Annotated in this window: 55 protein-coding genes, 1 tRNA gene and 1 pseudogene (1 of these 57 running past the window's edge); 31 read left to right on the top strand and 26 right to left on the bottom strand. The window is 70.4% G+C overall.

Annotated elements, in window-relative coordinates:
* Nucleotides 1-174: the end of a phosphotransferase family protein gene (locus ACWD01_RS23530; protein ID WP_451164756.1), read on the top strand. The gene continues 906 nt to the left of window position 1, outside the view; the window shows 174 of its 1,080 coding nt (coding positions 907-1,080); the start codon falls outside the window, past its left edge; it ends in the stop codon at nucleotides 172-174.
* A 16-nt stretch (nucleotides 175-190) separates the two neighbouring features.
* Here ACWD01_RS23530 and ACWD01_RS23525 read toward each other — a convergent pair whose 3' ends face one another.
* A complete protein-coding gene (locus ACWD01_RS23525) occupies nucleotides 191-964 on the bottom strand; it encodes an ABC transporter permease (protein WP_451164755.1) in 774 nt (257 codons plus the stop codon).
* The gene (locus ACWD01_RS23520) at nucleotides 957-1,994 is read right to left on the bottom strand and encodes an ATP-binding cassette domain-containing protein (RefSeq protein ID WP_451164754.1); all 1,038 of its coding nucleotides are present in this window, start codon (nucleotides 1,992-1,994) and stop codon (nucleotides 957-959) included. Before ACWD01_RS23520 ends, ACWD01_RS23525 begins: the two co-directional genes overlap by 8 nt.
* A 126-nt stretch (nucleotides 1,995-2,120) precedes the next feature.
* Between ACWD01_RS23520 and ACWD01_RS23515 the strand changes: the two genes are divergently transcribed.
* From ACWD01_RS23515 to ACWD01_RS23505, 3 genes are all read left to right on the top strand, one after another.
* A complete protein-coding gene (locus ACWD01_RS23515; RefSeq protein WP_451164753.1) occupies nucleotides 2,121-2,966 on the top strand; it encodes a TetR/AcrR family transcriptional regulator in 846 nt (281 codons plus the stop codon).
* 8 nt (nucleotides 2,967-2,974) lie between these two features.
* Nucleotides 2,975-3,583 (top strand): TetR family transcriptional regulator, encoded by a 609-nt coding sequence (locus ACWD01_RS23510; protein WP_451164816.1) that lies wholly within the window; start codon nucleotides 2,975-2,977, stop codon nucleotides 3,581-3,583.
* Nucleotides 3,584-3,681: 98 nt separating this feature from the next.
* A complete protein-coding gene (locus ACWD01_RS23505) occupies nucleotides 3,682-4,584 on the top strand; it encodes an aldo/keto reductase (protein ID WP_451164752.1) in 903 nt (300 codons plus the stop codon).
* 288 nt (nucleotides 4,585-4,872) lie between these two features.
* On the opposite strand, the gene ACWD01_RS23500 is transcribed toward ACWD01_RS23505, so the two are convergent.
* Entirely contained in the window at nucleotides 4,873-5,781 is a 909-nt protein-coding gene (locus tag ACWD01_RS23500; RefSeq protein WP_451164751.1) for an aminoglycoside phosphotransferase family protein, read from the bottom strand.
* A gap of 75 nt (nucleotides 5,782-5,856) precedes the next feature.
* Nucleotides 5,857-6,129, bottom strand: a complete 273-nt coding sequence (locus ACWD01_RS23495; RefSeq protein WP_451164750.1) for a DUF6228 family protein — start codon at nucleotides 6,127-6,129, stop codon at nucleotides 5,857-5,859.
* Between the two features lie 264 nt (nucleotides 6,130-6,393).
* On the opposite strand from ACWD01_RS23495, the gene ACWD01_RS23490 reads away from it, so the two are divergent.
* From ACWD01_RS23490 to ACWD01_RS23465, 6 genes and pseudogenes are all read left to right on the top strand, one after another.
* On the top strand, nucleotides 6,394-7,212 hold the full coding sequence (locus ACWD01_RS23490; protein ID WP_451164749.1) for a TnsA-like heteromeric transposase endonuclease subunit: 819 nt from the start codon (nucleotides 6,394-6,396) through the stop codon (nucleotides 7,210-7,212).
* Nucleotides 7,209-9,509: a transposase gene (locus tag ACWD01_RS23485; RefSeq protein WP_451164748.1), complete on the top strand. Its 2,301-nt coding sequence runs from the start codon at nucleotides 7,209-7,211 to the stop codon at nucleotides 9,507-9,509. Before ACWD01_RS23490 ends, ACWD01_RS23485 begins: the two co-directional genes overlap by 4 nt.
* 181 nt (nucleotides 9,510-9,690) lie before the next feature.
* Nucleotides 9,691-10,812: a TniB family NTP-binding protein gene (locus ACWD01_RS23480; protein ID WP_451164747.1), complete on the top strand. Its 1,122-nt coding sequence runs from the start codon at nucleotides 9,691-9,693 to the stop codon at nucleotides 10,810-10,812.
* Nucleotides 10,809-11,231, top strand: a pseudogene (locus ACWD01_RS23475) (TniQ family protein); the annotation flags it as partial. The gene ACWD01_RS23480 and the pseudogene ACWD01_RS23475, both read left to right, overlap by 4 nt.
* Before the next feature lie 129 nt (nucleotides 11,232-11,360).
* Complete coding sequence (locus ACWD01_RS23470) at nucleotides 11,361-12,038, top strand: hypothetical protein (RefSeq protein ID WP_451164817.1); 678 nt, start codon at nucleotides 11,361-11,363, stop codon at nucleotides 12,036-12,038.
* 2 nt (nucleotides 12,039-12,040) lie between these two features.
* Nucleotides 12,041-13,219: a TniQ family protein gene (locus ACWD01_RS23465; protein ID WP_451164746.1), complete on the top strand. Its 1,179-nt coding sequence runs from the start codon at nucleotides 12,041-12,043 to the stop codon at nucleotides 13,217-13,219.
* A gap of 134 nt (nucleotides 13,220-13,353) precedes the next feature.
* Here the strand turns inward: ACWD01_RS23465 and ACWD01_RS23460 are convergent, their stop codons facing one another.
* The 3 genes from ACWD01_RS23460 to ACWD01_RS23450 all read right to left on the bottom strand — a co-directional run bounded on the left by ACWD01_RS23460 (nucleotide 13,354) and on the right by ACWD01_RS23450 (nucleotide 15,875).
* Nucleotides 13,354-13,653, bottom strand: coding sequence for a hypothetical protein (locus ACWD01_RS23460; protein WP_451164745.1), 300 nt, complete (start codon nucleotides 13,651-13,653; stop codon nucleotides 13,354-13,356).
* 103 nt (nucleotides 13,654-13,756) lie between these two features.
* Nucleotides 13,757-14,926, bottom strand: coding sequence for a cyclic GMP-AMP synthase DncV-like nucleotidyltransferase (locus ACWD01_RS23455; protein WP_451164744.1), 1,170 nt, complete (start codon nucleotides 14,924-14,926; stop codon nucleotides 13,757-13,759).
* A gap of 1 nt (nucleotide 14,927) precedes the next feature.
* Nucleotides 14,928-15,875, bottom strand: a complete 948-nt coding sequence (locus tag ACWD01_RS23450) for a CBASS cGAMP-activated phospholipase (RefSeq protein ID WP_451164743.1) — start codon at nucleotides 15,873-15,875, stop codon at nucleotides 14,928-14,930.
* A gap of 151 nt (nucleotides 15,876-16,026) precedes the next feature.
* On the opposite strand from ACWD01_RS23450, the gene ACWD01_RS23445 reads away from it, so the two are divergent.
* Nucleotides 16,027-17,118 (top strand): ImmA/IrrE family metallo-endopeptidase, encoded by a 1,092-nt coding sequence (locus ACWD01_RS23445; RefSeq protein ID WP_451164742.1) that lies wholly within the window; start codon nucleotides 16,027-16,029, stop codon nucleotides 17,116-17,118.
* 96 nt (nucleotides 17,119-17,214) lie between these two features.
* Here the strand turns inward: ACWD01_RS23445 and ACWD01_RS23440 are convergent, their stop codons facing one another.
* Together ACWD01_RS23440 and ACWD01_RS23435 are read right to left on the bottom strand one after the other, a co-directional pair.
* Nucleotides 17,215-18,402 (bottom strand): hypothetical protein, encoded by a 1,188-nt coding sequence (locus tag ACWD01_RS23440; protein WP_451164741.1) that lies wholly within the window; start codon nucleotides 18,400-18,402, stop codon nucleotides 17,215-17,217.
* A gap of 459 nt (nucleotides 18,403-18,861) precedes the next feature.
* A complete protein-coding gene (locus tag ACWD01_RS23435) occupies nucleotides 18,862-19,860 on the bottom strand; it encodes a hypothetical protein (RefSeq protein ID WP_451164740.1) in 999 nt (332 codons plus the stop codon).
* A gap of 236 nt (nucleotides 19,861-20,096) precedes the next feature.
* Here ACWD01_RS23435 and ACWD01_RS23430 point away from each other — a divergent pair, with 236 nt between their 5' ends.
* Nucleotides 20,097-20,285, top strand: coding sequence for a hypothetical protein (locus ACWD01_RS23430; RefSeq protein ID WP_451164739.1), 189 nt, complete (start codon nucleotides 20,097-20,099; stop codon nucleotides 20,283-20,285).
* 86 nt (nucleotides 20,286-20,371) lie between these two features.
* On the opposite strand, the gene ACWD01_RS23425 is transcribed toward ACWD01_RS23430, so the two are convergent.
* Nucleotides 20,372-21,199 carry a hypothetical protein gene (locus tag ACWD01_RS23425; protein ID WP_451164738.1) on the bottom strand — a complete coding sequence of 276 codons (828 nt, stop codon included), beginning with the start codon at nucleotides 21,197-21,199 and terminating at the stop codon, nucleotides 20,372-20,374.
* A 326-nt stretch (nucleotides 21,200-21,525) separates the two neighbouring features.
* Between ACWD01_RS23425 and ACWD01_RS23420 the strand changes: the two genes are divergently transcribed.
* The 3 genes from ACWD01_RS23420 to ACWD01_RS23410 all read left to right on the top strand — a co-directional run bounded on the left by ACWD01_RS23420 (nucleotide 21,526) and on the right by ACWD01_RS23410 (nucleotide 23,094).
* The gene (locus ACWD01_RS23420; protein ID WP_451164737.1) at nucleotides 21,526-21,978 is read left to right on the top strand and encodes a helix-turn-helix domain-containing protein; all 453 of its coding nucleotides are present in this window, start codon (nucleotides 21,526-21,528) and stop codon (nucleotides 21,976-21,978) included.
* A gap of 30 nt (nucleotides 21,979-22,008) precedes the next feature.
* Nucleotides 22,009-22,632 carry a hypothetical protein gene (locus ACWD01_RS23415; protein ID WP_451164736.1) on the top strand — a complete coding sequence of 208 codons (624 nt, stop codon included), beginning with the start codon at nucleotides 22,009-22,011 and terminating at the stop codon, nucleotides 22,630-22,632.
* Between the two features lie 120 nt (nucleotides 22,633-22,752).
* A complete protein-coding gene (locus ACWD01_RS23410) occupies nucleotides 22,753-23,094 on the top strand; it encodes a DUF2516 family protein (RefSeq protein WP_451164735.1) in 342 nt (113 codons plus the stop codon).
* 120 nt (nucleotides 23,095-23,214) lie between these two features.
* On the opposite strand, the gene ACWD01_RS23405 is transcribed toward ACWD01_RS23410, so the two are convergent.
* The 3 genes from ACWD01_RS23405 to ACWD01_RS23395 all read right to left on the bottom strand — a co-directional run bounded on the left by ACWD01_RS23405 (nucleotide 23,215) and on the right by ACWD01_RS23395 (nucleotide 26,925).
* A complete protein-coding gene (locus ACWD01_RS23405; RefSeq protein WP_451164734.1) occupies nucleotides 23,215-24,462 on the bottom strand; it encodes a PP2C family protein-serine/threonine phosphatase in 1,248 nt (415 codons plus the stop codon).
* 291 nt (nucleotides 24,463-24,753) lie between these two features.
* A complete protein-coding gene (locus ACWD01_RS23400; RefSeq protein ID WP_451164733.1) occupies nucleotides 24,754-25,851 on the bottom strand; it encodes an NlpC/P60 family protein in 1,098 nt (365 codons plus the stop codon).
* A gap of 288 nt (nucleotides 25,852-26,139) precedes the next feature.
* Nucleotides 26,140-26,925: a class I SAM-dependent methyltransferase gene (locus ACWD01_RS23395; protein WP_451164732.1), complete on the bottom strand. Its 786-nt coding sequence runs from the start codon at nucleotides 26,923-26,925 to the stop codon at nucleotides 26,140-26,142.
* 221 nt (nucleotides 26,926-27,146) lie between these two features.
* Between ACWD01_RS23395 and mshA the strand changes: the two genes are divergently transcribed.
* Nucleotides 27,147-28,490: a D-inositol-3-phosphate glycosyltransferase gene (gene mshA, locus ACWD01_RS23390; protein WP_451164731.1), complete on the top strand. Its 1,344-nt coding sequence runs from the start codon at nucleotides 27,147-27,149 to the stop codon at nucleotides 28,488-28,490.
* Between the two features lie 35 nt (nucleotides 28,491-28,525).
* Complete coding sequence (locus ACWD01_RS23385; protein WP_451164730.1) at nucleotides 28,526-29,026, top strand: YbjN domain-containing protein; 501 nt, start codon at nucleotides 28,526-28,528, stop codon at nucleotides 29,024-29,026.
* 74 nt (nucleotides 29,027-29,100) lie between these two features.
* Here the strand turns inward: ACWD01_RS23385 and ACWD01_RS23380 are convergent, their stop codons facing one another.
* Nucleotides 29,101-30,462, bottom strand: coding sequence for an MDR family MFS transporter (locus ACWD01_RS23380; RefSeq protein WP_451164729.1), 1,362 nt, complete (start codon nucleotides 30,460-30,462; stop codon nucleotides 29,101-29,103).
* A 155-nt stretch (nucleotides 30,463-30,617) separates the two neighbouring features.
* Here ACWD01_RS23380 and ACWD01_RS23375 point away from each other — a divergent pair, with 155 nt between their 5' ends.
* Nucleotides 30,618-31,379, top strand: a complete 762-nt coding sequence (locus ACWD01_RS23375) for a phosphoglyceromutase (protein ID WP_356898714.1) — start codon at nucleotides 30,618-30,620, stop codon at nucleotides 31,377-31,379.
* A 101-nt stretch (nucleotides 31,380-31,480) separates the two neighbouring features.
* Here ACWD01_RS23375 and ACWD01_RS23370 read toward each other — a convergent pair whose 3' ends face one another.
* Complete coding sequence (locus ACWD01_RS23370; protein WP_451164728.1) at nucleotides 31,481-32,239, bottom strand: DUF6928 family protein; 759 nt, start codon at nucleotides 32,237-32,239, stop codon at nucleotides 31,481-31,483.
* A 126-nt stretch (nucleotides 32,240-32,365) separates the two neighbouring features.
* Here ACWD01_RS23370 and ACWD01_RS23365 point away from each other — a divergent pair, with 126 nt between their 5' ends.
* Nucleotides 32,366-32,767 carry a DUF4234 domain-containing protein gene (locus ACWD01_RS23365; RefSeq protein WP_451164727.1) on the top strand — a complete coding sequence of 134 codons (402 nt, stop codon included), beginning with the start codon at nucleotides 32,366-32,368 and terminating at the stop codon, nucleotides 32,765-32,767.
* Between the two features lie 68 nt (nucleotides 32,768-32,835).
* Here the strand turns inward: ACWD01_RS23365 and ACWD01_RS23360 are convergent, their stop codons facing one another.
* Entirely contained in the window at nucleotides 32,836-32,985 is a 150-nt protein-coding gene (locus ACWD01_RS23360; RefSeq protein WP_451164726.1) for a hypothetical protein, read from the bottom strand.
* A 115-nt stretch (nucleotides 32,986-33,100) separates the two neighbouring features.
* Nucleotides 33,101-33,778: a phosphate signaling complex protein PhoU gene (phoU, locus tag ACWD01_RS23355; protein WP_451164725.1), complete on the bottom strand. Its 678-nt coding sequence runs from the start codon at nucleotides 33,776-33,778 to the stop codon at nucleotides 33,101-33,103.
* A gap of 198 nt (nucleotides 33,779-33,976) precedes the next feature.
* Here phoU and ACWD01_RS23350 point away from each other — a divergent pair, with 198 nt between their 5' ends.
* Both ACWD01_RS23350 and ACWD01_RS23345 read left to right on the top strand, forming a co-directional pair.
* A complete protein-coding gene (locus ACWD01_RS23350) occupies nucleotides 33,977-35,233 on the top strand; it encodes a sensor histidine kinase (protein WP_451164724.1) in 1,257 nt (418 codons plus the stop codon).
* The gene (locus ACWD01_RS23345; RefSeq protein ID WP_356898719.1) at nucleotides 35,230-35,910 is read left to right on the top strand and encodes a response regulator transcription factor; all 681 of its coding nucleotides are present in this window, start codon (nucleotides 35,230-35,232) and stop codon (nucleotides 35,908-35,910) included. The genes ACWD01_RS23350 and ACWD01_RS23345 overlap by 4 nt, the downstream gene beginning before the upstream one ends.
* Nucleotides 35,911-36,032: 122 nt before the next feature.
* On the opposite strand, the gene ACWD01_RS23340 is transcribed toward ACWD01_RS23345, so the two are convergent.
* Nucleotides 36,033-36,698, bottom strand: a complete 666-nt coding sequence (locus ACWD01_RS23340; protein WP_451164723.1) for a DUF461 domain-containing protein — start codon at nucleotides 36,696-36,698, stop codon at nucleotides 36,033-36,035.
* 560 nt (nucleotides 36,699-37,258) lie between these two features.
* Between ACWD01_RS23340 and ACWD01_RS23335 the strand changes: the two genes are divergently transcribed.
* From ACWD01_RS23335 to ACWD01_RS23310, 6 genes are all read left to right on the top strand, one after another.
* Complete coding sequence (locus ACWD01_RS23335) at nucleotides 37,259-37,741, top strand: CarD family transcriptional regulator (protein ID WP_003953493.1); 483 nt, start codon at nucleotides 37,259-37,261, stop codon at nucleotides 37,739-37,741.
* 299 nt (nucleotides 37,742-38,040) lie between these two features.
* The gene (gene ispD, locus ACWD01_RS23330) at nucleotides 38,041-38,778 is read left to right on the top strand and encodes a 2-C-methyl-D-erythritol 4-phosphate cytidylyltransferase (RefSeq protein WP_451164722.1); all 738 of its coding nucleotides are present in this window, start codon (nucleotides 38,041-38,043) and stop codon (nucleotides 38,776-38,778) included.
* Nucleotides 38,768-39,283: a 2-C-methyl-D-erythritol 2,4-cyclodiphosphate synthase gene (gene ispF, locus ACWD01_RS23325; protein WP_451164721.1), complete on the top strand. Its 516-nt coding sequence runs from the start codon at nucleotides 38,768-38,770 to the stop codon at nucleotides 39,281-39,283. Before ispD ends, ispF begins: the two co-directional genes overlap by 11 nt.
* A gap of 93 nt (nucleotides 39,284-39,376) precedes the next feature.
* Nucleotides 39,377-40,771, top strand: coding sequence for a cysteine--tRNA ligase (gene cysS, locus ACWD01_RS23320; RefSeq protein WP_451164720.1), 1,395 nt, complete (start codon nucleotides 39,377-39,379; stop codon nucleotides 40,769-40,771).
* A 328-nt stretch (nucleotides 40,772-41,099) separates the two neighbouring features.
* Complete coding sequence (gene rlmB, locus ACWD01_RS23315) at nucleotides 41,100-42,050, top strand: 23S rRNA (guanosine(2251)-2'-O)-methyltransferase RlmB (RefSeq protein WP_451164719.1); 951 nt, start codon at nucleotides 41,100-41,102, stop codon at nucleotides 42,048-42,050.
* 159 nt (nucleotides 42,051-42,209) lie between these two features.
* Complete coding sequence (locus ACWD01_RS23310; protein WP_451164718.1) at nucleotides 42,210-43,832, top strand: DoxX family protein; 1,623 nt, start codon at nucleotides 42,210-42,212, stop codon at nucleotides 43,830-43,832.
* A 109-nt stretch (nucleotides 43,833-43,941) separates the two neighbouring features.
* Here the strand turns inward: ACWD01_RS23310 and ACWD01_RS23305 are convergent, their stop codons facing one another.
* The 3 genes from ACWD01_RS23305 to ACWD01_RS23295 form a co-directional block, all read right to left on the bottom strand.
* Nucleotides 43,942-44,664 carry a nucleotidyltransferase family protein gene (locus tag ACWD01_RS23305; RefSeq protein WP_356898879.1) on the bottom strand — a complete coding sequence of 241 codons (723 nt, stop codon included), beginning with the start codon at nucleotides 44,662-44,664 and terminating at the stop codon, nucleotides 43,942-43,944.
* Nucleotides 44,665-44,778: 114 nt separating this feature from the next.
* Nucleotides 44,779-45,201: a hypothetical protein gene (locus ACWD01_RS23300; RefSeq protein ID WP_451164717.1), complete on the bottom strand. Its 423-nt coding sequence runs from the start codon at nucleotides 45,199-45,201 to the stop codon at nucleotides 44,779-44,781.
* A 208-nt stretch (nucleotides 45,202-45,409) separates the two neighbouring features.
* Entirely contained in the window at nucleotides 45,410-46,534 is a 1,125-nt protein-coding gene (locus tag ACWD01_RS23295; protein WP_451164716.1) for an ABC transporter ATP-binding protein, read from the bottom strand.
* Between the two features lie 179 nt (nucleotides 46,535-46,713).
* Between ACWD01_RS23295 and ACWD01_RS23290 the strand changes: the two genes are divergently transcribed.
* Nucleotides 46,714-46,787: transfer RNA gene (locus tag ACWD01_RS23290), tRNA-Thr, on the top strand.
* A gap of 50 nt (nucleotides 46,788-46,837) precedes the next feature.
* Here the strand turns inward: ACWD01_RS23290 and ACWD01_RS23285 are convergent.
* On the bottom strand, nucleotides 46,838-47,458 hold the full coding sequence (locus ACWD01_RS23285) for a hypothetical protein (RefSeq protein WP_451164715.1): 621 nt from the start codon (nucleotides 47,456-47,458) through the stop codon (nucleotides 46,838-46,840).
* Nucleotides 47,458-48,849, bottom strand: coding sequence for an NAD(P)/FAD-dependent oxidoreductase (locus ACWD01_RS23280; protein ID WP_451164714.1), 1,392 nt, complete (start codon nucleotides 48,847-48,849; stop codon nucleotides 47,458-47,460). The genes ACWD01_RS23285 and ACWD01_RS23280 overlap by 1 nt, the downstream gene beginning before the upstream one ends.
* Nucleotides 48,850-48,936: 87 nt before the next feature.
* On the opposite strand from ACWD01_RS23280, the gene ACWD01_RS23275 reads away from it, so the two are divergent.
* Nucleotides 48,937-49,818, top strand: coding sequence for an aminoglycoside phosphotransferase family protein (locus ACWD01_RS23275; protein WP_451164713.1), 882 nt, complete (start codon nucleotides 48,937-48,939; stop codon nucleotides 49,816-49,818).
* Between the two features lie 25 nt (nucleotides 49,819-49,843).
* Entirely contained in the window at nucleotides 49,844-50,314 is a 471-nt protein-coding gene (locus tag ACWD01_RS23270; RefSeq protein WP_451164712.1) for an N-acetyltransferase family protein, read from the top strand.
* An 89-nt stretch (nucleotides 50,315-50,403) separates the two neighbouring features.
* Here ACWD01_RS23270 and ACWD01_RS23265 read toward each other — a convergent pair whose 3' ends face one another.
* Nucleotides 50,404-51,399 (bottom strand): zinc-binding dehydrogenase, encoded by a 996-nt coding sequence (locus tag ACWD01_RS23265; RefSeq protein ID WP_451164711.1) that lies wholly within the window; start codon nucleotides 51,397-51,399, stop codon nucleotides 50,404-50,406.
* 71 nt (nucleotides 51,400-51,470) lie between these two features.
* Nucleotides 51,471-52,655, bottom strand: a complete 1,185-nt coding sequence (locus ACWD01_RS23260; RefSeq protein WP_451164710.1) for an NAD(P)-binding protein — start codon at nucleotides 52,653-52,655, stop codon at nucleotides 51,471-51,473.
* Nucleotides 52,656-52,773: 118 nt separating this feature from the next.
* On the opposite strand from ACWD01_RS23260, the gene ACWD01_RS23255 reads away from it, so the two are divergent.
* Complete coding sequence (locus ACWD01_RS23255) at nucleotides 52,774-53,442, top strand: pentapeptide repeat-containing protein (RefSeq protein ID WP_451164709.1); 669 nt, start codon at nucleotides 52,774-52,776, stop codon at nucleotides 53,440-53,442.
* Between the two features lie 56 nt (nucleotides 53,443-53,498).
* Here the strand turns inward: ACWD01_RS23255 and ACWD01_RS23250 are convergent, their stop codons facing one another.
* Nucleotides 53,499-53,999, bottom strand: coding sequence for a hypothetical protein (locus tag ACWD01_RS23250; protein ID WP_451164708.1), 501 nt, complete (start codon nucleotides 53,997-53,999; stop codon nucleotides 53,499-53,501).
* Nucleotides 54,000-54,221: the final 222 nt, after the last annotated feature.

Below are 54,221 nucleotides of genomic sequence, written 5' to 3'. Positions count from 1 at the left end.
GTGATCAGACTGGCGTCGGACTTCTCGCGCTGCCCGGACAGGGCGGGACGCGACCGGATCGTGGCCGGGATCGAGTCCGTACTGCGGGCGGCGCGCGGACCGCTCGGGACCCGGCGGGCGCCGAGCGGGCGGCGGATAGCGCGGGCACTGGCCGAGACCGCCGGCGGGACGTGACCGACGGGGCCTGGTCTCACGCCGTGCGCACCTTGAACAGCACCCCCGACAGCGCCACCGCCACCGCGAGGATTCCGCCGCACCACGCCAGCGCCAGCCAGGGCGCGGAGCCCACCGGCTGGTCGTGGAGGAGGCCGCGGAGGGCTTCGATCAGCGGGGTGACCGGCTGGTGGTCGGCGAAGCCGTGGAGCCAGGTCGGCATCGTCTCGATGGGGACGAACGCGCTGCTCGGATAGGGCAGGAACATCATGAAGAAGGTGAAGCCCGCCGCCGCCTCCGGCGTCCTCGCCAGGAGGCCGACCGCCGCCGAGAGCCAGGACAGCGCCACCAGGAACACGACCAGGATGCCTCCGGCGGCGAGCCACCCGGTCAGGGGCGCCGAGGGGCGGAAGCCGATGAGGAGGCCGACGCCGAGGACGAGCGCGGTCGAGAAGAGGTTGCGCACGGTGCTGGCCACGACATGGCCGGCCAGGATCGACGTGGCGCTCACGTCGAGGGAGCGGAAGCGGTCGATGATGCCGCCCTTCATGTCCTCGCTGACCCGGACCGCCGTGCCGGCCGAGCCGAAGGCGGAGCACAGGACGAGGATGCCGGGTACGACGTAATTGACGTACTGCGTACCGGTGTTGATCGCGCCGCCGAAGAAGTAGACGAAGACCAGCATCAGCATGACCGGCAGCATCATCGAGGTGATGACGGCGTCGACGTTGCGGCGGCTGAGGCGGACGCAGCGGCCCGTCATGGTGAGGGCGGGGGTCAGCAGGCCGGCGGCGCCGGGGGACTCAGACATGGGTGTGCTCCTCCTGGCGGCGCGCGCCGGTACGGGTGAGGGACAGGAACACGTCGTCGAGCGTCGTCGTGTGCAGGGAGAACCGGGCGACGTCCCGCCGCTCGGGGTCGATCTCGTCGAGCAGGGCGCGGACGAGGGCGGCCGAGCCGTCCGTCGGCACACCGAGGGTGAGGGTCTCGGGGGAGCGGTGCACGGCCCGGTCCTCGTGCCGCAGGTAGGCGGCCGGGTCGGTGAAGACGAGGTCCAGGCGGTGGCCGCCGACCGTCGCCTTCAACTGCGCCGCCGTGCCCTCGCCGACGATGCGGCCGGCGTCCATGACGGCGATGCGGTCGGCCAGCCGGTCGGCCTCCTCCAGGTACTGGGTGGTGAGGAAGACGGTGGTGCCGCGGGCGGAGAGGCCGCGCACCACCTGCCAGAGCTCCTGGCGGCTGCGCGGGTCGAGGCCGGTCGTCGGCTCGTCCAGGAACACGACCTCCGGTTCGCCGACGAGCCCGGCGGCCAGGTCGAGCCGGCGGCGCATACCGCCGGAGTACGTCACCGCGAGGCGGTCGCCGGCGCCGGTGAGGTCGAAGCGTTCGAGCAGTTCGGCGGCGCGGTGGCGGGCGGCCCGGCGGGACAGGCCGCTGAGGCGGCCCATCATGCGGAGGTTCTCCACACCGGTCTGCTTCTCGTCGACCGCCGCGAACTGGCCGGTGAGGCTGATGGCCCGGCGTACCCGGCCGCGTTCGGCCGTCACGTCGTGTCCGGCGACCCGGGCGCGTCCGGCGTCGGGGGCGGTGAGGGTGGCGAGGATCCGCACGATCGTGGTCTTGCCGGCGCCGTTCGGCCCGAGCAGGGCGAAGACGCTGCCGCGCTCGACCAGCAGGTCCACGCCGTCGAGCACGGTGACCTTGCCGTAGGTCTTGCGCAGGCCGCGTGCGTCGACGGCCGCGCCGGGGGCCGGTGCGGCAGTCGGGGTGGTGGCGGGTTTCGTGGCCGGCGTCGTGGCCGGTTTCGTGGCGGCGAGGGGCGGCGGTCGGTGAGTGCTCATGGCGGCGGACTCCTTCTGCGTATGGGATACGCGCTACTGCGTAAGGGTTACGCATTACTAGGATGTACGTCAAGCACGAGAAGACGGCGGCGACACCGAGGCAGCGGTCAGAGGGCGGCGGAGGCGATGGCGGGCGACGGACGCGGGCGCGGCCCGGGAGGTGCGCGGACCGGCACCGGGCTGCCCGCGAGCATCGAGGCGGCGTGGGGGCTGCGGGAGCGGCCGGGCAAGGGCCCCAAACCGGGGATCGGCATCGAGCGGATCGTGGCGGCAGCCGTCGCCCTCGCGTCGGCCGAAGGGGTCGGCGCGGTCTCCATGGGGCGGGTCGCCAAGGAGCTGGGCGTCTCGACGATGTCCCTGTACCGGTACGTCGCCGCCAAGGACGAGCTCTACATCCTGATGCAGGAGGCGGCCGTCGGCCTGCCGCCGGCCCCGCCCCCGCCGGGGACCGGCTGGCGCGAGGCGCTGACGGCCTGGGCCCGGGCGCAGCGCGAGGTGTTCCACCGGAATCTGTGGGTGCTGCGCATCCCCATCTCCGGCCCGCCGGCCACCCCCAACTCGGTCGCCTGGTGGGACCGCGGCCTCGCCGCCCTGGCCGGCACGGGCCTCGACGAGGGCGAGAAGCTCTCCGTGATCCTGCTGGTCGGCGGCTTCGTGCGGAACGAGGCCATGCTGATGGCGGACCTGGGCGCGGCGATCGCGGCGAGCGGCGAGCCGCCCGAGGCCGTCATGCGCCGCTACGGGCAGACCTTGGAGCGCTTCGCGGACCCCGAGCGCTATCCGGCGCTCGCCCGGCTGCTCGAATCGAAGGTGATGTACGAGCCGGACACCCAGGACTTCGATTTCGTCTTCGGCCTGGAGCGCCTGCTGGACGGGGTCGGCATGCTGATCGACAGCCGCGCGCGGGGCGATGGCGAAGCGTGCGACGGCCGGGCCGGCGGCGCCGCGCCCGGGGAGGGCGGTGCGGCGTGAGCGGCGAGATGGGGCTGCGGGAGCGCAAGAAGCGCCTCACGTACCGGGCGATCTCGGACGCCGCGATCGCGCTCTTCCTCGAACGGGGCTTCGACGCCGTCTCCGTCGCCGAGGTCGCGGCCGCGGCGGACGTCTCGAAGCCGACGCTGTTCCGGTACTTCCCCACCAAGGAGGACTTCGCGCTGCACCGGTTCGCCGACCACGAGGACGAGGCCGCCCGCGTGGTCACGGCCCGTCCGGCCGGCGTCGCGCCGCTCGACGCCCTGCGCCGCCACTTCCTCGACGGGCTGTCCCGGCGCGACCCGGTGACCGGCCTGAACGACGAACCGGGCGTACGCGCCTTCCACCGGCTGCTCTACGGCACCCCGAGCCTGGTGGCACGGCTCCATGCCTACCGGGGCAGATCCGAGCACGCGCTCGCGGAGGCACTGCGCGGCGCGGGCGCGGAGGAGCTTCCCGCCCGCCTCGCGGCGGGTCAGATCGTGGCCGTGCAGCGCATCCTCGCGGAGGAGAACTGGCGCCGCATCGAGTCGGGCGAGCCCGCGGCCGACGTGGCGCCGGACGCGCTGGCGGCGGCGGAGCTGGCCTTCGCGCAGTTGCGCACCGGGGTCCGGTAGGACTGCCGCCGACCGGGCGGCGATTGCAGAGGCGGAGGCGCGCGGACCGCACCCGGCGGGCCCCGGAGACCGGCGGGGCCGCGTGGCAGACTTCCGGGATGACTTCGGAGACGATCGACGCGGCGGCGGCCGGGAGTTGGACGCTGGGGGACCTGAAGGTCAACCGGATCGGGTTCGGCGCGATGCGGCTGACGGCGAAGGCGGACGGGAGTCCGAGTGACCGGGACCGGGCCGTCGCGGTGCTGCGGCGGGCGGTCGAGCTCGGGGTCGATCACATAGACACCGCCGCGTTCTACTTCTCGTCCACGCGCTCCGCGAACGAGCTGATCAACCGGGCGCTCGCGCCGTACCCGGACGACCTCGTCATCACCACCAAGGTCTGGCCGGGTCGCGACACGTCGGGGGACTGGTGGTGGGCCAGGCCGGAGCAGCTGCGCGGCCAGGTCGAGGAGAATCTGCGGCAACTCGGGCGCGACCACCTCGACGTGGTGAACCTGCGGATGCCGCGGAGCCAGGAGAACGGCTCCCTCGCCGACCACTTCGGGGCGCTCGCCGAACTGCGGGACGCCGGACTCGTCCGGCACCTGGGCATCTCCCACGTCAAACCGCGGCACCTGGCCGAGGCGCAGGCCATCGCGCCGGTGGTCTGCGTACAGAACCCGTTCGGGGTCGGGGCGTCGGCCGAGCACAACGCGTTCCTGGACGCCTGCGGTGAACAGGGCGTGGCGTTCGTGCCGTTCTTCGCCGTCGCGGGTGCCGGGCGCGAGGCCGGCGTGAGCGGCACGGAGCGCGACGAGGTCCTCGCCGTCGCCCGCGCCCACGGCGCGAGCCCCGCGCAGGTCCGGCTCGCCTGGACCCTGCAGCGCGGCCCGCACGTACTGGCGATCCCGGGCACCGGCGACCCGGCCCACCTGACCGAGAACGTGGCGGCCGGCGCCCTGCGGCTCTCGGACGACGAGATGGCCCTGCTGACGTCGGCCGGCGGGGAGCCTCAGCCGTAGCGGGGCCCGTCCTGGGGATGGCGGGCGAGCTTCTCCGCGTTCGTTCCGGGTCCGGGGCGAGCGCGGTCGTGGGCCAGGTCCAGGCCGGCTGCTCGACCCCGCTGATCCGCAGGTCGTCCCCGTCGCCGGTGCGTTTCCGGGATGGAAGTCCCGGTGCAGGAAGCAGCCTTCGTGGCCGTGCGGGTCCCGGCGGTCCACGCCCGGTGGGCGGGCGGCCGGTCCGGCTCCGCCGACCGCACCCGGTGGGTCTCCGCCAACTGGCGGGCGAGCAGCGTGGACCGGGGACGTTCAGCGCGCAGCGGCGTCAGTGAGGATCGCCTCGAGGCGTGCCCGGCATTCCGCGACGAAGGCGGGGAACGTGTGCCAGTAGTACGAGACTCCGCTGACGCCGACCGCGACGGCCCAGGCACGGGCGCGGGTCCAGGTCACCTCGTCGAGGTCCAGGGCGTCCCGGTAGGCATGCCGTGCCTGCGGCGGGAAGTCCCAGAGGGTGGCGTGCTCGGCGTCGGGAAAGCCGACCGAGAGTCCTCCGAAGTCGATGACCGCGTGGAGCCTGCCGTCCCGTACCAGGAGGTTGGTCGGCTTGAGGTCGCCGTGGAGCCACCCGTGAGGCCCGGAGGGCTCCGGCAGCGCGAGCCCTGCTCTCCACAACTGCTCCAGGGCGTCGACGTCGAGTTCAGAGCCCACGATGGTCCGGCACTCGTCGAGACACCTGCTGACCCACTCGTCACACGGCACCAGGCTGCCGCCGCGGTACCAGCTGAGGCCATCGGCGCGAGTCGCTCCCATGAGGTCGATGCGATGGAGCTCCCGCACGACTGCCGCCAGGTCGGCTCCGAAGGCGGACCAGTCCCGGACGGTGTCCGGGCCGGCCTCTTCGCCGTCGATCCAGCGGTGGACCGACCAGACCAGCGGGAAGGCGTCGGTGGGCGTCCCGGCGTGGACGGGCTCGGGGATCGGACATGGCAGGAGGGGCGCCAGGCGGGGAAGCCATTCCTGTTCCTTGCGCAGGGACTGTCCGTTGTCGGCGGTGCGTGGAAGCCGCACGAGCAGGTCGTCGCCCAGCCGGTACATGGTGTTGTCCGTGCCCGCGCCCGCGGGCGACAACGGCAGGTCGGCCCACTGCGGGCGCTGTGCCTTCAGCAGTGACCGGACGAGCGTCTCGTCGGCCGGGATCTCATTCGCGTGAAGCGTCACGCCGGAAGTCTGACCGCCGGGTGGGGCGGGAGGCCAGTGAGTTTTCGTCGGCTCGGGCCCTCGAAGGGCGGCCCCTCACCTGGCGAGGAAGTGCCGGACGTCGGCTGCGAAGGACGCCATCTGCTCCCCGGCCTCCACCCACGTGGTGATCGCCGCGCTCCACCCGCCGGCGGCCTTCGGCCATGGGCGGAGCGTCCAGGTCAGGCCGACATGCCCACCGGCCCGGAACACGGCCGAGACAGCCAGGTTCCGGTCGTCGGTCTGCCAGCTCCGCTCACCGTCCCAGCCCTGGAGCCCAGATCTCGACCGCGTAGTGCACGGAGTCCTCGTCGAGTCTGAACCGGTCACGAAGTGGTCATGAGCCGAACGCCAGATCAGCGCCCCACCCGCCGTCACCGGGGTCTGTGCGGCCTCCCTGCCTCAGTAGGTGAGCCTGAGCACGATAGTTGTCGTTAACCTCCCACCCCGACCTGGCCCTTCTTGAAGCACTGAGCACGATATCTGTCGCCGAATTCGCATCGTTGTTGACGTGTTACGTGCTTTTTGCAGGCAAGTTGTCGCCAACTTCGAAGATCGCTCCTCCGGCGGGATGCGTACGGCTTACCTGGGACTATGAGCGATATCCGGGGCTCCTTGTGGTCCCACAGCTGTACGTGGACAGATCTGCTGGTCCCTGTCTCGCTGGACGCGGGGCGGGGCGACCTGGACCTGTCCGATGGCTGGACGGGTCGGTGGACCGCGACGTGGAAGTACGCCGGGGACGAGATTGCGGGGCCGGTCCGGCACCTGGGGCAGGTGCCGGTGGCGAGCCGTGGGCCGATGCGGGGGTTCACCTGGCGACGGGAGCAGCGGCACCGGCCCGGTCTGGAGTCCCTGGTGTCGACGGGGCGCCTGCATGGGTTCGAGAGCCTCGAAGAGGATCAGCTGCTGGTAGCTCTGGACTTTGCCGGTGATCTGGTGGAAGTGCTGTCGCAGCCGTTGCGTATCCGGTTCCGTGCGGTGGAGAAGTGGCGCAACCACACCCCGGACTTCTTCGCCGTCACGCGGGCGGGGAGCTGGCTGATCGACGTGAGGCCCCGAGACCTGATTGAGCCCGAGGACCTGGAGTCGTTCGCGGCCGCGGAGGAAGTGGCGTTGGTCTGCGGGTGGCACTACGCGGTCGCGGCCGAGTGGTGTCCGCATGTGCGGTCCACACTCGGCGCGTTGTACGGGAAGCGCCGTCCGACACGCGACGTGCTCGGCATTCAGGCCGATCTGCTTGCTCAGGTCGAAGAGGGCGCCACGTTCGGAGAGTTGGCGTCCGCGCAGAGGTACTGGCCGGTGGCACGGGCCCAGTTGCTGCACCTGTTGTGGCATCGCAGGCTCGGGATCGACCTTGCTCAGCCGTTGACGGACAGCTCGCGGGTGGTGCTGGCGGAAGGCATCTCATGATGGGGGCGTCGGCACTGGATCTCTCGCCCGGAGCGGGCGTGGTGCTCGACGAGGTGGAGTGGCTGGTCGAACGGCAGGAGCCGCATCTGGGGCGGGTCCACCTGGTGCGTGCGGACGGCGAGCGCCAGCGGGCGAGCTTCCGCTTCCTGGTCAACCACCCGCGTTGTCGGCCGTCGTCGCGTACAGCGGCGGAGGGCGCCAACCGTGGGCGGCAGCCGGCTTCGTGGAGTGATGTGAAGCCGGAGAAGCGGCCCTTGATGGAGCAGCGCTTCGCGCATCTGATGGAGGTCAACTGCGGCTTCCGCAGTGGTGATCCGTTCCGTCCCGAGCCGGGGGAACCGCACCCTGAGTACGACCCGGACCGTACGACGCTGACTGAGCGGCGCGCTGCGAAGGCCGCTGAGTTGTCGGCGCTGAGGCCCGAAGAGGCCAAGTTGCTTCTGGGCGTCGCGCACGTCGGGGTGCGCACGCTGGAGCGCTGGGAGCGCAGGCGCAGGAAGTACGGGATCGTGGGCTGCGCCGATCACCGGTGGCTGCGGGCGAGCGGGGGACACCCGAGCGTCAGCGAGGAGGTTCGCGAGGCGATCTTCGCGGTCAGGGCGGAGACGCAGCACCACCGGTCCCGGGTGAGCGCACGCACTCGCGAGAACATGATTCGTCGCTATGTGCGGGAGACATTCGAGAACGAAGACGAGGACGGGGACGAGAGCGAGAAGATCGAGGTCCCCAGCTACCACACGCTGCTGCGGGTGTGGAAGGAGTGGTTCGGGCCGGGCGGCGCCCGACAGAAGTACGAACGCTCGGCCGAACTGCCCACCAAGAACGGGCATGTGCTCGTGACCCGCCCCGGCCAGGTCGTTGCGCTGGACACGACGATCCTGCCGGTGATGGTCCGCGAGAACGTTTTCGGTGACCCGGTCACCGTCCACCTCACTTTGGCGTTGGACGTCTACACCCACTCCATCTGCGCGTTCCGGCTCACTCTGGTGTCGGACTCCTCGGTGGACGTCGCGATGGTGCTGCGCGACGTCATGCTGCCGCTGCCCATGCGGGAGGAGTGGGGCGAGGACATGGAGTGGCCGTATCCGGGGCTGCCAGCCGCCATGGTCTCCGAGTTCGCCGGGTACGAGGTGGCCGGGCTGCCGTTCTTCACCCCCGAGACCGTCACCTCCGACCACGGTTCCGTCTACCGCAATCACCATCTGGTCGATGTCCAAGAGGCGATGGGCTGCCGGATTCTTCCGGCGCGCGTGCTGCGCCCGCAGGACAAGAGCGCGGTGGAGCGCGTCTTCGGCAGTATCCGCTCGCTGGTGTTCGAGAAGCTGGCCGGTTACACGGGGGTTGACGTCTCCGATCGCGGCGCGGACCCGGAGGGCGATGCGGTGCTGACCCTGGCCGAGATGGAACACTTGATCGCGACCTGGGTCGTGAAGGTCTGGCAGAACCGCAGGCTCGGCGAGTTCGCGCCCAGCTGGGATCCCGGCGGTGACCACAGCCCCAACACCCTGTTCGCCGCCTCCTTCGCCCAGGAGGGCTTCGACCTGGACATTCCCTCCCCGGAGACGTACTACCGCTTCCTGCCCGAGCACCACGTGAAGCGGATCCACCGGCGGGGCGTGAAGGTCAAGGGGCTCTGGTACGACGCCGCGTTACTGCACCAGCCCGACATGAACTCGGCGCGCGGGGGCCGCTACAAGCAGCACTGGGTCATCCACCGCGAACCCCGCGACCGGCGGGTGGTGTACTTCCAGGATCCCGACAGCCATGAATGGCACGAACTGCGCTGGACGGGCCTGCCGCCGGAAGGCGAGATGCCGGCCTTCGGTGACGCACGGGTCGAGGAACTCCTCACCCGCGTACGGGAAGCAGGCCTCAAGCCACGTTCTGACAGCGAGCTCGTCCCCAAACTCCTGTGGATGCTGGGGGCCGTCGACCCGGTCGCGAAGTGGCCGTCCCAGCTGACCAAATCCCAGCGGACGCAGCACGCGCGCGAGATCACCCAGGCCCAGGCGGCTGCTGCGGACCGACCGCAGCAGCCGCCGAAGCTGAACAAGCCACAGCTCCTGACTGCCGTCGGCGCACCAGATACGGAGCCGTCGTGGCGGGAACGGGCCCGGGAGGCCACCGAGAGCCTGGACGCGCATCGGCGCCGACGGCGTGAGACGGCCAGGCCAGCGCAGCAGCCGTCGGCACCCGCCCCGCTGGGATCGAGCCGCCGCGGCCGCAACCTCTTCGTCATCGCCGACGACGATGACGGATCCGACGAACCGGACCCGCAGCCGACGGAGGAGACGTGAGATGAGCAACCTGCCCCTGGAGCCGCCGAACGCTCCCGTGCCGTTCCTACGCTTCGGCCCGAGGCCGGACCGGACCCGGTATGAGGGTTGGCAGGAGTTCCGCCGGACACGGGACCTGTTTATACCTGTTAGGAAGATCTCCTTGGCCGAGTACGGGCTTATGAGCCCGCGCAAGAAGTCCTTGCATGACCTGCACCGCGCGGCCACGCACGTCAACATGCAGATGCTGGACACCCCGATGAGTGAGGTGGTCACCACGCTGATGCGTTCGCGGATCCAGAACAACGCGATGCGTATCGGTCCGAGCACCCTGGACGGGCTGATGATCAACGGCGGTGGGTACCAGGGCAAGACGGAGACCGCCTGCCGGACCGCCGCCGAGTTCGAGGACACCTGGCGTGACCTGTTCGAGCAGTACCCCGAGTGCTACTTCGATCCAATGCCCGGCACCCGGGACCTGATCGCGCCGATCGCCTACTGCCAGACCCCGGTGAAGGCCACCCCGATCGGACTGTGCGAGGCAATTCTCGACTACTACGGCGCCCCCTACGGCAAGAACCTGCGCGGCATGATCCGCAACGCCCGCGAGTCGATCAAGGCGCACGCCACCACCGTCCTGATCATCGACGACATCACCCGCCTGAAGATGCACCGGGAGGACGACCAGGACACCCTCGACCTGATCCGCGGCCTGATGGACTTGGACGTCACACTCGTCCTCATCGGCGTGAACATTCCCCGCTCCGGCCTGCTCAGGGAGGGCTGGCACGACCCCCGCACCAACCAGTGGGTCTACGCACCACTGAAGAAGAGCAAGAGCTACAACCCCGACGCCTCCACCCAGACCGAGCGCCGCTTCGACCTGGTCACACTCGACCCCTTCGACTACAGCAGTGACGCGGGCATCGCGGCTTTCATCGACCACCTCGTCGGCGTCGAGAACCAGATTCGGCTCTTCAACGCCGGCCCCGGCACGCTGTCCCAGGGGCTGATGCCCGAGTACCTCTACCGCCGAACCCACGGCATCGTCGGTCTCCTGCGGCGCCTGATCGAGGACGGGCTGACCAGGGCCATGGAGAGCGGCTTGGAGAACCTGACCATCGACCTCCTCGACGAGATCACCATCAACCTGGGCAATATCCCCGGCAAGGACGGCGTACGCGACGCCGAAGCCGGAGAGATCCCCGACGTGGACACTGCCCCACAGCCGAAGGCGAAAGCAGCCCGGAAGACCCCGAAGGCCCGGAAGGGGCGCAACACGGTTCTCGACGACCGCGGCACACCGCCGGCGGCCGAGGCATGACCCTGCGTCCCCTGCCCCGCAGCCTCGACCCACTCGAAGACGAAACCCTTGTTGGCTTCATTCTCCGCCTCGCCCGTCACAACGGCACGACCCCGGAGCAAGTCGCAGCCCGTTTGGGGATGATGGACGGACCGGGCGAGACCCCCGGCGTCCTCTCGCCCTGGCTGCTGGTGGACATGGACAAGTCACGCCTTGCCCGGGCGGCACACGCGGCACATCTGACCGTGGCGGAGGCCGACAAGTTACTGCTAGCCCCCATGGGGCATCGATACGGTCTGGTGAGCAGGAGGTACCGGCCGTGGACGAGTCCCCGGCAGCTGGACCGCCCCAATCGATGGATCCTCGTACGGACATCCCAGTACTGCCCATCCTGCCTCGCGGGCGACGGAAGTCCGCAAGAGGCTCTGAACGGCGGTGCCTGGAGACGGTCATGGCGCCTGCCGGTGGTCTTCGCTTGCGTTCGGCACCGGCAGTTCCTCCATCGGGTCTGTCCTGCTTGCCGCACCCCTGGTCAGTTCGCCCGCGCCGGCCTGATCGCTCGCCCGGGGATGGAAGAACTCCACCCGGCCCAGTGCCGATCGCCATCCGTTCCGGGCTCGGGCGGGGGCCGCCTGTCGGTCTGCGGGGCCGACCTCTCCCGCGTCGGCCCAGCTCGTATCCCGGAGGACGCCGACTCCCTCAAGGCGCTGCTGGCCCTCCAAGGACGCCTCGACGAACTGCTGGCCACCAACGGGCCGCCGGGCGCGGGGAGTTGCGGCCGACTCGTGCCGGTCGCCCAGTACTTTGTCGACTTGCGGGTGGTGGCCACCTTGATCCTCGCCTCCTGGCCAGAGGCAAGCCGTTTCGCAGCGACACCCGCTCTGGCACAGGCGATCGAACGGGAAGCGGTGCAGCGAATGCGCGACAGCCGACGTCGCACGCGGCGGGGCGGATCGAAGACCCCATACGGGATCAACTCACTGCTCTCGCCCATGGAGTCCGCCCTGACCATGGGTGCAGTACTGGGCATCGCTGTGTATGTGCTTGAAGCCCGCGACAAGAACTGGACAGAGCGAGTGCTACGTCCGTTCTACGACGCCGCCCTCGCACTGAACCGGGACACCTTCCGGCGCCTTGCACGCCTCCCCGGCACATCCCTTGCGCTGCAGCAGGTGCTCGGAGTCGCAAAGGAGACAGCGAGCACTCTGAGCCCCGAGATCGACATCCGCGGTCCACGAAACGGCTGACCATGCGCTCCCTGCCCCGCAGCCTCGATCCGCTGCCCGACGAGACGATCACCGGATTCGTGCTGCGCCTGGCCCATCGGCTGGGCACAACCCCCGCAGAGATCCTGCTCCGCACCGGTCTGGCACCCGGCGGCAGTCCTGGTCTGCCCACCCGCCTGCCCCTGAGCTTCCAGTACCACTTGGACGACGCCCACCTCACGGTCTTTGCCCGCGCCACCCTCCTGATGCCCGCCGAGGTCGCCGACATGCTCCTCGCTCCGCTCGGGCAACGGTATGGGCCACTGAACCCCGCGTTCACGCCACGCAACACCCCAGCCCGGATGATCTACGACAACCCGTGGGTGCTGACCCGCTCCACGCGCTACTGTCCGCCCTGCCTCACCGGGAACGGCACCCTCATCCAGGACCGGCACGGCGGTCCCTGGCAACGGCTGTGGCGCCTCCCCATGATCTTCCTCTGTGTCCGACACCAACGGCTCCTCGCCCACCAGTGCCCCGGTTGCGGCGCATTCGCGCAGTCCCCCCACGCAGGCAGCGCCATCGCCCGCCTGTCGGACGATGCTCTGAACCCGTGGCAATGCCGGTCGGCTGAGGCGCGTTCGGCACCGGTCGAGCATCCCGCACATGCTTGCGGAGCCGACCTGACCCGGGAGAGTGCCCCCGCCGGGGAACTCGATTCGGCCACTATGGCCGCGCTCGTCCAAGTGCAACGACACCTTGCGGGCTTGCTCGCTGCGGGAGGCCCTGAGAGCACGACGAGCGCGGGGGCGCCGGTCCCCGTCGCCCACTACTTCGCAGATCTGCGCGCGACGGTCGCCATGATCTTCCGGACCTGGCCCGTCGCTCGCGAGCACGCCAGCACGCCCTGTCTGGCCGCCGCCCTCGATGCGGAGTACGCCTCTCGTGTCGGGGAGGCCGAGCCTCTGCTCAACACTCTGGGCAAAAAGAAGACCTCCAAGCCCTACACCGTGCCGCCCAGCGAGTGCCTGGCCACCGGTGCGGCACTCGACATCGCGGCGAAGCTGCTCGACACGCACGATCCGGGCGACGCGCGGCGTCGGTTAGCGCCGCTCGTTCAACGGCTACGAGAGGTCGACCTCGCGCTTAGCACCTGGCTTCGCCGCCCGTCTTGGATCTCGGGCTCGCTGAGGCAAGCCGTCATGGATCTCCGGCGGTCATAAAGGCTGGAGCGTGATCGCTCAGCTGGTGACGAACCAGGCAACGGTTATCGGACGTGGGAGTAGGGAGCGCAGCGGCAGAGCCATGCGGCCGTCATCTTCGTCTGGCGGAGGAGGAGATCGATGTCCTGTATGGCCTACCGGATCCGATCATCGAGTGTCGTTACTGCGTGCTCGTGGCCGCTGCCGGTCCAGCGCCCGAGAACCAGCCAAAGTTCGTAGTGCAGGAGCCACGACGACGTCCACGGCAGGATTGTGTCCGAGAGGAACATGTGCTCGCTCCACTCGCCAGGCAGATGCAGGCACAGGTCGCCGTCGGGATAGACGTGCGGGAGTGCCGTGGCGTCCGGATGCAGCGCCAGCGGCGGGTCGATGACAGTCACACGTGGCCTGCGCCGGTGACGGTAGATGATCCGTACCGTGTAGATCCTGCTCACGGGGGTCGGCTGCAGTGTAAGTGTGCAGACGAGTTCACCGCCTCGTACGGTTCCGCAGGCGCCCGGGATGGCCGCTTTGATCGCGGCCATCTGACGGCCGAGGTTAACTGCGCGGGCCGGGATGTGGGCCATAGAACGTGTTCGGCTTCCTGCGAGGGCCTGCAGCGGTCGTGGAGAGCAGCCCGGTGGCGCCCATCCGTTGACCGGTCGGGGCCTTCATGCGGGTCCCGTAGCTCGCGAAGGAGCGCATCACCGGGCCGGCTTCGAAGGACTTGATGAGCTGGGAGTAGACGACGTCCAGGCCCTTTGACTCCGACAGGGCCAGATTGTCCATGATCGTGTTGATCTCGTCGAACCAGGAGAGGAACGCCCTTCGCCGCTCAGGGTACTCATTCCACTTGTCGGTGAAGTTCTCTTCTTCGTGGGCGGGGTTGGGGACCCACCACTGGCTGTCGCGCTTTTCGATGAAGCGCGGCATGGCGGCGAGCACGTTGCGCACGGCGGTGAAGAGATCATCCTCGCCGCGGTAGGCACGGCCAGCCAGTGTGGTCAGGAGGATGGACGGCGGCCGGTTGTCGGTGTCGTCGGCGAAGAAGAGCATGCAGTGCCACTTGAGGATCTGGACGAGTCGCTGCAGGGTGCTGCGGATGTGATGTTCGGGGACTTTTGCGACGCTGGCGACGAGCCGCTTTTCAAGCAGGGCGCGGGAGAGTTCCGAGCGGGCACGGAACCAGTCCGCGTAGCCGAGGGGGTTGCTGTGCTGCCACCTGTAGAGCTTCTTGTCTGTCAGGAGGATCCCGGTGGGCGGGTGTTCCTCGTCAGGGATGGCGGGCAGGACGTCGAGGTGGAAGCCGGGGTACCCGAGGGTCCAGCAGCGGCGGCGGGATTCGAGACTTTCGGGGCCGTCGGTGTGGCCTTGGCGCTGCTTCCAACGCCGGTAGGAAATCAGTTGGTCACCGACTCGCTGCTTGAGTTCCTCTCTCGTTGTGCTGTCCCGTTGCAGCGGGAGTGTGCAGACGAGGTCGATGTCGTACTCGCCGGTCTCGGTGTTGGGGCGCACCACGGTGCCGAGGAGGAAGGACCCCTGAGAGTGGATCTCCCATCCGGGACTGCCGTTCTCGGCGAGCCAGGTTCCCACTTCTCCGTACCGCTCGATCGCGGTGTCGTGGAGGTCGGGGGCGATGTCGAGGACTTCCACAGCGCCGTCGAGCAGCATGGAAAGCATCTTTTCGGGCGAGTCGGTGTTGTTCTGCGTCTGGTGGTACGCGCTCATGTCATCCCTTGCGAGCGGAGTGGAGGGGGACGAAGGCCGGTGCGTGGTGATCGCAGAAGGTGCGGTGGAGGGCCGGGGAAACGTCGCGGCTGACGTGTCCGGCCAGTCCCGAGAGAGTTTTGGTGTCGACGTCATCCAGGGAGACGGCGCCCGTGGGGACCGTCGGGTTGAGGCGCAGCACGTTCTCCTTGCCGACGAAGTGGCGTACCTGCTTGGCCGCGCTCTCGCTCTGTGCGCGCATGAGCACCTCGACCGCATCGCCGGCCCAGGGCAGCAGGCCCCCGTGGTCGAGACGGCGATGGCGGTGGCGGACGTCGGTTGTGGTCCCGAGGCTGAATACCCGGATTGTGTCGAGCGGCACAGACAGGGGGCCCACGGCCTCGGTCAGCGCGACCATGGCCGGGTTGTTCGCCCAGACGCCGCCGTCGACCAGTCGTGCTCCGTCCAGGGGCATCCCGGGCAGGTAGGTCGGCGCGGCGGAGGTGGCCAGCGCGACGTTTACGGCTTTCTCGCGCCAGTCGCGCTTAAGGCCAGGCAGATGCGGGGTCCGGAAGAGGTAGACGTCGTCGGCGGCGATGTTGTAGGAGGTGATCACCAGGCGTTTGGTGCTCTCCCCGAAGGTCCGGCCGCCGAAGACTTCGGTCAGGGCCGCGCGCAACGGCTCCGTGCTGTACTTCGCGCGCATCAGGTGCCTCAGGCCCCGCAGGCGGCTGCGGTCCCGGAAGATGCGCGGCCCGTGCTCGGTGTAGAACTCCAGGATCTGCTGCGGGGACAGCCCAAGTCCGAGGCCCATCGCGATGATTCCACCTGTCGAGGTGCCCGCGATCAGGTCAAAGTGGTCGGCGATACGGACACCGAGATCGTCTTCGAGGCGGGCTAGCACCGCGGCGGAGAACATGCCGCGGAAGCCGCCGCCGTCGAGGGCCAGTATTTGGAAACGCTCCGTCACTCCAACCGCCCCCGCACCATGGGTTCTTCGAAGGATCCGCCTGCCAGGGCCGGATCTCCGCCATCGAGAGTAACTTAATATCACGACACGCATTTCCGTGCGGGTTTCTGCGTTCGAGTCGTAAGGTCTGTGTCGGCCACGCCCCTGGAGCGTGCGCGGCTTCCGTGTTCCGCCAAGATATGGAGACCAAGATCAGACAGGTCAGGCAAGGGGAAAGATGAGCACGCAGGCGTTCGAGCGCTCTCGGCTGCGGACCGCCCGGGAACTGGCCGGGCTGAGCCAGACGCAGCTCGCCCGCGAGAGCGGGCTCACTCCTGCCGCGATCAGCCAGTTCGAGAGCGGCGCGGCACGGCCCAGCCGGGACACGAGCGGTGTCCTGGCCGCCGTCCTTGGGGTGCCCCCGGAGTTCTTCCACGAAGCGATGGTCGAAAGCCATGAGGGCTTCTTTCGGTCACTCCGCCGGACCTCGGTGTCCGACCGCCGCCGCGCACGGGCCATCGCTCATGTCGCCCACGACCTGGCCGTCCACGCCTCGTCCGCGCACTGGTTCTGCGCCGGCGACGTGCCGACGCTCCCCGTCAGCGGACTGCAGGCCGAACGGGCCGAGATCGAGGAGACCGCGGCCCGAGTCCGGGTGATGTGGGGGCTGCCCTCAGGGCCAGTCCCCGACGTCGTGGGACTTCTTGAGATGCACGGCATCGCGGTGATCCGCCTTCCCCTCGGCAACACGGACGTCGACGCCTTCTCTCTGCCGTTTTCCGACCATCCGGTCATCGTCCTGGGCACCGACAAGAACGATCGTGCCCGCTCACGCTTCGACAGCGCGCACGAACTCGCTCACCTCGTGCTGCATGGCGAGCAGATCTGGGGTGTCAAAGAGGTCGAGACCCAGGCCCACCAGTTCGCGGCGGCCTTCCTCATGCCCGCCGAGGACATCCACGACCAGTTGCCGACCACGGTCGACTGGCCGGCCCTGTTCGCGCTCAAGCGACAGTGGCAGGTGTCCCTGGCCGCTCTACTCATGCGGGCCCGGACTCTGGGTCGCATGAGCGAAAACACCTACCTGACCGCCATCAAGGCGGCGTCAGCCCGGGGATGGCGCCGCGTTGAACCGGTCCCTCTCGGCGGGCCGGAGCAGCCGACAAGGCTCCTCGCCTACCTCGCCTCTGCCGACAGTGCCCCGGCGCGGGTCATCTTGCCGTCCCAGGTCGTGGAAAGCCTCCAGATCGCGGCCGCGGCGTGACGGCACGGCTCGTCCGCGCAAGACTCTGTACGCAGCCGCACCACGCCGTCCCCACCTGAGTGGGCGTCCGCACTTCGCGGGCTGGCGCGCCGCCCGTTACTGCGCCTTGCCGCCGTCCGTGCGTGAGGTCTCCGAGGTTCGCCTCTTGTGGCTGAGGGCTTCGGCGATCAGCTCGCGGCACACCTCGACCAGCTCATGCGGTTGGTCGCGTACACCTCCCAGACGAACGGCTCGCTCTACAACCGCCCCATCGTCCAGTGAGTTGAGCCAGATCCTGAGCGTTTCCGCCTCAGATCCTTCCGGGGAAGGAGCGAGGACTTCGACGAGACCGGCGCGGGCCACGACAGCCGAGATCCTGGACCGGGCACGCACAACAGCGGGTGTGCGGCCCGCCGTCGCTAGTTCGGCGCGCAGGTCTGCGCGCCCAACCGAAATGTCAAGCTGCGGGGGCAGAGGGTTCACCTCGTAACTTCCGGTGACAAGGATGGGGATGGCTATGGTGCGCACCCACTGCTCAACAAGCTCCAGCTCATGGGCGGCGATGACCCACACTCCGGTGTGAGGTCGCTGCAGCGAGACTGTCGGCACTACGGAGAAGGGGATGCGGGCACCAAGCGGGGCGCTGGCGAGTACGTCGCCTTGCCGTAGGGGCAGGCCGTCACCCGGCTGCGGTCGCGGCTTGAGGGGAAGCGCAACATTCAGGCTACTGCGCGGATCATCGGGGTACACGGCCCCGAGTCGGGTCGCCGCGACAGCGGGGGTACGGTGCTTGGCCAGGTTGGTGTGGACGGCCAAGAGCCGCAGCGGATGCTCGTTGGAGTCCCGGCGCTGGAAGGGCTGCAGTCGCTCAATGCGCTGCGCAAGAGGCGTGCCGTCATGAAGTGGCGGAAGCCGGCGGCGTCGGCCGTCTCGGAACCACTTGGTGAGCGCTCCGGCGTCTGTGGCGGCGGGCATCTCGACACCCCGCGCCTCTGCCTCGGTCAAGTGCCGCCCGAGGTTGGCCTCGACCTCTGCGTACAGGGTGTGTTCCAGCGCAGCCCGCAACTGGGTGAGAGCGTCAGCCACCAGCCGGGTTACCGCTTCTGGGAGAGGCGCAATCGCCTTGACCACCACATCCACCCGGTCGTCCGCTACCACCTCGGCGAATGTGATCGGTCCTCGCTCGGTGTAATCATGAGTGAGCCGCAGCACCCGGTCGATCGTGTGATCCACGTGGGCCAGCGTCGCGACCACGTGAAGCTGGTGGTCCGGCAGCCAGGAGTGGTCCGCGTCGCGAGGGCTCATGGATACGACCCTAGCGATGGGCTACCCGAGGCTACGGCCAATTACGGCTCGGACGGATTCAGTTGTAGTGAGGGTTGGCCATGACCATGGCGCCTCGAACTGTGTCACAAGGCCAGGGAGCACCGTCGCACCCAGTACACACAGGTTCAAGGCGGTTGCTCGGCACATGCGCGGCCAGCTGAGGCGCAGCCACACTGCGTGCCCACCGTTCATCGGCGGACATGCCGCGATCCGTTTCGCCAGCGAGCCGCACCGCTGCGTCGTACGCCGCAAGCTGCTCGCGGATATCACCAGTCATAGGGAGCGAGACTACCGAAGTGCCTTGTGGCAATCCGCGATGTTGTATGCCTCTGAGACTCTTTGTCGCTCTGATCTGGCGAGACACGACGGGAAGCACCCGAAAGGCGAGGGTCTCCGCGTGGCGGATCGGTCGACGGCCGCAGTTTGCGCTGTCTGCGGTCAGCTCTTCCTCTTGCGTAGTTCGTTCTGCAGGAAGGTGATCTCCTTGAGGCATCTGTTGAGGGCCTTCTCGCCGAGACCGCCGTGGACAACCTGGTAACGGTGCGGCTCGTAGCGCTCTCGCGGCGCCATTGGCTGGCTGAAGATGCTGGTCTCCTCAGACTTGGGGCGAGCGATTCGGAGGAGCCCGAAGGAGCAGAGGCGGCGACGGGCGTCCTCGTAGGCATCCCGGCGCAGACCGAACCGCTTGCGTACGTCCCCGACGAGGAAGTTCCCCTCGTCATCGTGCTTGCCGGGAAAGTGCTGGCTGAGGGCCTGGAAGATGAGCCACGTGGCGATCTCGGACGGGTGCAACACCTGGACCCAGCCGTTCAGGAAGAACGCGGCGGGCACGCGGAACGCTTTACTTCGCTCGAGCTTCGGCACGCTGTAGCGGTCCGGCGTCTGCAGCCGGCCGCGTCCACTCTCCGTCATCAGAGTGAACGCGTCATAGAGTCGATGACCGTTGTCCTTCGTCGGGATGTCCACGAGGGCCTGGTGCCGGTGGTCCCCCAGCTTCTCCATGGTGCGCAGCGCGCCATGGACCTGCCGCAGGCGCAGCGTCTCGATGCCCCTGTCCTGCTTGGTGTCACCACGCATGTACTTGCCGGTCTCGCTGTCGTAGGCCCCGTCGATGGCCACGAGGTCTGCCCAGCCGCGTCGTCCTGCGATCGGACGGCTGCCGACCCACTCCTCGCCCACGTCCAGACGGCACTGGGCCTCGAAGAGCGCCAGGAGGTAGAAGCGCATCGCGATCCCGCGGGGGTTAAGGAGCCCCGCCATGGGCGGTGGGGGCTCTTTGGTATCGAAGAATGAGTGCCGAAGCGCGATGACCTGGGGCTTCTTGCCAGCCTCCCAGAGTTCCCGCAGTGCCTGCGAGGCGGCGTCGACCTGCCCGCCCTTCTTCATCTCGTTCAGGCGGCGGTGTCGGCGCACGAGTGCGTCAAGCTCTCCGGACATCGGTTTCCCAACGTTTTGAACCCAACGTTTTGATCCGCATAAAGGTATCACTAGTTATCAGCCTAGATGCGGTTCAAAACGTTGATCGACATTCGCTGAGGGCCCTTCAGGCACCCTCAAACTGGGATCGGCAAGGCCGAAAGGTTCGGGTGTGGCGGCCAGCAGTTCGCCGGAACGCGAACGGCCCCGGGGGCAACCGGGGCCGCTACAGCTCTCACGTAGATGGGATCCACGTAGTGACAACAGTAAGGCGCAGTACGAGCAACGTCGACACCCCCAGCCCGGAGCCGCTGCCTCAGCGGTGGGGGCTGATCCTCACCGCCGCCGCCATGGCGGGGCTCGTCGGCTTCATGGCCGGCGGCCCGATAGTCGCTCTTGTCGCGGCCTCCGGGGCCGTTGGGCTGCTCCACAAGGTGATGGCGTAGCGGTCGGGCTGGCTCCAGCGTGCCGATCCGTCGATCGGCTGGTTGGGCCTATTGCCCCTAACCAGAGCGACTGGTGCTGAGGTGCGTCAGTCGCCCGGGGTGGCCACCGGCGCGATGCGCAGCAGGGCAGCCACCATGGCGATCATCGTCTCCGCCTCGGCGCGGGTGTACGTGAACGCCTTGGTGATCGCGTCCTTGTGCATCGCGCCGCTGGCCTGGTCCTCCAGCGCCGCGCGAATCCACGACCACCGCTCGTCCCGGAGGCGCTCACGAGCCTGCTTGTTGCCCGGCCAGGACCATGCGCTGATGTCCCGGATGCGTTCCAGGGCTCGGCGGGCCTCAAGGATGGCGCCGTCGACGTCGTTGTTCCCAAGGCGGCGCTGCGCGTCCAAGAGGTACTGGGTGGCTTCCTGGCGAGGCTCGTCATCGGCGGGGAAGGGGATGGACATCTCCACGGCGAGGGTGTTGCCGAGCCCTTGGAGCTGCTGGCGCCACCGGCTCTCCGCGACGTCGAGGTACAGGACGGCCGGCGGGCAGCCCGGGTACCCGGTCGCCTGAGGTAGCACGGCACGCACCTCGACCTCCAGGCGCAGATCGCCGGAGCGGTGTTCTTCCAGGGCGCGGAGCTGTGCGCTGGTGAGGACGTACCGCAGGTGTGGCCGCGTAAGCTCGCCCTGCCGGAACGGAATCGTGATCACGGACGAGCCGAGCCAGCCGCGGTGACCGTTGCCGTAGGGCGCGTACAGATCGGTCTCCAAGTGCAACACCCGTCCCGCTTCGGCGGCCGCCGGGGCCTTCACCTCCAACTGCAGGCGCAGGCTGTGTGTGCCAAGTGCCTTGAGGATCATCAGGCTGTTGTCCCGGTGTCCGATGGCTATAGACCCGATCGGTTCATCAAAGCGCAGCTCGTCCATCGCGTCGTGCCTCCTGGTGGTTCGCGTACTCTCGCCGATTCTCACTCCCGTACCTGGCCGAGGCCCCTGGTTTCCGGGGTTCATTACAAGATCCAGTGAGAGCTGGGCCGATACGGGAGGCGCGGAGCAGCTTCGGTGACATGGAAGTGCGGATTGGCCCAACCTCAATGACATTGGAGCGGATCGCCTGAGACGGGACAACGACAGCTGTCCTGCAAATACGACACCTATCGTGCTCAGGCACAGTAGGCCGGGCGAGTGTTGCGAGGAACACTTTTGCAAGCAGGTGCTTGCAAAAGTTAGCAAGCGCCGGGCATCATCGGCATATGGCATCGCTCAACGTCGGCAATCTTGGTGAGTACCTCCGCGAACAGCGGCGCACCGCGCAGCTGTCCCTGCGGCAGCTCGCCGATGCCGCCGGGGTGTCCAACCCGTATCTGAGCCAGATCGAGCGCGGGCTGCGCAAGCCGAGCGCGGAGGTCCTCCAGCAGGTCGCCAAGGCCCTGCGGATCTCCGCGGAGACGTTGTACGTGCGGGCCGGGATCCTCGACGAGCAGGAGCGGGACGAGCTGGAGACGCGTGCCGTCATCCTTGCCGACCCCTCCATCAACGAGCGGCAGAAGCAGGTGCTTCTGCAGATTTACGAGTCCTTCCGCAAGGAGAACGGGCTCGAGACCGCCGGCGTCGCGGACGCGTCGACGGGCGCCGCCCAGGACGCCGCCGCTGACGGCTCCCGCACGGCCGACGAGCCGGGCGATGCCGGACCGAAAACGAAATGAACTGATCTGCGTTCCGGGAGGACCACAGTCATGGCCATCACCGATGACCTGCGTAAGACCCTCACCGACCCGACCCCCCTCTACTTCGCCGCCGGTACCGCGGACCTCGCCGTTCAGCAGGCCAGGAAGGTGCCGGTGCTGATCGAGCAGCTCGCCGCCGAGGCGCCGGCCCGGATCGACGCCGTGCGCAACACGGACCCCAAGGCCGTGCAGGAGAAGGTGACCACGCAGGCCAAGGAGGCGCAGGCCACCATGCAGGCCAAGGTCGCCGAGGTGTTCGGTTCTTTCGACACCGACCTGAAGAAGCTCGGCGAGAACGCTCAGGACCTGGCGCTGCGCAGCGTCGGCGTGGCCGCCGAGTACGCGGTCAAGGCCCGTGAGACGTACGAGAAGGTCGCCGAGCACGGCGAGCAGACGGTGCGGTCGTGGCGCGGCGAGGCGGCGGAGGAGATCACCGAGATCGCCGTCGCCGTCGAGCCCCAGTCACCGTCGGGGTCCGCGTCGGCGAAGAGCGCGACGGCGGAGCCCGGGGCCGAGGCCGGGAGCGCGACCGCCACGGAGCCGGAGGCCGCGGAGGCCAAGAAGCCGGCCGCCCGCAGGACGACGGCGCGTAAGCCGGCCGCCAAGAAGAGCACGCCGCCGGCCGGGAAGTGAGCGGTGCGCGGACGCCGCGGTGACGCGGCGTCCGGCACGTTCATCGCGCCCGGGTGCCCCACAGAGGTACCTTGGCCGCGAGGCAGGTGACACCAACCCACTCACTAGGCGGTGCTGAGGATGCTGGCTGACAACTTCGACTTCGGACTCTGGATGATCGTCAGTCTGGTCTTCCTCGTCACGTCCGTGGCCGCGTTCGTCATGGCCGCCCTGGCCCGTGAGGACGCCTACCGGGCCGCCGACAAGAAGACCAAGCCGTTCTGGATGGTCATCCTCGGCGTCGCGGTCGCGGTGAACCTGTTCATCCCCATGCTGTTCCTGCAGATCGCGGGCCTGATCGCCTCGATCGTGTTCTTCGTCGACGTACGCCCCGCCCTGCAGCAGATCTCGGGAGGCGGCGGCAGGCGCTCCGGCGGGTCCAGCAGCGACGGCCCGTACGGCCCCTACAACGGCGGCCGCTAACCCGCACCGGACAGGGGCCGCGGCCGGTGGCCACACCGGTGGCCGTTCCGGCTCAGTGCTGAGCGCCACACCGCCCCAGCGCCGAGTCCGTTCCGGCTCAGCGCCGGGCGCCAAACCGCCTCAGCGGCGGGCACCGTTCCGGCTGAGCAGCAGCACCGCCACGTCGTCCGTCAGGTCGCCCCCGTTGAGCTCGCGCACCTCGCCGACGGCCGCCTCCAGCAGCGTCTCGCCCTCCAGGCCGGCCGCGAGCTGGCGGTCGATCATCGCGACCATGCCTTCCTGACCCAGTCGCTGCTTGGTGTCCGGTCCCTTGCGGCCCTCTATGAGCCCGTCCGTGTACATCATCAGGCTCCAGGAGCCGCCCAGCTCCACCTGTCGGCGCGGCCAGCGGGCGCGCGGCAGCAGGCCCAGTGCGGGGCCGCCGTCTTCGTAGGGGAGCAGCTGCGCCGCACGGCCGTGGCGGGCGATGAGCGGGCTGGGGTGGCCGGCCAGGCACAGTCCGGCGCGGCGCCCGTCCGGCGCGATGTCCACGGTGCAGAGGGTCGCGAAGATCTCGTCGCTCTCCCGCTCGTGCTCCAGCACCTGCTGAAGCGTGGAGAGCAGGTCGTCGCCGCACAGCCCGGCGAACGTCAGCGCACGCCACGCGATCCGCAGCTCCACGCCGAGCGCCGCTTCGTCGGGGCCGTGGCCGCAGACGTCGCCGATCATGGCGTGGACCGTGCCGTCCGGGGTGCGGACGGTGTCGTAGAAGTCGCCGCCGAGCAGCGCGCGGGAGCGTCCGGGGCGGTAGCGCGCCGCGAAGCGCAGGTCCGAGCCCTCCAGCAGGGGGGTGGGCAGCAGGCCGCGCTCCAGCCGGGCGTTCTCCTGGGCGCGCAGCCGGGACTCCGCGAGTTTCACCTGCACGCTGTCGGCCCGTTTGCGCTCCACCGCGTACCGCACGGCGCGGGTCAGCAGACGCCCGTCGAGCTCCTCGCGCACCAGGTGGTCCTGGGCGCCGAGCCGTACCGCCTCGGCCGCCAGCTCCACGTCGCCGGAACCGGTCAGCGCCAGCACGGCGTGCCGGGGCGCGAGGCGCAGGACGTGCTTGAGCGCGCCGAGGGCGTCGTCCTGCGCGCGACCGGGCAGCGCGAGGTCGACGATGACGCAGTGCACGTCGTCGGTGAGCAGCCGCTCCGCCTCGGTGAGATTCCGGGCGGTGCGGATCCGGACGCGTGTGCCGGTGTCGTCCAGCAGCTCGGGGACGTTCAGGGTGCCCGCGGGGTCGTCCTCGACGACCAGAAGCGTCAGGTCGCCGCCGGCTCCGCCGGGGGCGACGGGGGCGCTCTCCGCGACGGGGACGTTCCTCTGTCGCGGTACGGGTACGGGCATCGGTGTTGTTCCTTCCCTCCCCCCGAGGGCGGGCAGGGCGACGATCGACGTCCCTCCCCCACGAGCTTCGCCTGGGAGGTGCCCCCACGACGGGGACCATAGCGGTACGGGGCAGCAGAACGGAATGGTGATCAGCAAAGAGCCGTTGGCATATGCCGCGCATGGGGGCGTAGTTGCCGGGCGCCCCATGACGAACATCACCCGGCGCGTCCCTATTGCCCCGGTCTCCGCGTGGCGCGCGTCACGCGGGGCCGTACCGCCGTGCGGTGGAGGAGTCCTCGGTGGTCTGCGTCACTTGTCGGGGCGTACGACCCCGAGGATGGACATGGAGCCCGCGCCCGCGACGGTGACGTGCCTTCCCGGTCGCGGCGCGTGGATTATCGTGCCGTTGCCGACGTACATGCCCACGTGGCTGGCGTCCGAGTGGTAGATGATCAGGTCGCCGGGCCGCATGTTCTTGATGTCGATCCGGGGCAGCAGCCGCCACTGCTCCTGCGAGGTGCGCGGGATGCCCCGCCCCGCCGCGGCCCATGCTTCTGACGTGAGCCCCGAGCAGTCGTACGAGCCCGGGCCCTCGGCGCCCCACACGTACGGCTTGCCGAGCTGCCGCGTCGCGAACTCGACTGCCTTGCGGCCCTGTTCGCTCGCGGTGCCGCCGACGCCTTGCAGGATGCCCGAGTCCAGCCAGGCCGTCTGGGCCCGCTGCTGCGCCTGCCGCTCCAACTGCCGCAGCCGCGCCAGCTCCTGCTTCTCGAGCCGGTCCTCCAGCTTCTTGGCCGCGGCGATCTTCTCCTTGATCTCCTTCTTGGCCTTTTCCTTCTTGGTGCGGTTGCTCTCCAGCCGCTCCCACTGGGCGCTGGCGTCCTTGGTGTAGTTCGCCAGATCGGCCTGGGTCCGGGTCAGTTCGGTGATGAGGTCGTTGGTGGCCTTCTGGCCCTGCTGTATCCGGCCGACGCCGTCGAGGAAGAGCTGGGGGTCGTCGACGAGCGCCAGCTGCGCCTCCGGCGGCAGGCCGCCCCCTCGGTACTGGGCGCGGGCGGCGGCGCCCGCGCGGTTCTTCAGCTCTTTGATCCTGGCCTGCCCCTTGGCCATCTCCTGCGCCAGCTTCACGATTTCGGCCGACTGCTGCTGCGTCTGCTCCTCGGCGAGGTTGTACGCGTCGGTCGCGGACGCCGCCTGGCGGTACAGGGCGTCTATCTTCAGGCGGACTTCCTCGAGCGACGTGTTCGCCGCGGGCGGAGCGGGCGGCGCGGGCACGTTCGGCTGCGTGACGGACGCCGGGGTCGTCGGGACCGGCTCGGGGGCCGCGAAGGCCGGCCCGGGAGACGTCAGCAGCGTCAGAGCGCAGACCAGTGTGATCGCGGCAGTGGCACAGTGGCGTCGGTTCACGACTCCCCCTTCGGACGAGCGCCTGGCATCCGGCTGCTGTGCGGAGCGAGTCGGATGTGATTAACCGTCAGTAACTTCTGAGTGACGACGTGATGGTGTCATGACGCACGCAAAAGCGACAGAGTCGATCGGCAGTTCGGCACGCGCATCAGCCCACAGACCACCCGCCCCACAGCGCGCCCGCCGATCCCCTCCACTCGACTGACGAGCAACGCGCCTCGTGCGTTCCCGTGTTCGGCCGGTTCACCCGATCGTGGCACAGGCACTCTTTAACCCCGCTTGCCCCGATTATTGCGACTTCGGGGCAAGCGCCGCCCATTCCACCGTGACCTCGCCCTGCCGCCACCGTCTCCGGTTGTCCGTCACCGGCCACGCGCCTGCCAGATCCGTCACGGCCCTGATCCAGCGCTGCCGCGCGCCGAGTGAGGCGTACGGAGCGGCGGCCGCCCACGCGCGGTCGAAGTCCCGGAGGAACGCGTGCACCGGCTCGCCCGGCACATTGCGGTGGATGAGCGCCTTGGGCAGCCGCTCGGCTAGGTCGGAGGGGCGTTCGAGCGAGCCGAGCCGGGTCGCGAAGGTCACCGTCCGCGGCCCTTCCGGGCCGAGCGCCACCCACACGTGCCGCCGCCCGATCTCGTCGCACGTCCCCTCGACCAGCAGCCCGCCGGGCGCGAGCCGGTCGCACAGCCGGGCCCACACCGCGGCGACCTCGGACTCGTCGTACTGGCGCAGCACGTTGGCCGCCCTGATGAGCACCGGCCGGTCGGCCGTCGGCACCTCGAAGCCGCCGTGGTGGAAGGTGAGCCCGTCGCGCTCGTACGGCTCGGCGGCGGCGACCCGGACCGGGTCGATCTCGATGCCGACGACCCGGCACCGCGGATCCGCGGTGCGCAGTCGCCGCAGCAGCTCGACCGCGGTCCACGGGGCCGCGCCGTAACCGAGGTCGACGGCGACGGGCGCGGAGTCGGCGCGGCGCAGGGCGGGGCCGTGCGCGTGGGCGATCCAGCGGTCCATGCGGCGGAGCCGGTTGGGGTTGGTCGTCCCGCGGGTCGCGGTGCCGACGGGGCGGTTCATGGCAGCGAGGGTATGCGGTCGCACCGGCGGGTGGCCGACCCGGCCGCTCCCTCCCGGCGGCTGGACGAATGCGAGGTGCAAGGGGGGCGGCGACCGCGGACGGTAACGATTTGGCAAAGTGGGCGCAATGGGAAATGGAATGCGTCACTCCGCTGTTACGAGACCGTGCGGGACCCGCTTGCCCCGCACCTAGCCGTGCCCGCAGCGAGAGGACCGCCGCCGTGAGCCAGTACGTGTCCCGCCTCGGCAGCAGCCGGATGGCACCGCGTATCCGCTTTCCCGGCGGCCACCGCAAGCCGCGCAGGGTCGCCATGCTCAGCGTCCACACCTCGCCCCTGCACCAGCCGGGCACGGGCGACGCGGGCGGCATGAACGTGTACATCGTCGAGCTCGCCAAGCGCCTCGCCGCCATCAACGTCGAGGTCGAGATATTCACCCGGGCCACCACCGGCGGGCTGCCGCCCGTCGTGGAGCTCGCTCCGGGCGTCCTCGTACGGCACGTCGACGCCGGTCCCTACGAGGGCCTGGCCAAAGAAGACCTGCCGCCCCAGCTGTGCGCCTTCACGCACGGCGTGATGCAGGCGTGGGCCGCCCGCCGCCCCGGTCACTACGACCTCGTCCACTCGCACTACTGGCTCTCCGGCCACGTCGGCTGGCTCGCGGCCGAACGCTGGGGCGTCCCGCTCGTGCACGCCATGCACACCATGGCCAAGGTGAAGAACGCCGCGCTGGCGGAGGGCGACACCCCGGAGCCCGCCACGCGCGTGATCGGCGAGACCCAGATCGTCAACGCCGCGGACCGGCTGATCGCCAACACCGCGGAGGAGGCCGGCGAGCTCGCCCGCTTCTACGACGCCGACCCCGCGAAGGTCGCCGTCGTCCACCCGGGCGTCAATCTGGACCTCTTCCGCCCCGCGGACGGCCGCGCCGCCGCCCGGGCCCGCCTCGGGCTCCCGCAGGACGCCTTCATCCCCGTCTTCGCCGGCCGTATACAGCCGCTGAAGGCCCCCGACATCCTGCTGCACGCCGTGGCGACCCTGCTGGAACGCGACCCGTCACTGCGCAGCCGTATCTTCGTGCCCGTCGTCGGCGGCCCCAGCGGCAGCGGACTGGCCAAGCCGGAGGGTCTGCAGAAGCTGGCGGCCAGGCTCGGCATCGCGGACGTCGTCCACTTCCGGCCGCCGGTCGACCAGGAGCGGCTCGCGGACTGGTTCCGCGCCGCCTCCGTGCTGGTCATGCCCTCGTACAGCGAGTCCTTCGGCCTCGTCGCCATAGAGGCCCAGGCCGCGGGTACGCCGGTGATCGCGGCCTCCGTCGGCGGCCTCCCGGTCGCCGTCCGCGACGAGCGCACCGGCTTCCTGGTGCCCGGGCACAACCCGGCGCACTACGCGGACGTGCTCGCCTCTTTTGTGCGCGACCCCTCCCTGACGGACCGGATGGGCGAGGCCGCGGCCCAGCACGCGCAGTCGTTCGGCTGGGACACGGCGGCGTCGACGACGGCGGACGTCTACCAGGCGGCCATGTACGAGCACCGACGCCGCACCCGGGCCGCGACGCACCACTGACGTACGGCCGCGCACCACTGACGTACGCTCGCCCCATGTCTGACGTGCAGCAGGTGACACGGGTCATCGAGCAGACCTTCAAGGACGCGGACCTCGAGTGGGAGAGCCCGGACACCGGCTCCTACGTGGTCAAACTCCCGGGCACCCGGAAGCTGTCGACGACGTGCTCGTTCCTCGTCGGCAAGCACTCGCTCTCCGTCAACGCCTTCGTCGTCCGTCACCCGGACGAGAACGACGCGGCCGTCCACCGCTGGCTCCTCGAGCGCAACCTCAAGCTGTACGGGGTGAGTTACGCGATCGACTCCCTCGGCGACATCTACCTTGTGGGCAAACTCCCGCTGTCCGTGGTCACGCCCGACGAACTCGACCGGTTGCTCGGCTCGATCCTGGAGGCGGCGGACGGCTCCTTCAACACGCTGCTGGAGCTGGGTTTCGCGAGTGCGATCCGCCGTGAGTACGAGTGGCGCGTCTCGCGCGGTGAATCGACCCGCAACCTGGACGCGTTCAAGAGCCTGATCGAGCGCCCTGCGACCTGACCCGCCCGGCCCGCACGACACGGGCGGCGGCTCGGGACCGTGCCTCCCTTCCTCCGACGCGGGCGGGCGCGGGCTCAGCCACCGATGGGCTCGGCCTTCTCGACGGTGACGGGCGCGGCCTGGCTCTGCCCGGCGTCCTTCCGCGCCGCCCCTTGCGCGTCCTTGAGTACGGCATCCGTCTTCACGGCGTCCGTCTTCACGCCGCCGGCGCCCGGTCCGTCGTGCTCCACCAGTGCCCGCCGCAGCAGCACCGTGTAGCCCACCGCGGCCACCGCGCCGACCATCGCGCAGCCGATCCACAGGACGTCCGGACCGGGTCCGTCCACGATCCAGCCCGCGAGAAGCGGGGCGACGAAGCCCGCCACCGCCCACGACATGCCCATCACGCCCTGGTAGCGGCCGCGCGCGTGTTCGGGGGCGAGGCGGGCGGTCGCGGCGGCGTTGGTCGGGACGTGCACCATCTCGCCGATCGTCCACACCACCACGGTCGCCGCGAACACCAGAGGCGTACCGGCGAGGGCCGTCGCCCCGGTGCCGACGGCGAAGAGCAGCGACGAGACGGTGAGCAGGGCAGCCGGCGAGCGTTTGTCCGTGATCCTGTTGACGAGCAGCTGAAGGGCGACGATCACCACACCGTTGACGGCGATGACCATGCCGTACGAATCGGCCGACAGCCCTTCGCCGGCCATGGTCAGCGGCAGACCGACCCACGGGGCGGTGAAGATCAGGCAGACCAGCAGGTTCAGCAGCACCAGGGTGCGGAAGGGCGCGTCCTTCAGCACGTCGAGGACGGTCACCCGCTCCTCCTCGACCGTCTCGCCGGCGCTGTCGACCCGAGCCTTGGGACGGGTCTCGCCGAGCCGGAGGAAGACGATCAGCGCGCACAGTGCCGTCGCGACGGCGTCGACGACGAACAGGGTCCGGTAGCCGAGGAAGATCGCGGCGCCACCGCCGAGAGCGGCGACGGCGAAGCCCAGGTTGAGGGCCCAGTAGTTGAGCGCGTAGGCCCGGCGGAGGTCGGCCTCGGGCACCATGTCCGCGATCATGGCGCTGATCGCCGGCCGCACGGCCTGCATCGCCACGCCCATGAGCAGCACCACGACCGCGATGGCCCAGGCGCTGCTGACCACGGCGAGAGCGGCGGCGCACGTCCCGCCGGCCAGGTGCATCGAGATCATGGTGGGACGCCGACCCCACCGGTCCGTGAGCATCCCGCCCAGCGGCGACCCGGCCACGCCGCCGAGTCCGTGCAGAGCGATGACGAGACCGGCGTACCAGGCCGAGTAGCCGAGTTCCTGCGTCAGATACAGGGACAGGAAGGTGAGGACGAACGCGCCGGTGCGGTTCACCAGCGTCGAGGTCCACAGCCACCAGAAGCCCTGCGGCAGACCCGAGACTGTCGCACGCGCCGGGCGGACGAGCGAAGCGATGGACATAACGGGAGCCCCCACGGCTGTAATGGTCTCAACAAGCAACCGCAAGTTACTGAGAGCGCGGCTCCCAGCGCCACTCAATTGACGGCTACAGCCAACCGAGTCCGCTCCTCGGGCAGCCGCGCGGCGCTCCGGAGGAGTCGATTAGGCTCGGGCGCATGGCCGACGCACCGTACAAGCTGATCCTCCTCCGCCACGGCGAGAGCGAATGGAACGCGAAGAACCTGTTCACCGGCTGGGTGGACGTCAACCTCACGGAGAAGGGCGAGAAGGAGGCAGTCCGCGGCGGTGAGCTGCTCAAGGACGCCGGCCTGCTCCCCGACGTACTCCACACCTCGCTCCAGAAGCGCGCCATCCGCACGGCGCAGCTCGCGCTGGAGTCCGCCGACCGTCACTGGATCCCGGTCCACCGGACCTGGCGGCTGAACGAGCGCCACTACGGCGCCCTCCAGGGCAAGGACAAGGCCCAGACGCTGGCCGAGTTCGGCGAGGAGCAGTTCATGCTCTGGCGCCGCTCGTACGACACGCCTCCGCCGGTCCTCGCCGACGACAACGAGTTCTCGCAGGCGAACGACGCCCGCTACCAGACGATCCCCAGCGAGCTGCGCCCCCGCACCGAGTGCCTCAAGGACGTCGTCGAGCGCATGCTGCCGTACTGGTACGACGGCATCGTCCCCGACCTCCTCACCGGCCGCACGGTCCTGATCGCCGCCCACGGCAACAGCCTGCGCGCCCTGGTCAAGCACCTGGACGGCATCTCCGACGCGGACATCGCCGGCCTGAACATCCCGACCGGCATCCCCCTCGTCTACGAGCTCGACGCCGACTTCAACCCGGTGAACCCGGGCGGCACCTACCTCGACCCGGCGGCGGCTGCGGCGGCGATCGAGGCGGTCAAGAACCAGGGCAAGAAGAAGTAAGCACCCACGAACAAGCCCCCGCCTGCGGCTTTCCGCGCGAGGCGGGGGCTTGGCGCTGTGCCGGGCACGCCGTTGGCGCATCGGCAAGGAGCGCTGTGGAGCTAGGGGCCGTCCCGCTCGATGAGCACGCCGTCGGGTCCCATCGTGTAGAACCGCACCGGCCTCATCGCTGCCACCGCTCTCCGTATCTCCGCCTCCTTCTCCGCAGGGTCGGGACCCTCCGGGTCTCGCACGAGGAAGCCGTGGAGTGCGATGTTCTCCGTGTCGACGTCCCCGGGCTCCGGCATGCCCTCCTGGATGAAGCCGCAGAGTGCGCGCAGTGCGTCTTCGGCGAGTTCCAGAGGGTGGAAGGGCAGGGCGTACGGTTCGGCTTCCTCGCCCGGCCACCGAATGACGTCCGCCGGGCGGTGCCCGGCCCAGTAGGGGAGCTCGAAGGGGAGCGGTTCTCCGATGTTCTCGATGATCCCGTGGTCCGGTGACAGGCTCAGGGACCGGATGAGACGTCCGTCCTCCCAGACGGCGAAGGCCAGCCAGTCGACCACGCTGTGCATGGCGTGGAGGATCAGCCGCCGGTCGGCGCTCGCCGCGACGAGATGTTGGGGGAGCTGCGACGGGGCATCGATCATCACGCGTCGATCGCAGACGATCTCCACGCCCGGCCAGCTTGCCGCGTAGGCCGTTCCATCGAGGGGATAGACGCCGCTGTAGAGGGCCGAACCCTCGCACGCCTCGATCTCCCAGCCCGGGTAGAGACGCCGCATCATGGCTGACGTCTGTTCCGGGTCCGCCTTTCCCACCTGCCGCAGCAGGTCCGGCGCATGGCCGTCGGCGTACACGAGCAGACCGGTCTTGGCTCCCAATGCCCCTCCCCGAACGCGCTCAGTCGTGGCCGCACCGTATCCCCCGGCTCCGACAACGGCCCCCGTTCCGCAGCGGCGCGCGGCGTGCGCGGGGGCGTGGTGAACTGGGTGGACAGGAGGTGCGTCGTGTCTGGTCGGGTCGGGAAGAACCGCAACATTCTGTTGGTGTGGCTGATCTGGCCGCTGATCACCCTGGGGGTGTACCACTTCGTCTGGTACTACAAGGTGAACCGCGAGGCCCGTGACTTCGATCGTCGGATCGAGGTCGATCCGGCGATCGCCGTGGTGGCCGTGCTCGTCGGATGGCTGGTGATCGTGCCGCCCTTCGTGTCGGTCTTCAACACCGGCCGGCGCATCGCCGAGATGCAGAAGTCGGCGGGGATGCGGCCCAGTTGCAATGCCTGGATCGGGCTGATCCTCATGATCGTCGCCGGTCTGCACTCGCTCTACTACCAGCACGAGCTGAACCAGATCTGGTCCCACTACGGGAACCCGGTCGAGGGTGAGCAGGTGCCTCTCGCGGTCTGAACGCCCAATACCGCAAGGGCCCCGTCCGGCATCGGACGGGGCCCTTGTCGCACCACGTGCGCGGAGTGTCAGCCGCAGCAGCCGCCGCACTGGCACGGGGCGCCCGACTGGCAGCCGCAGCCGCAGCCGGCGCCGCAGCCGCAGGCGCCGAGGACGGGCGGGAAGACCGCGTCGTGCGGGGTTTCCTGCCGGGGTTCGGTTGTGGGGGATTCAGCCATGGGTCCCTCCTCAAGGGCGTATGGGAATGCCGCCACGCCCATTGCAGCCCCGGCGGGCCGGGCGCATCAACGGCGCATGCGCGCAGGCTCCCCACGTGCGCCCCCTGCCGCGCCGCTACGCGCCCTCGACCGTGGCCTGCTGCTGCAGCTCGTCCGCGTGCTCGCCCGTGACCAGGTACACCACGCGCTTGGCCACCGACACGGCGTGGTCGGCGAACCGCTCGTAGTAGCGGCCGAGCAGGGTGACGTCGACGGCGGTCTCGATGCCGTGCTTCCAGCGGTCGTCCATCAGGTGCTGGAAGAGCGTGCGGTGCAGCAGGTCCATTTCGTCGTCGTCCTGCTCCAGCTGGAGCGCGAGGTCGACGTCCTTGGTGATGATGACCTCCGCCGCCTTCGCCATCAGGCGCTGCGCCAGCTGTCCCATCTGCAGGATCGTGGCGTGCAGGTCGTCCGGCACGGCGCGGTTGGGGAAGCGCAGCCGGGCGAGCTTGGCCACGTGCTGGGCCAGGTCGCCCGAGCGCTCCAGGTCGGCGCTCATCCGCAGCGACGTGACGACGATCCGCAGGTCCGTGGCGACCGGCTGCTGCCGGGCCAGGAGCGCGATCGCCCGCGCCTCCAGCTCGTGCTGGAGGTCGTCGACCTTCTGGTCGGCGGCGATCACGGTCTCCGCGAGCTTGAGGTCGGCGTCGAGCATGGCCGTGGTGGCGCGCCCGATCGCCGACCCGACCAGCCGGGCCATCTCGACCAGGCCCTCGCCGATCGAGTCCAGTTCCTCGTGGTACGCGTCACGCATGGGTGTCCCTCTCTTGATGCGACCGGGGTCCGGGTGGGGCTCGGAACCCCCACGCTCCCACGGTCGGTCGGTCAGGAGTCCGTGAACTCCATCCCAAATGAATCAGTACTTTCTCCTTGGTGAACTCTGAGCGACGACTGTTCGAGGTGCCACCCGTTTGGCTGGGAGCGTGCCCCGAAGCACGCATAACCTGAATGCATGGACGTGAACGCGGCTGTTGCCGCAGCGGCTGCGATCGCCGGTCTCTGCACCGGTGTCATCGCCATGCTGGCGTTCCGCTGGAGTGAGCGCGAACAGAGCCGCCCCACCCGGAGCTCGCTGCACACCGACGCGGTGCTTCCGCCCGGTGTCGACACCGTCCTGTCCGTCCTCAGAAGCTCCGCGGTCGTCCTCGACGAGTCCGACTCGGTGGTGAAGGCCAGCTCGGCGGCGTACGCCCTCGGTCTGGTCCGCGGCGGCAAGCTGGCCGTCGAACCGATGCTGCACATGGCCCGCGACACCCGCCGCGACGGCGAGATACGGCAGGTGGAGCTCGATCTGCCGCGCCGCGGTACCGGGCGCGGCGAGGCGCTGGCCGTCTCCGCCCGCGTCGCGCCCCTCGGCTCCCGGCTGGTCCTGCTTCTTGTCGAGGACCTGACGGAGGCCCGTCGGATAGAGGCCGTACGGCGCGACTTCGTCGCCAACGTGAGCCATGAGCTCAAGACCCCGGTCGGAGCGCTCTCCCTGCTCTCCGAGGCGGTCATGGACGCCTCCGACGACCCCGAGGCGGTCACCCGCTTCGCCGGCCGGATGCAGATCGAGGCGACCCGGCTCACCAATCTCGTACAGGAGCTCATCGACCTCTCCCGGGTGCAGAACGACGACCCGCTGGAGGACGCCGAGCCCGTGCGGGTGGACGAACTGGTCGCGGAGGCCATCGACCGCTCCCGGCAGACCGCGTCCGCCAAGCAGATCACCATGGCCGCGGGAGCCGCCTCCGACCTGCGGATATGGGGCAACCGCGGCAAGCTCGCCGCCGCTCTCGGCAATCTGGTCGAGAATGCCGTCAACTACTCGCCGGCCCGCACGAGGGTCGGCGTCTCCGCCCGCCGCGTCAACGCACCAGGCGGCGACCTGATCGAGATCGCCGTCACCGACCAGGGCATCGGGATCTCAGAGAAGGACCGCGAGCGGATCTTCGAGCGGTTCTACCGCGTCGATCCCGCCCGCTCCCGCGCCACCGGAGGCACCGGCCTCGGGCTGGCGATCGTCAAGCACGTGGCCGCCTCGCACGGCGGAGAGGTCACGGTGTGGAGCTCCGAGGGACAGGGCTCCACCTTCACCCTGCGCCTGCCTGAGGCAGGCGCAGCGAAAGACCGCGCAACCAGCGGCCGGGATCGCGTCGAAGAGGACGACGACCGGCCTTACGACACCGATCCCAACAGCGAAATCCCTGCCCCGGAGGTCCTTCCGTGACCCGAGTGCTCGTCGTCGAGGATGAGGAATCCTTCAGCGACGCCCTGTCCTACATGCTCCGCAAGGAAGGCTTCGAGGTCGCGGTCGCGGCCACGGGCCCCGACGGACTCGACGAGTTCGAGCGCAACGGCGCCGACCTCGTGCTCCTCGACCTGATGCTGCCCGGCCTGCCAGGCACCGAGGTGTGCCGCCAGCTGCGGAGCCGCTCGAACGTGCCCGTCATCATGGTGACCGCCAAGGACAGTGAGATCGACAAGGTCGTCGGGCTGGAGATAGGAGCCGACGACTACATCACCAAGCCCTACTCCACGCGGGAGCTCGTCGCCCGCATCCGCGCGGTGCTGCGCCGCCGCGGCGAGCCGGAGGAGGTCACGCCCGCCGCCCTGGAGGCGGGACCCGTGCGGATGGACGTGGACCGTCACGTCGTGACCGTCTCCGGCGGCAAGGTCGACCTCCCCCTGAAGGAGTTCGACCTGCTGGAGATGCTGCTGCGCAACGCGGGCCGGGTGCTGACCCGGATGCAGCTGATCGACCGGGTGTGGGGCGCGGACTACGTGGGTGACACCAAGACCCTCGACGTCCATGTGAAGCGGCTGCGCGCCAAGATCGAGCCGGACCCGGGTGCGCCGCGCTACCTGGTCACGGTCCGTGGCCTGGGGTACAAGTTCGAGCCGTAGGCCGCTGCCGCCGGCCGGTCCGTACCTACAGGAGAGCCGTGCGTACGGGTACGGAAGGGACGTACGGAAAAGGGGGCGCCCGCCGGTCTCGGCGGGCGCCCCCTTTTCCGTACGTCTGCGCGTCAGTGACCGGCGCCGTCCGTCGCGGTGGCCTCGTCGGACGGGGCGGCCTCGCCCTCGCCGCCCGCGGCCTCGGAGTGCGCGGGGTCGGTCTCCGTGGCGGCGGGGCTGCCGGACGGCGACTGCTCCGGGGACTGCTCCGGCGGGCTGGGGATCTCGCTGGGGCCCCACTCCTTGAAGTAGTTGGTCGCCGGGACGACCAGCGCCCGCACGTTCACGTTGCCGGTCTCGCTGAACCGGAAGACGACCTCCCGATTGACGCCGTGGTCGAGTTCCTGGCTGCCGTTCTCGATGACGGCGGTCGCGTTGCCCTCGCCGCCGATGACGACGCTGCCCTCCGCGGGGACGGAGACGGAGCCGGATCCCTCCGCGGGGGTCAGCTTCACCTGGGCCTTGGAGCCCGGCAGCGTGATCGATTCCAGCGTCTGCGGCTTGTCGCCCTCGTTGAAGATCGTCAGGCTCACGGCCGCCGGGCCCTCGGCGCCCGGCTTCGGCTGGGTGATGACGGTCACGTTCTGCAGTTTCAGGCTGTCGACCGCGACCGCGGCGTTGTCCGGCCTGACCCCGAGGGTCTGCGCGTCGTTGCCCGCACCGCAGGCGGAGAGCGAGGCGATCGAGAAGACGATGGCAGCGCCGGCCAGGGCACCGCGTCGAAGGCTGCTGCTCACGGCTGCGGCTTCTCCTTGTACGTACGGACGGGTGGTGGCTGTCACCGGCTGATCGCGTGCCAGCACCGGCTCAGGTTACCGAGCCGCCGATCACGCCCCGCACCCGACCCGCCCTTTGCCGGCACGGGTGCGGACGAACGGCCGGGAGCGCCGTCCGGCCGACGCGCCGGACCGGTGTGTTCACAAAACCGCGGTGATCAATTTCCGGGGTCGACACACATTCCTTACGAATACCCGGCGTTGATCAATTCGGGATTCTCGGGAGCGTCCGCCCGAACGGGTGAGCGGCGGCCGAACGGAGTACGGAAAGTTCACCATCAAGAACCCGGCAAATCGGGACGTTTAGTCTCTTGGGGGGTGGGCGCGGGGGGTGAAACGGCCGTGTTTCCGTCCGCCCGCGCAGCCGCTCCGACCTGCGAATACCGCACTCCGGAAGTCGTCCGCAGCACGTTCGTGTTGCTGTTGTCAAGCCCCGAGATATGCCCTGACCTGCGAAAACGCCATTCAGAAGAAGCTGTATCCGTGTTACCCTGGATAGCCACGGAAGGGGTACCTGTCACATGACGTTCAAGGTTGGCGACACCGTGGTCTATCCCCATCACGGGGCCGCGCTGATCGAGGCTATCGAAACTCGCCAGATCAAAGGCGTGGACAAGACCTACTTGGTGCTCAAGGTCGCCCAGGGCGACCTGACGGTTCGCGTACCGGCGGACAATGCGGAGTTCGTCGGCGTTCGCGATGTGGTCGGCCAGGACGGACTGGACCGGGTCTTCGAGGTGCTTCGCGCGCCGTACGCCGAAGAGCCGACGAACTGGTCCCGTCGCTACAAGGCAAATCTCGAGAAGCTCGCCTCCGGCGATGTCATCAAGGTCGCCGAAGTGGTGCGCGACCTCTGGCGTCGCGAGCGCGAGCGCGGGCTGTCCGCCGGCGAGAAGCGGATGCTCGCAAAGGCGCGCCAGATCCTGGTGAGCGAGCTCGCCCTCGCGGAGAACACCAACGAGGACAAGGCCGAGGCCCTGCTCGACGAGGTCCTCGCGTCCTGACGCACGGCAATGCCGCAGTGCCCGCCGACACGCTGTGAAATCACTCTGTGAAATCCAGTCTGCCGCCGGGCGCTGCGGCATGTGTGCGACGCGGTAAGCGCACGGCGGTCTCGCTCCTGACGGATCAAGGCCGCCGTCGCCGTACGTACTGTCGTGCCGGGCCCGGGCGGCTGGCGGAGACCTGGTCACGGAAGGGTCCGGTCAAGGCGTCGCGCCCGGCACTGCCCCAACCTACGGCCGGGGCACGCCCAGGCCATACCCATGTCGGCTGAGGAAACAAACCTGCCGGAGTGCAACCGATGTCTGACGATTCGCGCCACCACCGCACCGCCGCCGTGATCCCGGCGGCCGGCCGGGGCGTACGGCTGGGCCCGGGCGCCCCGAAGGCGCTCCGCGCGCTGAACGGCACGCCCATGCTCGTCCACGCCGTCCGCGCCATGGCCGCCTCGCGTGCCGTCTCGCTCGTCGTGGTGGTCGCACCTCCCGACGGCGTCCCAGAGGTGAAGCTGCTCCTGGACGCGCACGCCCTGCCCGAGCGGACCGACTACCTCGTCGTCCCGGGGGGTGACAGCCGCCAGGAGTCCGTACGGCTCGGCCTCGACGCGCTGCCCGACGACATCACCGCCGTGCTCGTCCACGACGCGGCCCGCCCGCTGGTGCCAGAGGAGACCGTCGACGCGGTCGTCGCGGCCGTGCACGGCGGCGCTCCGGCCGTCGTGCCCGCGCTGCCCCTCGCGGACACCGTCAAGCAGGTCGAGCCGGCCGCCAAGGGCGAGCCGGAGCCCGTCGTCGCCACTCCGGACCGGGCGGTCCTGCGGGCCGTCCAGACCCCGCAGGGCTTCGACCGGGACACCCTCGTCCGCGCCCACGGCACGGTCACGGACAATGTCACCGACGACGCGAGCATGGTCGAGCAGCTGGGCCTGCCGGTCGTCGTCGTCCCCGGCCACGAGGAAGCCTTCAAGGTGACCCGGCCGCTGGATCTCGTACTGGCCGAGGCGGTACTCGCCCGGAGAAGGGCCAACGATGGCTTCTGAGCCGCTGCGCCTGCCGCTGGTCGGCATCGGCACCGATGTCCACGCCTTCGAGAAGGGGCGCGAGCTGTGGTGCGCCGGGCTGCTCTGGGAGGGCTCCGACAGCGACGGGTACGGCCTCGCCGGCCACTCCGACGGTGACGTCGCCGCCCACGCCGCCTGCGACGCCCTCTTCTCCGCGGCCGGCGTCGGCGACCTCGGCGCCCACTTCGGCACCTCCCGGCCCGAGTGGTCCGGCGCCTCCGGGGTCGCCCTGCTCACGGAGGCGGCACGGATCGTGCGCGCGGCCGGGTTCGAGATCGGCAACGTCTCCGTTCAGGTGATCGGCGTGCGGCCGAAGATCGGCAAGCGGCGCGACGAGGCGCAGAAGGAGCTGTCCGCCGCGGTCGGCGCGCCGGTCGCCGTCTCGGGGACCACGACCGACGGGCTCGGTCTGACCGGCCGGGCCGAAGGGCTCGCCGCGATCGCGACGGCGCTCGTCGTCAGAACGGCCGACGGTATCGGCTGACACGGAACGGCTCAGGGGAGACCGGGCGCGCACCCGGCGCCGTGTCCCGGAAGGTGTATCGAGGCACTACCACGCGCCCACTACCCTTGTTGCGTGACCATTCGCCTGTACGACACCAGCGCCCGGCAGATCCGTGACTTCGCCCCTCTCGTGCCGGGTTGTGTCTCGATCTACCTGTGCGGCGCGACCGTGCAGGCCGCACCGCACATCGGGCACATCCGGTCGGGACTGAACTTCGACATCATGCGCCGCTGGTTCGACTACCGCGGCTACGACGTCACGTTCATCCGCAACGTGACCGACATCGACGACAAGATCATCGCCAAGTCCGCCGACCAGGGCCGCCCGTGGTGGTCGATCGGTTACGAGAACGAGCGCGCCTTCAACGACGGCTACGAGGCCCTCGGCTGCCTCCCGCCCACCTACGAACCGCGCGCCACCGGCCACATCACCGAGATGGTCGAGATGATGCGCGGCCTCATCGAGCGCGGACACGCCTACGAGTCGGACGGCAGCGTCTACTTCGACGTGCGGTCGTTCCCCGAGTACCTGGCGCTCTCCAACCAGGACATCGACGATCTGCGCCAGCCCGACGAGGGCGTCTCCGGCAAGCGCGACCCGCGCGACTTCGCCATGTGGAAGGCGACCAAGCCGGGCGAGCCGTCCTGGGAGACGCCCTGGGGCCGCGGCCGTCCCGGCTGGCACCTCGAGTGCTCGGCCATGGCGCACAAGTACCTGGGCTCGGCCTTCGACATCCACGGCGGCGGCCTCGACCTGGTCTTCCCCCACCACGAGAACGAGATCGCGCAGGCCAAGGCCTACGGCGACGCCTTCGCCTCGTACTGGGTGCACAACGCCTGGGTGACCATGAGCGGCGAGAAGATGTCCAAGTCGCTCGGCAACTCGGTGCTCGTCTCCGAGATGGTCAAGAACTGGCGCCCGATCGTCCTGCGCTACTACCTCGGCACCCCGCACTACCGCTCGATGATCGAGTACAGCGAGGAGGCGCTGCGCGAGGCCGAGTCGGCGTTCGCGCGGATCGAGGGTTTCGTCCAGCGGGTCGTCGAGAAGGCCGGCCCGGTCGTCCCGGCCGCGCAGGTGCCGCCCGCGTTCGCCGAGGCCATGGACGACGACCTCGGGGTGCCGCAGGCCCTCGCGATCGTCCACACCGCCGTCCGTCAGGGCAACAGCGCCCTGGCCGCCGACGACAAGGAAGCGGCTGTCTCCCGCCTCGCCGAGGTCCGTGCCATGCTGGGTGTCCTCGGCCTCGATCCGCTCGACCCGCACTGGGCCGGCGAGACCGACCGTGGCGAGGACCTCCACGGAGTCGTCGACACCCTCGTGCGCCTCGTGCTCCAGCAGCGCGAAGCGGCCAGGTCCCGCAAGGACTGGACGACGGCGGACGCGATCCGTGACCAGCTGAACCAGTCCGGGCTCGTCATCGAGGACGGTCCGGACGGGTCCCGCTGGACGCTGGGACCCCGCTAGGGTCTTTCGTTCGGATCAGGCCGGATCAGTGAGCGGGGTCTGGTGCATGGGGTCTCCCCAGGCCCGCCAGGGCCGAGGGGACGCATCGCAAGGCGGAGGAAGGAGCCCACGAGGTGGGGGCACCTCCCGTGCCCGAAGGGCTACGGGGGAGTAGGCGACTGACGACAACGCAGCGAGGTGCGGCACCAGGGCACGCGAGCCCGGCAAGATCCGAACGAGAGGCCCTAGGGACTGGCCCTCGCGTCCGCAGCACCAGGCGCAATGTGCCGCCCGGCGACCCGGGCGGCACACTTTCACTCAACGACGCGATCCAGAGGAACGAAAAGTCATGGCCGGGAACAGCCAGCGCAGGAACCGCCGTACGTCCAACAAGAAGGGCGCGCAGGTCGGCAGCGGTGGCAAGCGGCGTCGCGGGCTCGAGGGCAAGGGCCCCACGCCGCCCGCCTCCGCCCGCAAGGGACACGTCAAGAACCGGGTGGCCAACGCCAAGGCGAAGCACAGCACCCGCCGGCCCGTCGCCCGCCGCGGCGGCAAGGGCACGTCCGAGATGGTCGTCGGCCGCAACCCCGTCTTCGAGGCGCTGCGCGACGGCGTGCCCGCCTCGACGCTCTACGTGCAGCAGTTCATCGACAACGACGAGCGGGTGCGCGAGGCGCTCCAGCTCGCCACCGGGCGCGGCAACATCAACATCATGGAGGCGCCGCGCCCCGAGCTCGACCGGCTGACGAACGGGCTCAACCACCAGGGCCTGGTGCTCCAGGTCCCGCCGTACGAGTACGCGCACCCCGAGGACCTGGCCGCCGCAGCGTTCGACAACGGCGAGGACCCGCTGATCGTCGCCCTCGACGGCGTCACCGATCCCCGTAACCTCGGCGCGGTCGTCCGCTCGGTGTCCGCCTTCGGCGGTCACGGCGTGGTCGTCCCGGAGCGCCGCGCGGCCGGTATGACCGCCGGTGCGTGGAAGACGTCCGCGGGCACCGCCGCCCGGACGCCCGTCGCACGCGCCACCAACCTGACGCGTGCCATCGAGGCGTACCAGAAGGCCGGTCTGACGGTCGTCGGTCTCGCCGCCGACGCCGAGACCGAGGTCGGTGACCTCGAGGCGCTGGGCGGGCCGCTGGTGATCGTCGTCGGCAGCGAGGGCAAGGGCCTGTCCCGGCTCGTCGGGGAGACCTGCGACGTCCTCGTCCGCATCCCCATGCCGGGCGGCGCCGAGTCGCTCAACGCGGGTGTCGCGGCCGGTGTCGTGCTGTACGAGGCGGCCAAGCGGCGCGCATGACGTTGTTGTCCGGTCCCGTCGTTTTCTGGCGGGCCGGAGACCGACTTCGGGCGGTTCGTGGCGGACTCGGGCGTAAAGCGGACGATACGGAGTCCTTGACGGGTCTCGGACAGATCGGGCTCGTCGGGGCCGTGCCCTAAACAGCCATCACTCGGTTAGATGAGTGTGGACACCAGAACGCCCCGGTCCGGGTTCGATGATCAGCCTGCGCTGAGCATGGTCAAGGTGGACTGCGATCCCGCGCAGGTCATCGTCAACCACGCCAGCTTCCGGGTGCAGCTCTCCCAGAGCCCGCGCCCCGCACGTGCCCTGGCGAACTCCGCGCGCCTCGCCCCCCTCGCCGGCGCCGCCCCGGCGCGGCGCCGGGCGCCCGTCGTGTGGAGCGGCAGGTCGGCGCCCGGTGACTCCGGCGCGACCGGGCTCCTCCAGGCCGTACGCAACTCCACCATGGAGCACGACGCCTACAGCGGGACCGCGACCCAGGTCCTGCCGCGCGTCTCCCTCGAGGAGACCGTGCCGGCCCCCACGGTCCCCGCGCCCGGCGGCCCGGGCCGCGACAAGCCGCTGCTGCCGCCGATGCGGCAGGCGGTCGGCGCCTACGACGCGTACGACACGGACCCGCCGTCCGGCCGCCCCGACGACGACCCGCGGCCCTCCGGCGGCCCGCAGCCCTACGACGCCGGCACGTACGACGTCGAGCGCCACGACGAGTCCTTCGACCGGGACCGGCGCCCGGCGCAGCGCCACGGCGCGGACTCCGTACGGCACGCGTACTACCCCGGCCGCCGGATGAACCTGGGCGTGGTGCTGCTGCCGCTGCGCGTGCTGCTCGGGTTCATCTCGATCTACGCCGGCATGGGCAAGCTCTGCGACCCCGTCTACTTCGACGGCGGCGACCGCGGCTCCCTGGTGAAGTGGCTGGGCGCCCTGAACCCGTGGGCCCTCGGGGAGCCGCTGCGCGACTTCGCGCTCGCCCACCCGGTCGGTTCCGGCCTCACGGTTGCCTTCCTCCAGGTCATCGTCGGCGTCCTGACCGTGCTCGGACTGTGGCAGCGGGTCGCGGCCGTCTTCGGCGCGCTGCTGGCCGCCGCGCTGGTCATGACGGTGAGCTGGAGCGACGTCCCCGTCTACGAGACGCCGGACATCATCTACTTCGCCGCCTGGTCGCCGTTGATCATCGCCGGCGCTCCCGTCTACTCGATCGACGGCCGCCTCGCCGGTGAGGCCTGGCGCACCCTGGGGCCGCGTTCCGAGCTGTGGAACCTGCGCCGGCGTGTGCTGCGGCGCGGCGGTCTCGCCGCCGCCGTCGTCGTCGGGCTCACGATGCTCGTCGGTTCGGTGCTCGGCGGAGCCGTCCGCTCCGAGGACGTGGTGACCGTCCCCGGGCCGAACCAGCACCCGACCAACCATCTGCCCGGCGCACCGCTGACGACGGAGCCGGGCGAGGGGCGCGGCTCCTCGGCCGCGGCGCGCGAGGACGAGGACAAGCCCTCCCCGTCCGCCAGCCGGACCGCGGAGAAGCCCCGGGAAGAGGCCTCTACGCCCCCTCCGGCGGACACGGTGCGGGAGAGCGGCCAGGTCGCCGGTACGCCCAGCGAGACGCAGGGCACCGGGCAGCAGCCGCCCACCGAGGAGCAGCCCGCGCCCCCGCCCCCGCCCTCCGGCACCACCGGGCCGACCTCCACGGGCGGCAGCAGCTCCGGTGATCCGACCGGTGGCTCCGACCCGGGCGGCGACACGGGCTCGAACGGCGGTGGCGTGATCGGCGGGCTGCTCGGCTGACGGCCGGGCGCGCGGCGCCGCGTGACGGCGTGAGGAGGGGCGGCCACCGGATCCCCGATCCGGTGGCCGCCCCTCTGTGTCCGCGTGCGGCCGGTGGCTGCCGTGTGCCTCAACGCACCTTGGTGTCGAGCTCCTTGGCCGCCTCTGTGAGGTCCTTCGCGGTGTCGATCGCCCGCCAGTAGGCCCCGTTCGGCAGCGGGAAACCCGCCAGCCGGCGCTCGCGCGCCAGCCGCGGGAAGGTCGTGCGCTCGTGGTCGCCGATGTCGGGCAGCAGCCCCGTGAACGCGGCGGAGAAGACGTACACGCCCGCGTTGATGAGATACGGCGACGGGGGAGACTCGATGAAGTCCGTGATGTGCCCGAAGGCGTCCGTCTCGACGGCTCCCCAGGGGATGCGGGGGCGCGCGAGGGCGAGGGTCGCCGTGGCGTCGCGCTCGGCGTGGAACGCGGCCATCTCGCGCAGCGAGAAGCGGGTCCAGATGTCGCCGTTGGTCGCGTACCAGGGCCGGTCGGGATGGGGCAGGCTCGCCGCGGCGTATTTCAGGCCGCCGCCGCGGCCCAGCGGCTCCGTCTCCACGACGGTCGTGACGCGCAGCGGCAGCACCGCGCTGTCCAGCCACTCCTGGAGGACCTCCGCGAGGTGGCCGCAGGACACCACGGCGTCCGTCACGCCCTCCTCGGCCAGCCAGGCGAGCTGATGGCCGATGATCGGGGTCCCGGTTCCCGGGATCTCGACCATCGGCTTGGGGCGGTCGTCCGTGTACGGGCGCAGCCGCGAACCCTGGCCGCCCGCCAGGACCACGGCCTGCGTCGGAAACGTAGGCGTTTGCATGGCGTGAACGATATGCGGCCCGTCCGCCCGTCACCGCGACGGGTACGACGGGCCTCTACGGGCGGTCCTGTGCACGAGGGGCCCCAGGCCCGGACGAGAGGGCGCCGGGAGCCGTTAGGAGCCCTGGGCCCGCTCCGAGACGCCCGTGGCGAAGGAGGTGTCGCAGACGGGCCGGGAGAAGCGCTGGGCGCGCGTCGGCCCGTAGCGCTCCACGGCGGCGCGGCCGAGGGACCGGGCGATCGACACGCAGTGCTCGGCGAGCGACGGGCGCGCCTCGACCTCGCGCTGGAGGTGCGTGAGGGCCACGCCGGGGTCCTTCGTCTGCAGTTCGGCCAGCAGCCGGTCGCGCAGGAGCTCCTGCGGGGCGCGGGGCTTGGCGCGTACGGACACGTTCTCCGAGGAGGCGGTGAGCATCTGAGACTGTGTGGCCTGCCCCGCCCACGGGACGGCGGTGACCGCGAGGGTTCCCGAGAGCACCAGGACGACAGGCAGAACAAGGGCGAGTGAGCGGCCGATTCGGCGGGCTGTGTGGGTCACGCGAGTGAGCGTAGCGTCCAGTGATGATATGGCGACATTTAGTCACTCACGCGAGGGACCGTTCTATGTGTCTTTTCGAATCGCATGTTGACGCGGTGCCGTGAAATAGGCCAAATGCCCTGCCTGTCGGGGTATTTGTCGCTTGAGACGAAAAGCCGGGCTCCGCACCGAAGTGCGGAGCCCGGCCCTGTCCCGGGGGCGACTGCCGTCAGTCGCTGAGGCGTTCGCCCGTCGACGTCGAGAAGACGTGGAGCTCGCCCGCCTGCGGGACGACGTGCAGCTCGCTGCCCTTCTCGGGGACGCTGCGGCCGCCGACGCGGACGACGAGGTCCTTGTGCTGGCCGCCGACCTCGGCGGAGCCGTACACGTAACCGTCGGCGCCGAGCTCCTCGACCACGTTCACCGACACGGCGAGACCGGCCGGGGCGTCCTTGGAGAGCGTCTTGGCCTCGGCGCCGAACTCGACCACGTCGAAGTGCTCGGGGCGGACACCGACCGTGACCGTGGTGTCGCCCTTGTCGGCGGCGGCGGACAGGGCCTCGCGGGAGACCGGGACGACGCTGTTGCCGAACCGCACACCGCCGTCGGTGATCGGCACCTCGACCAGGTTCATGGCCGGGGAGCCGATGAAGCCGGCGACGAAGAGGTTGGCCGGACGGTCGTACATGTGGCGCGGCGAGTCGACCTGCTGGAGCAGGCCGTCCTTCAGCACGGCCACCCGGTCGCCCATGGTCATGGCCTCGACCTGGTCGTGCGTGACGTACACGGTGGTGATGCCGAGACGGCGCTGCAGGCTCGCGATCTGCGTACGCGTCGACACACGGAGCTTGGCGTCGAGGTTCGACAGCGGCTCGTCCATGAGGAAGACCTGCGGCTCACGCACGATCGCGCGGCCCATCGCGACACGCTGGCGCTGACCGCCGGAGAGCGCCTTCGGCTTGCGGTCCAGGTAGTCGCTCAGGTCGAGGATCTTCGCGGCCTCCTCGACCTTCTTGCGGATCTCGCTCTTGTTGACACCGGCGATCTTGAGCGCGAAGCCCATGTTGTCGGCGACGCTCATGTGCGGGTAGAGCGCGTAGTTCTGGAACACCATGGCGATGTCCCGGTCCTTGGGCGGCAGGTGCGTGACGTCGCGGTCGCCGATCCGGATGGATCCGCCGTTGACGTCCTCGAGACCCGCGAGCATGCGCAGGGAGGTCGACTTGCCGCAGCCGGACGGTCCGACGAGGACGAGGAATTCGCCGTCCTCGGTCTCGATCTCGAGCTGGTCGACGGCGGGCTTCTCGGAACCCGGGTAGATCCGGGTCGCCTTGTCGAACGTGACAGTAGCCATGCTGAAGCGTCTCCTTCACCGGCAGGAACGTGCCGGACGATCCGTTGTAAGGGAGTGGTGTAGTCCAACGGAATGGACCTGCCGTGACGCTACCCGGACAGGTGGCGTATGTCAGCAGTTCATGGCTGGTGAAAATTCTTGACCATGGTGGTCCGGGGGTTCGTTACACTGCTCTGGCTGCCTCCTTAGCTCAGTTGGCTAGAGCGCTTGACTTGTAATCTTGAGGTCGTCGGTTCGACTCCGACAGGAGGCTCTGCGCAGCACGGAAGGCCCCGGCAGCTGGATGCCGGGGCCTTTGTCGTTTCAGGGGGCCGTCTGGCGCGTACGTGCCATGACGCCCCGGCCGCGGACCCGTGTGTGCGGGCCGATCGCGAGCGGATCGACGCTGAGCGCCCCGGCCAGCCCGGGGGCCATGTCCCAGAGCCGGAACTCCCACTCGTCCTCGTCGTCGCCCACGGCCGCGCGGACCTCCGCCTCGTACGGCAGCGGTGCACCGGCGGTCAGTTCCTCGTCCTCCGGTTCCCCGGTGAACGACGCGCGGCGCAGAACGCGGCCGTTCTCGGCGACGAGCCAGGCGGAGCCGTCGCACTGCGCGCCGAAGTAGTACGCCTGCGCCTGGCCGAAGCGGGCGCTGAGGCGTTCGCAGAGTGCCGGCATGTCGGGCTCGGTGGGATCGCACCAGGCGCCGACGACGAGCGTCCAGCCGTCGAGCTCGGGCGTCACGAAGACCCGGTCGTATCCGTGGTCCGGGTCGTGGGCGTCGTCGTGGGCGTCGTCGTCGACGGCTGCGACGGCGGCTTCGAAAGCGACCGGGCGGGGGTCGGTGAGATCCATGGCGTCGAGGACCGCCGCCTGGTCGCCGGTGGGGAGGGCGAGCCAGTGCAGCCAGCAGGCGTGGATGGGCACCGGGGTGTCGGTGGGCATCAGTGCCGGCCGGAGATCTTGTCGGCCAGGGTGGCGAGGCGGTCGGTGGTGGGGGTGTGGGTGGTGGACTCGTGGTGGTCGGCCCTGCGGTAGGCGGCGTAGAGGGTGCGGACGCCGAGCCAGCGCAGCGGTTCCGGCTCCCACTTGCGGACCTTGTGGCCGACCCAGGGCAGGGCGGTGAGGTCCGTCGGGCCCGACTGGCCGGAGTCCTGCCGGATCAGGTCGCGCAGGGTACGGGCGGCCAGGTTGGAGGTGGCGACGCCGGAGCCGACGTAGCCGCCGGCCCAGCCGAGGCCGGTGGAGCGGTCGAGGGTGGCGGTGGCGCACCAGTCGCGGGGGACGCCGAGGACGCCGGACCAGGCGTGGTCGACGCGGGCCCCGGCGAGCCGGGGGAAGAACCGGACGAGGACGTCGCGGAGGGCCTCGACCGTGGCGGGCTGCGTGCGGCCGTCGTGGTCGGTCCGCGAGCTGTAGCGGTAGGGGACGCCGCGGCCGCCGATGGCGATGCGGTCGTCGGCGGTGCGCTGGGCGTACACGTAGGCGTGGGCCATGTCGCCGAGCGTCTCGCGGCCGGACCAGCCGATCTCGGCCCAGACGTCCTCGGGCAGCGGCTCCGTGACGATCATGGAGGAGTTCATCGGGAGCCAGGTGCGGTGCTGGCCTTTGAGGGACGCGGTGAAGCCCTCGGTGCAGCGCAGGACGTACGGGGCGCGGACGGTGCCGTACGGGGTGACGGCGTGCTTGGGCCGGATCTCGGTGACGGGCGTCGACTCGTGGATGGTGACGCCGAGGGCCTCCACGGCGGCGGCGAGGCCCTTGACCAGTTTCACCGGGTGCAGCCGGGCGCCGTGCGGGGTCCAGCTGGCGGCGACGGCGCCGCTGACGCGGACGCGTTCGGCGGTTTCGCGGGCGCCGAGCAGGACGCGGTCCTTCTCGCCGAAGGCGACCTCGACGGAGTGGAAGTCCTTGAGGCGCCGGAGCTGGGCCGGGCTGTGCGCGATCTCGAGGACGCCGCCCTTGTGGATGCCGGCGTCGATGTTCTCTTCTGCGGCGACACGGACGACCTCGTCGACGGTGTCGTTCATGGCCTGCTGGAGGCGTACGGCGGCGTCGTGGCCGTGGAGCCGCGCGAAGCGGTCGCGTCCGGCGATCCCGTTGTAGAGCCAGCCGCCGTTGCGCCCCGAGGCGCCGTAGCCGCAGAACTTGGCCTCCAGGACGGTGATGTCGAGGAAGGGCACGGCCTTCTTGAGGTAGTACGCGGTCCACAGGCCGGTGTATCCGCCGCCGACGATGCAGACGTCGGCGGTGCTGTCGCCGGGGAGGGGCTCGCGGGGCGCGGAGGCGCCGTCCTGTGCGTACCAGAACGATATGCCGCCGTTGACGGTGCTCATGTGGTGTGCCGTTCCCTGCCGATGGTCGCCTGCGTCTGGCGGGAATCTACTGCTCGGCCCGGGGTTTGGCGACATACGATCACCGGCGTGATCGAGATTCCCCGGGAGCTGGTCGCGTCCCTGCTGTCGTACGGCGAGGAGTCCGGGCGGGCCGTCGTGGCGATGCTGCCGGGGCGGGCGGCCGAGTTCCTGGACCGGTGGGAGCTGCGGCTCGCGGGTCCGTCGATGTACGGGCGGGTGTCGCTGGTGCTGCCGGTGGTCCGCCCGGACGGGGCCCGGGCGGTGCTGAAGCTCCAGCAGCGGGACGAGGAGACCGAGGGCGAGTGGCTGGCGCTGCGGACCTGGGCGGGCGACGGGGCGGTGCGGCTGCTGGAGCACGACGCGGCGACGGGGACGGTGCTGCTGGAGCGGGCGGCGCCGGGCCTGCAGCTGTCCTCTGTAGAGGACGGCCGGGAGGCGACGGCGGTGCTGGCGGGGCTGCTGGCACGGCTTTCGGCGGTGGCGGCGCCCGAGGGGCTGCGGCGGCTGGGCGACATCACGGCGCGGATGCTGCACAGGGTGCCGGCGGCGGTGGAGTTGCGGCCGGACGAGGAGGAGCGGCGGCTGTTGCGGGACTGCGCGGCGGCGGTGCGCGAGGTGGCGGACGAACCGGGCGACCGGCTGCTGCACTGGGACCTGCACTTCGGCAACGTCCTCGCCGCCGAGCGCGAGCCGTGGCTGGTGATCGATCCGAAGCCGCTCGTCGGGGATCCGGGGTTCGAGCTGTTGCCCGCGCTGTGGGACGGCGCCGGCGGGGACGACGTGCTGTGGCGGTTCGACCTGATGACCGAGGTGCTGGGGCTGGACCGGGAGCGGGCGCGGGCCTGGACGCTGGGCAGGGTGCTGCAGAACAGCCTCTGGAGGGCCGAGAACGGCAGGGGACCGGACAGCGGGCTGGTGCTCGTCACGCGGACGCTGCTGGCGCGATGAGCGGCTGTCCGTGCAGGCTGGGGCCATGATTCGCAACGCCACACCCGCCGACGTGCCCGTGATCCACGCGATGGTCCGGGAGCTCGCGGACTACGAGAAGGCCCTGCACGAGGCGAACGCCACCGAGGAGCAGCTGCGCGAGGCGCTGTTCGGCGAGCGCCCCGCCGCGTTCGCGCACATCGCGGAGACCGAGGACGGAGAGGTCGCCGGTTTCGCGCTCTGGTTCCTGAACTTCTCGACGTGGCGCGGTGTGCACGGCATCTATCTGGAGGACCTGTACGTGCGTCCGCGGCTGCGGGGCGGCGGGCACGGCAAGGCGCTGCTGACGGAGCTGGCGCGGATCTGCGTCGAGCGGGGATACGAGCGGCTGGAGTGGTCGGTGCTGAACTGGAACACCCCGTCGATCGAGTTCTACCGGTCGCTGGGCGCGCGGCCGCAGGACGAGTGGTCGGTGTACCGGCTGACGGACGGGGCGCTCAAGAGCCTGGGGTCGTAGGGCTTCGTGGGGCGTCGTACGGCTTCGGGGCACGGGCCGGCCTCAGGGGGACCAGGACTCAGGGGATCAGGACTCAGAGGCTCAGGGACTCAGGGGATCAGGACGACCTTGCCCATGGTGCCGCGCGTCTCCAGGGCCCGGTGTGCGCCGGCGGCGTCGGCGAGGGCGTGGCGCTGGACGGCGGGGCGCAGCCGGCCGGCGGCGGCCTCGGCGAGAGCGCGGGTCTCGAGGGCGCGCAGGCCGCCTGCCTTCTCGAGCATGGCGGGGCCGAGGACGCTCTGCGAGGTGATGCCGCGTTCGGCGAGCTCCTCCTCGGTGAGGGTGAGGGGGCTGTCGGACCGGATGCCCTGGCTGGACCAGCCGAAGACGATGTGCCGGCCGCCCTTGCCGAGGAGGCCGACGGCGGCCCGGCCCGCGTCGCCGCCGACGGAGTCGTAGACGACGGTGGCGCGCCGGTCGCCGAGGTGGGCGCGTACGGCCTGTGGCCAGTCGGGCCGCCGGTAGTCGACGGCCAGGTCTGCCCCGTTGTCGCGGACGCGGGCGGTCTTGGCGGGGCCGCCCGCGAGGCCGACGACGGTGGCGCCGGCGTTCTTGGCGCACTGGACGATCAGGGTGCCGATGCCGCCCGCGGCGGCGGGGACGATCACGGTGTCGTCGGGGCCGAGTTCCGTGTACTGGAGGATGCCGAGGGCGGTGCGGCCGGTGCCGATCATGGCGACGGCTTCGCTCGCGTCGAGGCCGGCGGGGATCTCGTGGAGTCTGCCGGCGTCGGTGACGGCCAGTTCCGCGTAGCCGCCGGGGGCCGGGCCGAGGTGGGCGACGACGCGCTTGCCGAGCCAGGCCGGGTCGGCGCCCTCGCCGAGGGCGTCGACGGTGCCGGCGACCTCGCGGCCGGGGACGGTGGGCAGCTCGGCGGGGGCGCCGAAGGGGCCTGCCGCGCCTTCGCGCAGCGCGGTGTCCAGGAGGTGCACGCCGGCGGCCGCGACGGCGATCCGCACCTGGCCGGGGCCGGGTACGGGGTCGTCGGTGGTCTCGTACGTGAGGTTCTCGGCGGGGCCGAAGGCGTGCAGGCGGACGGCGTGCATGGGTGGGCTCCCTCGTGCTGCGGACGGGCCGTGGTGGTGCCGTGGACCCTGGGAGCCTCCACTCTCCAACCTCAAGTCCGCTTGAGGTCAAGGTGGTTGCGGGCGGCCGGGTGCCGACTGCCGCGCAGCGCCAGCGAGGTGGCTTCGAGCGCGCTGTTGAACGACACCTCGGACAGCAGGCCGGGGGCGGCCACCTGGTCCCCGGCCAGATACACCCCGTCTCCGCGGTCGATGCCGGGACGGTCGCGCCACGTGGTGCCCGGCAGGTCGACGGCCCCGGTGCGGCCGCTCGCGACGGCTTCGCGCCGCCAGACCGTCCGCTCCCGCCAGCCGGGGAAGCCCAGGTCGAGCAGGGTCTCCGCGTGGGCGACGCCGTCGGCCTTGGACCGGTCGGGGCCGATGGGCAACTGGCCCTGGACGAGCTGCTCCCCGGCGGGGGCCAGCGTCGGGTCCTGGGCGGTGAAGCGTTCCAGCCAGCCGGGGGCGTCGAGGTCGGAGATCGCGAACGGGTCGCCGCGCCGGGTGCGCAGCGCCAGGTCGATCAGGGTGGTGCGGCCGCTGGGCCAGCGCAGGGTGTCGTCGCCGAGGAGACGGCGGGCGGCGTCGAGGGTGGTGGCGACGACGACCGGGCCGTGGCCCTCGGGCAGCGCGTCGACGCGGGAGGTGGTCTCGATGCGTACGCCGAGGTCCCAGGCGCGGGCGGCCATCCGTTCGAGGACCTGGCCCCAGCCGCCGCGCGGGTAGTGGGCCTCGGGCGGGAGGGCGGTGGCTCGGCGCAGCCGCTGCTGGACGAACGCGGCGGACAGTGAGCCGGGGTCGTGGTGGAAGAGGGCGACGCCCATGTAGTGGGCGGCGGCGCGGGCGGCCGTCTCGCCGGCGACGGAGGTGGCCCAGCTCAGGAAGTCCGTGTCGACGGGGGCTGCCTCGGCGGGGCGGCGGGCGAGCCGCAGCATGGCGAGCGGCGGCGTCCTGCGCAGTGCGCCGTCACGGCGGAAGCGCAGGCGCGTGGCTTCGAGCGGCGGCAGCGGCGCGAGCGGGCCGAGGAGGCCGTGCTGCTTGAGCCAGGTCCAGTGGGGGCCGCGGTGGTAGAGGGCGTGCGGGCCGTCGTTGGTCTTGTAGGGGCCCTCGCCGGTGCGCCCGCGTCCGCCCAGGGTGTGGTGGGCCTCGTACAGAAAGACGCGGGCGCCGGACTCGGCGGCGGTGACGGCCGCGGTGAGACCGGCGAAGCCGCCGCCGATGACGGTGATCTCCTGCATGGTGTCTCTCTCCTGCTTCGCTCGACGCTCTCTCACGACTGGGACGGACCGGGGGCCGCGCGGCGTGACATCGGACGGCCGGAGGGGCGTTGTCAGTGGCGCATGTCACTGTGGGGTCATGGCGAAAGCGCGTAGGCCGGCGGTGGTGGCGGCGAGGGTGACGCAGGTGCGGTTGCCGCGGATCGAGACGTTCGGGGGCGGGGCGCTGGAGCCGGACGGGGACTACGACGGGGTGGAGTTCTCCGGCCTGGATCTGGGTGGACAGACGGGGGCGGGGGCGCGGTTCATCGACTGCGCGCTGCGGGAGTGCGCGCTGGACGGGACGGGGCTGGGCGGGGCGCGGTTCGTGGACTGCGTGCTGGAGGGCGTCCGGGGGGTGGGGGCGGACCTCGCGGGGGCGTCGCTGCGGGATGTGGAGGTGCGGGAGGCGCGGCTGGGCGGGGCGCAGTTGCACGGGGCGGTGCTGACGGGGGTGGTGCTGCGGGGCGGGAAGATCGACTATCTGAATCTTCGGGAGGCGAGACTGACGGATGTGGTGTTCGACGGCTGTGTGCTGTCGGAGGCGGATTTCGGGGGTGCCCGGCTGGAGAGGGTCGAGTTCAGGGACTGCGCGCTGCGGCAGGCGGACTTCACGGCGGTGCGGATGAAGGACGTGGACCTGCGGGGTGCGACGGAGCTCGACATCGCTCGTGGGGTGGAGCGGCTGTCGGGTGCGGTGATCAGCCACGGGCAACTGTTCGACCTGGCACCGGCGTTCGCGGCGCAGATCGGCGTGCGGGTGGAGTAGCGGTGGGCGGGCCCGGTGCGGGGGCCGGGCCGTGCTTCGGCCGGGCGGCGCTCCGGTCAGGCGGTGCGGGGGAAGCGCGCCTGGAGGTCCCAGATCACCGGGTTGTCGCCGAGGCCCTCGTGCATGTCGGTGAGGTCGGCGATCAGGTCGTGCAGGAAGTCGCGGGCCTCGCGGCGGAGTTCGCCGTGGTTGAAGGTGAGGGGCGGCTCGTCGCCGGGCATCCAGTCGGCCTCGACGTCGACCCAGCCGAAGCGGCGCTCGAAGAGCATCCGGTCGCTGGACTCGGTGAAGTCGAGCTCGGCGTGGAGCGGCTTGGCCCGGCGGCTGCCGAGGGGGTCGCGGTCGAGCTGCTCGACGATGTCGCACAGCGCCCAGGCGAAGTCGAGCACCGGCACCCATCCCCAGGCTGTGGACACCTCCCGGTCCTCCTTGGTGTCGGCGAGGTAGACGTCGCCGCAGAAGAGGTCGTGGCGCAGCGCCTGCACGTCCGCGCGCCGGTAGTCGGTCTGCGGCGGGTCGGGGAAGCGGCGCGAGAGGGAGTAGCCGATGTCGAGCACGTGGTCGATGGTGTCATGCGGGGCGGCGCGGCGGGCCCAGCGGGGCGGGGTGGGCCGCTGCGCGGGGCGTTCCCCTACCCGCCCCTTCCCGGGGCCGGGCTCTGCCCGGACCCGCGCCTCAATCGCCGGGCGGGCGGGGTTATACCGCGCCGGCCGCGGTGTTGGGGCACCGCGGGGCGGGGGGGGACGGGCCCCCCGCGGGGCGCCGCCCCCCCGGCGCCG

It is taken from the genome of Streptomyces sp. NPDC002835, assembly GCF_053591995.1.
The sequence above is the reverse complement of the archived record's forward strand: the minus strand, read 5'-3'. Positions and strand labels throughout refer to the sequence as shown.

What these genes read in the sequence shown, in the direction of transcription:
- ACWD01_RS23525 (WP_451164755.1), bottom strand. Translation starts at nt 964, where the DNA reads ATGTCTGAGTCCCCCGGCGCCGCCGGCCTGCTGACCCCCGCCCTCACC.
- ACWD01_RS23520 (WP_451164754.1), bottom strand. Translation starts at nt 1,994, where the DNA reads ATGAGCACTCACCGACCGCCGCCCCTCGCCGCCACGAAACCGGCCACG.
- ACWD01_RS23515 (WP_451164753.1), top strand. Translation starts at nt 2,121, where the DNA reads ATGGCGGGCGACGGACGCGGGCGCGGCCCGGGAGGTGCGCGGACCGGC.
- ACWD01_RS23510 (WP_451164816.1), top strand. Translation starts at nt 2,975, where the DNA reads ATGGGGCTGCGGGAGCGCAAGAAGCGCCTCACGTACCGGGCGATCTCG.
- ACWD01_RS23505 (WP_451164752.1), top strand. Translation starts at nt 3,682, where the DNA reads ATGACTTCGGAGACGATCGACGCGGCGGCGGCCGGGAGTTGGACGCTG.
- ACWD01_RS23490 (WP_451164749.1), top strand. Translation starts at nt 6,394, where the DNA reads ATGAGCGATATCCGGGGCTCCTTGTGGTCCCACAGCTGTACGTGGACA.
- ACWD01_RS23485 (WP_451164748.1), top strand. Translation starts at nt 7,209, where the DNA reads ATGATGGGGGCGTCGGCACTGGATCTCTCGCCCGGAGCGGGCGTGGTG.
- ACWD01_RS23470 (WP_451164817.1), top strand. Translation starts at nt 11,361, where the DNA reads ATGGAAGAACTCCACCCGGCCCAGTGCCGATCGCCATCCGTTCCGGGC.
- ACWD01_RS23465 (WP_451164746.1), top strand. Translation starts at nt 12,041, where the DNA reads ATGCGCTCCCTGCCCCGCAGCCTCGATCCGCTGCCCGACGAGACGATC.
- ACWD01_RS23455 (WP_451164744.1), bottom strand. Translation starts at nt 14,926, where the DNA reads ATGAGCGCGTACCACCAGACGCAGAACAACACCGACTCGCCCGAAAAG.
- ACWD01_RS23440 (WP_451164741.1), bottom strand. Translation starts at nt 18,402, where the DNA reads ATGAGCCCTCGCGACGCGGACCACTCCTGGCTGCCGGACCACCAGCTT.
- ACWD01_RS23435 (WP_451164740.1), bottom strand. Translation starts at nt 19,860, where the DNA reads ATGTCCGGAGAGCTTGACGCACTCGTGCGCCGACACCGCCGCCTGAAC.
- ACWD01_RS23425 (WP_451164738.1), bottom strand. Translation starts at nt 21,199, where the DNA reads ATGGACGAGCTGCGCTTTGATGAACCGATCGGGTCTATAGCCATCGGA.
- ACWD01_RS23420 (WP_451164737.1), top strand. Translation starts at nt 21,526, where the DNA reads ATGGCATCGCTCAACGTCGGCAATCTTGGTGAGTACCTCCGCGAACAG.
- ACWD01_RS23415 (WP_451164736.1), top strand. Translation starts at nt 22,009, where the DNA reads ATGGCCATCACCGATGACCTGCGTAAGACCCTCACCGACCCGACCCCC.
- ACWD01_RS23410 (WP_451164735.1), top strand. Translation starts at nt 22,753, where the DNA reads ATGCTGGCTGACAACTTCGACTTCGGACTCTGGATGATCGTCAGTCTG.
- ACWD01_RS23405 (WP_451164734.1), bottom strand. Translation starts at nt 24,462, where the DNA reads ATGCCCGTACCCGTACCGCGACAGAGGAACGTCCCCGTCGCGGAGAGC.
- ACWD01_RS23395 (WP_451164732.1), bottom strand. Translation starts at nt 26,925, where the DNA reads ATGAACCGCCCCGTCGGCACCGCGACCCGCGGGACGACCAACCCCAAC.
- ACWD01_RS23385 (WP_451164730.1), top strand. Translation starts at nt 28,526, where the DNA reads ATGTCTGACGTGCAGCAGGTGACACGGGTCATCGAGCAGACCTTCAAG.
- ACWD01_RS23380 (WP_451164729.1), bottom strand. Translation starts at nt 30,462, where the DNA reads ATGTCCATCGCTTCGCTCGTCCGCCCGGCGCGTGCGACAGTCTCGGGT.
- ACWD01_RS23375 (WP_356898714.1), top strand. Translation starts at nt 30,618, where the DNA reads ATGGCCGACGCACCGTACAAGCTGATCCTCCTCCGCCACGGCGAGAGC.
- ACWD01_RS23360 (WP_451164726.1), bottom strand. Translation starts at nt 32,985, where the DNA reads ATGGCTGAATCCCCCACAACCGAACCCCGGCAGGAAACCCCGCACGAC.
- phoU (WP_451164725.1), bottom strand. Translation starts at nt 33,778, where the DNA reads ATGCGTGACGCGTACCACGAGGAACTGGACTCGATCGGCGAGGGCCTG.
- ACWD01_RS23350 (WP_451164724.1), top strand. Translation starts at nt 33,977, where the DNA reads ATGGACGTGAACGCGGCTGTTGCCGCAGCGGCTGCGATCGCCGGTCTC.
- ACWD01_RS23335 (WP_003953493.1), top strand. Translation starts at nt 37,259, where the DNA reads ATGACGTTCAAGGTTGGCGACACCGTGGTCTATCCCCATCACGGGGCC.
- ispD (WP_451164722.1), top strand. Translation starts at nt 38,041, where the DNA reads ATGTCTGACGATTCGCGCCACCACCGCACCGCCGCCGTGATCCCGGCG.
- ispF (WP_451164721.1), top strand. Translation starts at nt 38,768, where the DNA reads ATGGCTTCTGAGCCGCTGCGCCTGCCGCTGGTCGGCATCGGCACCGAT.
- rlmB (WP_451164719.1), top strand. Translation starts at nt 41,100, where the DNA reads ATGGCCGGGAACAGCCAGCGCAGGAACCGCCGTACGTCCAACAAGAAG.
- ACWD01_RS23310 (WP_451164718.1), top strand. Translation starts at nt 42,210, where the DNA reads ATGAGTGTGGACACCAGAACGCCCCGGTCCGGGTTCGATGATCAGCCT.
- ACWD01_RS23305 (WP_356898879.1), bottom strand. Translation starts at nt 44,664, where the DNA reads ATGCAAACGCCTACGTTTCCGACGCAGGCCGTGGTCCTGGCGGGCGGC.
- ACWD01_RS23295 (WP_451164716.1), bottom strand. Translation starts at nt 46,534, where the DNA reads ATGGCTACTGTCACGTTCGACAAGGCGACCCGGATCTACCCGGGTTCC.
- ACWD01_RS23285 (WP_451164715.1), bottom strand. Translation starts at nt 47,458, where the DNA reads ATGCCCACCGACACCCCGGTGCCCATCCACGCCTGCTGGCTGCACTGG.
- ACWD01_RS23280 (WP_451164714.1), bottom strand. Translation starts at nt 48,849, where the DNA reads ATGAGCACCGTCAACGGCGGCATATCGTTCTGGTACGCACAGGACGGC.
- ACWD01_RS23270 (WP_451164712.1), top strand. Translation starts at nt 49,844, where the DNA reads ATGATTCGCAACGCCACACCCGCCGACGTGCCCGTGATCCACGCGATG.
- ACWD01_RS23265 (WP_451164711.1), bottom strand. Translation starts at nt 51,399, where the DNA reads ATGCACGCCGTCCGCCTGCACGCCTTCGGCCCCGCCGAGAACCTCACG.
- ACWD01_RS23260 (WP_451164710.1), bottom strand. Translation starts at nt 52,655, where the DNA reads ATGCAGGAGATCACCGTCATCGGCGGCGGCTTCGCCGGTCTCACCGCG.
- ACWD01_RS23255 (WP_451164709.1), top strand. Translation starts at nt 52,774, where the DNA reads ATGGCGAAAGCGCGTAGGCCGGCGGTGGTGGCGGCGAGGGTGACGCAG.